The sequence below is a fragment of the Mycolicibacter senuensis genome, from assembly GCF_002101885.1.
GTDB classification, from domain to species: Bacteria; Actinomycetota; Actinomycetes; order Mycobacteriales; family Mycobacteriaceae; genus Mycobacterium; species Mycobacterium senuense.
The window spans coordinates 1-45,582 of record NZ_LQPS01000019.1 but is presented as its reverse complement, the minus strand read 5'-3'; the positions used below and the strand labels follow the sequence as shown (position 1 = coordinate 45,582).

Genomic DNA, 45,582 nt, shown 5'->3' with positions numbered 1-45,582 from the left:
GCTGGCCTACCAGTGGGCGCACCCGGGCAAGCAGTTGCTGTTCATGGGCCAGGAATTCGGCCAACGCGGCGAGTGGTCCGAGGAGCGGGGACTGGACTGGTTTCAACTCGACCCGGAACGACAGGACAGCGGCTTCTCGGCCGGAATCCTCCGCCTGACAGGCGATCTCAACGCCGTCTACCGAAGCCGGCCCGCGTTGTGGAGTGCCGACATCAACCCGGCGGGCTATTCCTGGATCGACGCCAACGACTCCACCAGCAACGTGCTGAGCTTCCTTCGCTACGCAAGGGACGGATCGGTGCTGGCATGCGTGTTCAACTTCTCCGGCGTCGAACACACCGACTATCACCTCGGCCTACCGCTCGCCGGCCGGTGGCGCGAGGTGCTCAACACCGATGCCGTCGAGTACCACGGCGGCGGCGCAGGCAACCTCGGCGGGGTGGAGGCCGTCGAGGAGGCCCGCCACGGCCGGCCGGCTTCCGCGGTGCTGGTGCTGCCCCCGCTGTCGGCACTATGGCTGGAACCCGCCGAGTGACACCGGGCTGATCACGGTTGGGTCAGGCGGGTCAGCGCCCGCAGCGGAATCGGCAGCCAACCGGGTCGGTGCCGGGCCTCATAGCCGGCCTCATAGACCGCCTTGTCCACCTCGTAGGCGGCGAGCAGCGCCGCTGAATCCCGAGGATCGGCACCCGATTCCGCTCCGTAGCCCTCGCAGAAGGCGCTGCGGCAGCGGTCCAGCCACTCGCGGGCACGGGTGGCCAATTGCCGGTCCTGCCCGTCGCGCGACAGGTCGGCCAGTTTCCCGTACGCGGCGTAGTCGTAGGACCGCAGCACACCCGCGACATCCCGCAGCGGCGAGTCCGGCCTCCGCCGTTCCGGCAACGGGGCGCCGGGTTCGCCTTCGAAATCGATCAGCAGCCAACCGTTGGGGGTGCGCAGCACCTGGCCCAGATGCAGGTCACCGTGGACTCGCTGCACCGTGATCGGCTGTCCGGCCAGTGCCTGGAAGCGCTGTTGGATGGCTGCAACGTGCGGGTGCACCTCTGGTACCAGCTCCGCCGTCTCCGACAACCGCGACAGCAAGGCCTCCGCCGGAAACTCCGCTTGCGATGTCCCCAAGCTGTCGGCGAGCGTTCGGTGCACCGAGGCGACGGCTTCACCGAGTCGGTAGGACTCGCCGGCGAAATCGCCGCCCACTTCGTGGGCGTACAGATCCGCTTCGGCGAAAAGGTCACGCACACTGGCGGTCGCCATCGCCCAACCCTCGGCCGAGTTCACCGCGTACTCGCTGACCATGCCCAACGCGTAGGGCACCGCGCCGGACTCGCCGGACGACTCGATCTGGTAGCAGCCCAGCAAGCGGGGCACGTGCGGATTGGCTGCCCGGCCCAGCGCCGCATTCAACTCGATGTCGGGATTGATGCCGCCCTTCAACCGCCGGAACACCTTGAGGACCGCTTCCTCCTGCACGATCACGCTGGTGTTGCTCTGCTCGGCCTCCGATACGCGAGAGTCCGCCCGGACGGGCAGCGACACCCCCTCCTGCGGGGTGAACGTGACCTCGCCCCGGGCGGCCGACGAATCGATCAGCGCCAATAGAAGTCTGACCGCCGCGGCGTCATACAACGCGTCGTAGGCGGTGTGCCCGCGATGGGTTCCGATCATCGCGATCTGGGCATACTCCGGCGGTAACTCGACGTCCCAGCTGACCATCACCTGGTAACGCTCGGCGGCGCCGTCGCGGTAGGCGACATCGAGCAACACCAGGTCCACTCCGTCGTCCAACCGCACCACCAGGGCGGGCTGCGCTGCGGTCAGCTCCCGGTTGCGCCCGGCGTACCAGCGCCGGGTCGGCAGCCATTCCGCCCACGGCAGGCCCGCCGGCTCGCCGGTGCCACCGGTCATGACAGGTCCTCCTTCGGCTCGCACAGCTGAAACCAGTAGAAGCCATGCCCGGGCAACGTGAGCAGATACGGAAGTCTTCCGATCGGCGGAAACTCCACGGACCCGGTCAGTTCTACCGGCGTGTGGCCATCCCAGTGCTGCAGATTCAGTTCGATCGGCTGGGGAAACCGCGACAGGTTGTTGACGCACAGGACGGTGTCGCCCTCGGACATCTCGCGCACATACGCCAGCACCGACGGGTTGGACCCGCCCAGTTCCCGGAACCCCCCGAGGGCGAACGCGTCGTAGCGGCGCCGGATGGCGAGCATGGTGCGGGTCCAGTTCAGCAATGATGTGGAGGTGTCGCGCTGCGCTTCGACGTTGACCGACTGGTGGCCGTAGACCGCGTCTTGAATCGGCGGCAGGTAGAGCCGGCCGGGGTTGGCGGTGGAGAAACCGGCATTACGGTCGGGGGTCCACTGCATCGGGGTTCGCACCGCGTCGCGGTCGCCGAGCCAGATGATGTCGCCCATCCCGATCTCGTCGCCGTAGTAGAGGATGGGTGAGCCCGGCAGTGACAGCAACAATGCGGTGAACAGCTCGATCTGGTTGCGGTCGTTGTCCAGCAGTGGTGCCAGCCGCCGCCGGATCCCCACATTCGCTTTCATCCTGGGGTCTTTCGCGTATTCGGCGTACATGTAATCGCGCTCGTCGTCGGTGACCATCTCCAAGGTCAGCTCATCGTGGTTGCGCAGGAAGATGCCCCACTGCGCCAGCTGCGGGATCGACGGTGTCTGCGCCAGGATCTCCGAGATCGGAAAGCGAGATTCACGGCGCACCGCCATGAAGATTCGTGGCATCAACGGGAAATGGAAGGCCATGTGGCACTCGTCGCCGCCGGTCTCGGGATCACCGAAATATTCGACGACGTCACTGGGCCACTGATTCGCCTCGGCCAGCAGCACCCTGCCGGGGAACTCCTCGTCGACCACCTGGCGGCAGCGTTTCAGGAACGCGTGTGTCTCGGGGAGGTTTTCGCAGTTGGTGCCCTCCCGTTCGAATAGGTAGGGCACCGCATCCAGCCGAAAACCGTCGATGCCGAGGTTCAGCCAGAACCGCAGCACGTCGATCATCGCTTCCTGCACGGCCGGGTTCTCGTAGTTCAGGTCGGGCTGGTGGGAGAAGAACCGGTGCCAGTAGAACTGCTTGCGCACCGCGTCGAACGTCCAGTTGGACTCCTCGGTGTCGACGAAGATGATTCGGGCGTCGGCGTAGCGTTCGCTGGTGTCACTCCACACGTAGAAGTCGCCGTGGGGGCCGTCCGGGTCATGCCGTGACTGCTGAAACCAGGGGTGGCTGTCGGAGGTGTGGTTCATCACCAGGTCGGTGATGACCCGGATGCCGCGCCGATGTGCCGCATCGAGCAGTTCGACGAAATCGTCGACGGTGCCGAACTCCGGCAACACCTTGTAGAAGTCGCGGATGTCATAACCACCGTCGCGCAACGGCGAATCGTAGAACGGTGGCAGCCACAAACAGTCGACGCCGAGCCACTGCAGGTAGTCCAGTCGCTCGGTCAGACCGCGCAGGTCGCCGATGCCGTCGCCGTTGGAGTCGTAGAACGCCCGGACCAGCACCTCGTAGAACACCGCGCGCTTGAACCAGACGGGATCGGCAGGCAGTGCCGCGGCATCACCGAAATCGTCGGCGGTCGGATGCTCCACGAGACCGTGTTCGACATGGCTGCCCGCTGCGGGGTCTGGCAGGTCCTGACCGAACTCGTCGTCAACGTCGGTGGCCATATTTCGACATGTACCCGATTCGCGCCGCGATTACCTGCCATCCGGGGGATCGTGAATTCCGCCGGCCCGGGGCACCCGGCCGTCGGAGAACAATGCCGCGGTCCGGGCGATTCTGGGGTCGGTGCGCAGCCGCTCGAGAGGCTCGCGCAGCGGGAGCCGCCAGTTCGGGTATTCGTCGACGGTGCCGGGCAGATTGGGTTGGCGGGGCTCGGCCAACACGTCGTAGGGGGAGATGAGTTTCAGCCGGCTCGGGGTGGCGGCCAGCAAGCGGTGCATGGCCTCGATGATCTCCGGCTCATCGGCATCGCTTCCGGGTGCCAGTAGCCCTTCGGAACGCAGCAGCGCCAGCCATTCGGCTCGTTCCCGCTCGGCTGCGGCTTGCGCGGCCGCCGCGTCGTCGAGCAGGCCCCGCTCGGCGCGGGCCCGGACGTGCTCGGCACGCAGGAACCCCGCCGCGGTGGGCAGATCGTGGGTGGAGATGCTGGCGGCCACCCGCTCCGGCCACTGCGCCGGCGGCAGCAACGGCCGGCCGGGTGCCGACTCGTCGCGGGTGAACCAGGAGACCGCGCAGCCCAGCATGCCGTTGCCGGCCAGCGCCCGGGTGACCTCCGGTTCGACAGTGCCCAGATCTTCGCCGATGACGACGGCATCGGCGCGGTGGGCCTCCAGCGCCAGCACCGCCAGCATGACGTCGGCGTCGTAGTGGACGTAGGTGCCGCGATCCGGGCTTTCCCCGGGCGGGATCCACCACAGCCGCCACAACCCGGCGACGTGATCGATCCGGACCCCGTCGGCGTGGGCGAGCACGGCACGCAGCATGTCGCGCATCGCGGTGTAGCCGGTGGCGGCCAACCGGTCCGGTCGCCACGGCGGTAGCCGCCAGTCCTGACCGTGCGGGCTGAACGTGTCCGGGGGCGCCCCGACGCTGGCGGCACCGGCCAGCACGTCGGCCAGCGCCCAGGCATCGGCGCCGTCGGCGTCGACGCCGACCGCCAGGTCGTGCAGCACCCCCAGCGCCATGCCCGAGTCCGCGGCGGCGCGCTGAACCGTCCCCAGTTGTTCGTCGCAGCACTGCTGCACCCAGGCGTGAAATGCGATCCGCGGTGCGAGCTCCCGGCGCGCCGCGGCCACCGCGGTACCGGCGGCGTCCTGCAGCGGCGCAGGCCACCTCGACCAGCTGCCGCCGTGGCGCTCGGCCAGCGCGCAGTAGGTCGCCCAGTCACGCAACGCCGTGTTCGCGGGGGACTCGTCCAGCGGGGAGGGGCGGCCGTCAGCGCGCCAGAGCGACTCCAGGGCGGCCCGTTTGGCCGCCCAGACCAGGTCGTAGTCGATCCGCGCCGGGTCGGCCGCGACCCGCAGCGCATCGACTTCGGCCCGGGTGTCCGGGTCGGCACGGTGATAGGCCGCGAGGTCGGAGACGCACAATGCCAGCGGGTTGGCGAACCGCCGGCTCGACGGCGTGTACGGCGAGGCCTGCACCGGATGGGTGGGCCCCGGGGCGTGCAGCGGGTTGAGCAACACCGCCCCGGCCGCGTGCTCACCGGCGGTCCAGCGCACCCAGTCCCGCAGGTCCGACAGGTCGCCGACACCCCACGACCGGGCAGATCGCAGCGCGTAGAGCTGCAGCATCCATCCCCAGGTGGCCGGTGCCGCCGGCGCCTGCGGGGGAGCCGCGACCAGTGTGACCTGCCGGCCGTCGCGCAGCGCAAGCTCATACCAGCCCGGCGACAGATCGGCGGGCAGTTCATCGCGCACCGTCCGGCGTTCGCCGTCCTCGCTCACCAGCTGGATGGCCCCGGGCATCGGCTGCGCACGACCGGCCGTCCGCACCGCCACCGTGGGGGGTGCGGCGCGGTCGTGTTCGTTCAGCCCGACCAACTCGCGGCGCCGGTCGGTCTCGTTGCCCGCCTCGACCTCCAGCAGGCGAAGTATCCGGATCACCACGTCGGCGTCGACCTGCACCAGCTCGCGCCGCTCATTGCGATAGCAGGTCGCCACGCCGTGTGCGGCCGCCAGCCGGCGCAGGTCTTCAGGCACCACGCCAACGGCTATACCCGCGGCGGGATCCTTTCAACAAGGTGAGCGACGACCGCGCGGTGACCGTAGTGTCGTAGCCGGCGAGAGTTTGGCCACCGGGCAGGCGGGTAGCCACGACCGAGGTGTCGCGGAAGCGAACGGCCTGACGAGATTGGGTGAATATGGGCATTACCCGAGATCCGGAGAGGAAGGTCACCGCCGTCACGGATTCAGCTGAGAAACCGTCGGTGTCACCGACCGTCTGGCCCGGCAGCAGCGCCCCGCTCGGAGCCGGCTACGACGGCGGCGGAACCAACTTCGCGCTGTTCTCCGAGATCGCCGAGGGGGTGGAGTTGTGCCTGATCGACGAGAACGGCGAGCAGGCCTGCATCCCGCTCGAGGAGGTGGACGGCTACGTCTGGCACGCCTACCTGCCGACGGTGTCGCCGGGGCAGCATTACGGCTTCCGGGTGCACGGCCCGTTCCGTCCGGCGGACGGCCACCGTTGTGATTCCAGCAAGCTGTTGCTGGATCCGTATGGACGGGCGTTCGCCGGGGACTTCGACTTCGGACAGCCGCTGTTCTCCTACGACATGACCGCCGGCGGCGACGCGGCGCGCGCCGAAACCCTGCCGAGGGTCGATTCACTCGGCCACACCATGACCAGTGTGGTGATCAACCCGTACTTCGACTGGGCGTCCGACCGGCCACCGAAGACGCCCTACCACGAAACGATCATCTACGAGACCCATGTGAAAGGCATGACACAGACCCACCCGGACATCCCGGAGGAATTGCGCGGCACCTATGCGGGGCTGGCCCACCCGGTCGTGATCGACCACCTCAAGGCACTCAACGTCACGGCCGTCGAGCTGATGCCGGTGCACCAGTTCATGCACGATGACCGGCTGCTGCAGCTGGGCCTGCGGAACTACTGGGGCTACAACACTTTCGGGTTCTTCGCCCCGCACAGCCGGTACGCGGCGAACCGGACGCCGGGCGCAGCGGTCGCGGAGTTCAAGACCATGGTGCGCACCTTCCACGAGGCCGGTATCGAGGTAATCCTCGACGTGGTCTACAACCACACGGCCGAGGGCAACCATCTCGGCCCGACCATCAACTTCCGGGGAATCGACAACGCCGCCTACTACCGGCTCGTCGATGAGGACCGCAGTCTCTACATGGATTACACCGGTACCGGCAACAGCCTCAACGCGCGCAATCCGCATGCGCTGCAGCTGATCATGGACTCGCTGCGCTACTGGGTGACCGAGATGCACGTCGACGGGTTCCGGTTCGACCTGGCATCGACGCTGGCCCGCGAATTTTATGACGTCGACCGCCTCTCGGCCTTCTTCGACCTGATCCAGCAGGATCCGGTGGTCAGCCAGGTCAAGCTGATCGCCGAACCGTGGGATGTCGGCGAAGGCGGCTACCAGGTCGGGAACTTTCCCGGCCTGTGGACCGAATGGAACGGGAAGTACCGGGACACCGTGCGTGACTTCTGGCGCGGTGAGCCGGAGACGCTGGGCGAGTTCGCCTCCCGGCTCACCGGGTCGTCGGACCTCTACGAGGCCACCGGGCGCCGGCCCGGCGCCAGCATCAACTTCGTCGTCGCCCACGACGGCTTCACCCTGCACGACCTGGTCTCCTACAACGAGAAACACAACGAGGCCAACGGCGACGACAACACCGACGGCGAGAGCCACAACCGGTCGTGGAACTGCGGTGTCGAAGGCCCCACCGACGACCCGGACATCCTGGCGCTGCGGGCCCGCCAGATGCGCAACATCATGGCGACCCTGTTGCTGTCGCAAGGCACACCGATGATCGCGCACGGGGACGAGATGGGCCGCACCCAGCACGGCAACAACAACGCCTACTGTCAGGACTCCGAACTCGCCTGGATGGATTGGTCACTGGCCCAGACCAATGCCGACCTGCTGGACTTCACCCGCCGGGTGACACAGCTTCGCAAGGACCATCCGGTGTTTCGCCGGCGCCGCTTCTTCGAGGGCCTTCCGGTGCGCCACGGCGACGAGGTCGGCGACATCGCGTGGTTCACCCCCGCTGGGCAGGAGATGAACCAAGACGACTGGGACAGCGGATTCGACAAATGCATCATGGTGTTTCTCAACGGCGAGGCGATCCGCGAGCCCGACGTGCGCGGTCAGCGGATCGTGGACGATTCGTTCCTGCTGTGCTTCAACGCCCACCAGGAAGAGGTCGAGTTCGCGGTTCCCGGCGGGGACTACGCCCAGGAGTGGAGCGTCGAACTGGACACCGCCGAGACGGCGGCAACCGAGGAGCGGGTGGTTCCGGCAACAACTGCGCTGCCCGTTGCGGGGCGTTCACTGCTCGTCCTGCGGAAGGTGCGCTGAGGCGATGACGCGGCCGGTGCTGTCCACCTACCGGTTGCAGCTGCGCGGCCCGGAAAGCGGATTCGCGTTCACCTTCGCCGACGCCGAACGGCTGCTCGACTACTTCGACGACCTGGGCGTCTCGCACCTTTACCTGTCACCGGTCATGACCGCGGTAGGCGGCTCGGCGCACGGCTACGACGTCGTCGATCCGACCACGGTGTCTGCCGAACTCGGCGGTGCGCAGGGGTTGGCGCGGCTGTCGGCGGCCGCGCGTGCCCGCGGAATCGGTCTGGTCGTCGACATCGTGCCCAATCACGTCGGGGTGGCGAAGCCGGAGCAGAACCGGTGGTGGTGGGACGTGCTCAAGCACGGCCGGTCCTCGCCGTACTCGGTGTTCTTCGACATCGATTGGGAGCTGGGTGACGGCCGGATCATCCTGCCGGTGCTGGGATCTGACGGCGACGTCGCCGACCTGGCGGTCGATGATGAGCTGCTGCGGCTGGGCGATCTGGTGTTTCCGATCGCGCCCGGCACCGGTACCGGCAGCGGCGCGCAGGTTCACGAGCGCCAGCACTACCGGCTGGTCGGGTGGCGTAACGGCGCCTGCGGATACCGTCGCTTCTTCTCGATCACCTCGCTGGCGGGGCTGCGGCAAGAGGATCGGACGGTGTTCGACGCCTGGCATGCCGAGCTGTCCCGCTGGTTCCGCGAGGGGCTCGTCGACGGCGTGCGAGTCGATCACCCGGACGGGCTGTCGGATCCGTCCGGGTATCTGGAACGGTTGCGTGCCCTGGTGGGGCCCGATGCCTGGATCGTCGTCGAGAAGATTCTGGCCGTCGACGAGTCGCTCGAGCCGACCCTGCCGGTAGCCGGCTCCACCGGCTACGACGCCCTGCGGGAGATCGGCGGATTGTTCATCGACCCGCATGGCGAGCCGGCGTTGACCGAGTTGGTGGAGACCGCCGGCGTCGATTATCGGGCGATGCCGACGCTGCTGGCCGAACAGAAGGAGATCACGGCCGCCGAGACGCTGGGCAGCGAACTGGGGCGGCTGCGCCGATGCGTGGTGAGCACCACCGGAGTGGACCATCCGCTGCTGCCGGAGGCCATCGTGGCACTGCTGGGCCGGGTGGGCGTCTACCGCAGCGACTATCCCGGCCTGGTGGCGACGCTGTCGGTGGCGTTGGCCGAAACGCAGGCAGCGAAGCCGGAACTCGGCGAACCGCTGGCACTGCTGGCGGGTGCGATCGCCGGCGGCGGGCAGTGCTCGACCCGGTTGCAGCAGCTGTGCGGGGCGGTGACCGCCAAGGCAGCCGAGGACTGCCTGTTCTACCGCGACGCGCGGCTGGTGTCGCTCAACGAAGTCGGCGGAGACCCGCAACGTTTCGGCGTGGGGGCGGCGGAGTTTCATCACCGGGCCGCCACCAGGGCTCGTTGTTGGCCGCACACCATGACCACGCTGTCCACCCACGACACCAAACGCGGCGAGGACGTGCGGGCCCGCATCGGCGTGCTGTCGCAGGTGCCGTCGCTGTGGGCCGAATTCGTCGCCCGCTGGGAGGCGGTCCTCCCATCGCCCGACCTGGCGACCGGGCTCTTCTTGTGGCAGAACATCTTCGGTGTCTGGCCGCTGGATGGCCAGACGACCCCCGCGTTGCGCGAGCGACTGCACGCCTACGCTGAGAAAGCGGTACGAGAAGCAGGCCGGCGCACATCCTGGCACGACCCGGACAGCGAGTTCGAGAACGCGGTGCATCGTTGGCTCGACGACGTACTCGACGGGCCGATCGCCCAGCAACTGACCGAGTTCCTGACCGAACTGGGTCCGCACGTCGACAGCGACATGCTGGGTCAGAAGCTGTTGGCGCTGACCGTTCCCGGCGTCCCGGACGTCTATCAGGGCACCGAACTGCCGGAGGACAGCCTGGTCGATCCGGACAACCGGCGAGCGGTCGACTATCACGCGCGCCGCGCGGCGCTCGCGTCGTTGCGGCACCCGAAGATGCGGGTGGTCGCCGCGGCACTGCGGATGCGGCGAGCCCGTCCCGACACCTTCCTGCACGGCCGCTACCAGCCGGTCCCGGCGTCGGGTTCGGCGGCAGAACATCTGGTCGCGTTCGCCAGGGGCGACGACGTGGTGGTGGCGGTGAGCCGCTGGACCGTGCGGCTGCGCGACACCGGATGGCGCGATACCGTCGTGGCGATCCCGCCGGGCAGGTGGGCCGACGCACTGTCCGGCCTCCAGCACAGCGGACCCACGCCGGCCGCGGAATTGTTCGCCACGCTGCCGGTCGCCCTACTGGAGCGTGTCGATGACTGACTTCGCCGTCTGGGCGCCGACCCCGGCCCGCGTCGCCCTCGATGTCGACGGGGTGCCCCACCCGATGAGCCGCGCCGAGCGCGGGTGGTGGCGGACGACGGTCGAGGTGGCCGCCGATGCCCGCTACGGCTATCTGCTCGACGACGACCCTGTGGTGTTGCCGGATCCGCGGTCGGCCCGCCAGCCCGACGGCGTGCACGCGCGCTCGGCGTTGTGGGACGAGACCAGCCCGACTTGGACCGACGACGACTGGGCCGGGAAACCGGTCGAAGGGGCGGTGATCTACGAACTGCACGTCGGCGCCTTCACCCCGGCCGGCACCTTCGATTCGGCCATCGCGAAGCTGGATCACCTGGTCGACCTGGGCGTCGACTTCGTCGAACTGATGCCGGTCAACGCCTTCTCCGGTACGCACGGCTGGGGATACGACGGGGTGCTGTGGTACGCGGTGCACGAACCCTACGGCGGCCCGGACGGGCTGGCACGCTTCGTCGACGCCTGCCACGCCCGCGGCCTGGGCGTGCTGGTCGACGCCGTCTTCAACCACCTCGGCCCCTCCGGGAACTACCTGCCCCGCTTCGGGCCGTACCTGTCGGAGGCACGCAACCCCTGGGGCAATGCCATCAACATCGACGGCGCCGACTCCGACGAAGTGCGCCGCTACATCATCGACTGCGCGCTGCGATGGATGCGGGTCTTCCACGCCGACGGGCTGCGACTCGATGCCGTGCACGCACTGACGGACACCACCGCGATCCACCTTCTCGAGGAACTGGCCACCGAAACCGACGCGCTCGCAGTGCAGTTGGGTCGTCCGCTGTCACTCATCGCCGAAAGTGACCGCAACGATCCGCGGACCATCACCCGCCGTGAAGACGGTGGTTACGGGATCACCGCGCAATGGGACGACGACATCCACCACGCCATCCACACCGCGGTATCCGGAGAGCGACAGGGTTATTACGCCGACTTCGGCAGTATCGCCACGCTGGCGACCACGCTGCGCAACGGTTTCTTCCACGCGGCAACCTACTCGTCGTTCCGGCGCCGGCGGCACGGTCGGCCGCTGCCCATCTCGCAGCTTCCGGCCACCCGGCTGCTGGCATACACCTGCACCCATGACCAGGTCGGCAACCGGGCACTCGGTGACCGCCCCTCGCAGCGCCTGACCGCCGGCCAGCTCGCGATCAAGGCGGCGCTGGTGCTGCTGTCGCCATACACCGCAATGCTTTTCATGGGCGAGGAATGGGGTGCCTTGACCCCGTTTCAGTTCTTCACCTCGCATGAGGACCCACAGGTGGCGCGCGCCACCGCCGAGGGCCGCAAAGCCGAGTTCGCCGAGCACGGCTGGGATGCCGACGAGATCCCGGACCCCCAGGACCCCGATACCTTCCGGCGATCCAAGCTGGACTGGGACGAGACCCACCGGCACAGCCATCGGCAGCTGCTCGGGGTCTACCGGGAGCTGATCGGGCTGCGCGCCGAAGCCGATCTGGCCGACCCCTGGCTGCCCCATCTCACGGTCGACTACGACGAGGACGACCGCTGGATCGCCATGCGCCGCGGCCGGTTGGTGCTCGCCTGCAACCTGGGTGAGGCCACGGTGGGCGTGCCGGTATCCGGCGAGCCGGTACTGGCATGGGGATCACCCGGCTACGACGAGGCGACGACACAGTTGCCGGGGCACACGTTCGCGGTGCTGCGGACTTAGAACGGGGTGCGGACTCAGAACACCGTCTGGGCGCAGGTGGACGGCGTGGTCAGGTTGACTCCGCTGTAGGTCACCTGCACGTGGGTGCACACGATCACGTTGGCGTCGGTTTTGGGCCGGCCGGTGGAGTACTCCAGGACGTCGATGCTGCCGTTGGTCTGGTACTTCTCCGGCGGTCCCTCGCCGTAGTACATCGACTGGATCACCGCGCCGGTGCCGTCCTTGAACACCTTGGTTCCCGGCCCGCCGCGATCCTTGAACCAGCCCTCGCCGCCGTCGGTGTGCACATCGAGGTATGCGGTCCGCTTCGAGGAGCGGATCTCGGTGCTCTGCCGGGCCCACAGGTCGGGCGGGAAGCCGGCCAGCCCCTCCGGGGTCTGCAGCCGCACCCCGACGGTGAAACGACACAGGGGCGGGGCTGCGCAGTCGACCCAACTGTGGGTCTGCAGTTGGTCGAACTCGTTGACCGGCATCAGACTGGTCTTGGTGTCACTTGCCGCCGAGGAGATCGAGGGCGGGACCAGCGTGGCCAGCAGCGTCAACGCCGCCGGTATCATCAGCAACCGCTTCATGTCGCACCAACCTAGACCCGAGATCACTCGTCGTAGGTCACTTCCACCGAATCCGTCTCCGGATGGGCTTGGCAGGCCAGGATCAGCCCCTCGTCGAGGTCCTGCGGTTCCAGCACATCGTTGACCTCCATGGCGACCTCGCCTTTCTTCAATACGCAAGCGCACGCGCCGCAGTGGCCCTCCCGGCAGGAGAACGGTGCGTCGAGTCCCTTGTCGAGCAGCAGGTCCAGCAGCTTGACGTGGCGCGGCCACTCCAGGGTCTGGGTCTCGCCGTCCAATTCGACGGTGACGGTGGCCGGTGCGGTGGCCGCTGAACCCTCGGGCGCCTCGGTGATCTTGACCGTGGCGAACGGGTCGCTTTCCAGCGACTTGAACACCTCGAGATGCACCTGGGCGGCCGGGACCTTCAACGTGTCCAGCGCGTCCCGCGAGGCCTGCATGAACGGGCCCGGTCCACAGATGAAGGCCTGGCGGTCGGTATAGGGGGCGATCAGCTGGGCCAGGGCCGCAGAGCTCGGCAGGCCCTGCACCGACTCCAACCAGTGCACGACCGTGAGCCGGTCGGGGTACTTGGCGGCCAGCTCGCGCAGCGCGGCGCCGAAGATCACCGACCGTTCGTCGCGGTTGGCGTACACCAGCACGACCTTGCCGCTGCCCTCCGACAGCGCCGACTTGCAGATCGCCATCATCGGCGTGATCCCGCTGCCGGCCGCCAGCAGCAGGAAATCGGTGTCCAGGGACTTGGGCACGAAGGTGCCCGACGGCGCCAGCACATGGACCCGCATCCCGGGACGGGCGTGATCGCACAACCAGTTGGACCCGTAGCCGTCCGCCGTCCGCTTCACGGTGACGGTCAGGGCGTCGTCGGTGAACGGCGAACTGCACAGCGAGTAGCAACGCGCCACCGAGCCGGTGCGCTCACTGGGGATTCGCAGCGTCAAAAACTGGCCCGGCGAGTACTTGAGCCGCTCCGCGGGGATCTCCGGATCGTCGGGGCCGTCCGGCACGCCGAATACCAGCGAACGCGCGTCCTCGGTCTCGGCGACGACCTCGGTGATCTGCAATTCCAGGACGTGACTGCCGAGTGGTTCATCCGGAATGGTCTCCGTCACAGTCCGCCCCTCACCTTCCGTCATAACTAGAACAGGTTACAGAAAACTGGTCCGGTATCGCTACCAGCCGCAGGAACACCCCACTCGACACAAATCGGAACGTGTTCTAATCTCACTCTAGGCTGGTTGAGAAAACGGGCCGCTATACCTGCTCACTCCATGGGAGGCAATCTAGTGACGTCCATTCAGCAGCGTGACGCGCAGTCGGTGCTTGCGGCCATCGACGACCTTCTTCCGCAGTTGCGCGAGCGCGCCCAGGAGACCGAGGATCTGCGCAAGCTTCCCGACGCCAACATCAAGGCGCTCGAGGAGATCGGATTCTTCACGCTGTTGCAGCCCTCCCAGTGGGGCGGCCTGGAGTGTGACCCGGCGGTGTTCTACGAGGCGGTCCGCCGCATCGCCAGTGCCTGCGGTTCCACCGGATGGGTGGCGTCGATCATCGGCGTGCACAACTGGCACCTGGCGCTGTTCGACCAGCGAGCCCAGGAAGAGGTGTGGGGCGAGGACACCAACGTGCGGGTGTCGTCCTCCTACGCCCCGATGGGCGCCGGTGTGGTCACCGAGAACGCCGACGGCTACATCGTCAACGGCTCCTGGAACTGGTCGTCGGGCTGTGACCACGCCACCTGGGCGTTCCTGGGCGGCCCGGTCATCAAGGACGGCAAGCCGGTGGACTTCGGCAGCTTCTTGATCCCGCGCACCGAATACACCATCGACGACGTCTGGCACGTGGTCGGGCTGCGCGGCACCGGCAGCAACACCGTCGTGGTCAAGGACGTCTTCGTGCCGCGGCACCGCTTCCTGTCCTACAAGGCGATGAACGACCAGACCGCCGGCGGTTATGCGACCAACACCGCGCCGGTCTACAAGATGCCCTGGGGCACCATGCACCCCACCACCATCTCGGCCCCCATCATGGGCATGGCCTACGGCGCCTACCACGCGCACGTCGAGCACCAGGGCAAGCGGGTGCGGGCGGCGTTCGCCGGCGAGAAGGCCAAGGACGACCCGTTCGCCAAGGTCCGGATCGCCGAGGCGGCCAGTGACATCGACGCCGGTTGGCGGCAACTGATCGGCAACGTCGCCGACGAGTACGCCCTGCTGGCGGCCGGCGAGGAGATCCCGTTCGACCTGCGTGCCCGCGCGCGCCGCGACCAGGTCCGCGCCACCGGCCGGGCCATCGCCTCCATCGACCGGCTGTTCGAGGCGGCCGGCGCCACCGCACTGTCCAACGACGCTCCGGTGCAGCGGTTCTGGCGGGACGCGCATGCCGGCCGGGTGCACGCGGCCAACGACCCGGAGCGGGCATACATGATCTTCGGCAACCACGAGTTCGGGTTGCCGCCCGGCGACACCATGGTCTGATAGAGACGAGTTCTGGCCGGGGCATAGACGAGCTTGCTGGAGGTATCGCGATGAGTATCCGTTCACTGGGTTATCTGCGAATCCAGGCCACCGACATGGCGGCCTGGCGGGAGTTCGGACTGAAGGTTCTCGGCATGGTCGAGGGCGAAGGCACGGTCGACGGTGCGCTGTATCTCCGGATGGACGACTTCCCGGCCCGGCTGGTGATCGTGCCCGGCGACACCGACCGGCTGCTGTCCTCGGGCTGGGAATGCGCCAACGCCGAAGGCCTGCAGGAGATCCGGCAGCGCCTGGAGGTCGAGGGCACCCCGTACAAGGAGGCCACCGCCGCCGAACTCGCCGAGCGCCGTGTCGTCGAGATGATCACCTTCGCCGACCCGTCCGGCAACACCCTCGAGGTGTTCCACGGGGTGGCACTGCAGCACCGCCGGGTGGTCAGCCCCTACGGGCACCGGTTCGTCACCGGGGAACAGGGGCTGGGGCACGTCGTGCTGTCCACCAAGGACGACGACGAGGCCCTGCACTTCTACCGCGACGTGCTCGGCTTCCGGTTGCGTGACTCGATGCGGCTGCCTCCGCAGATGGTGGGCCGCCCGGCCGACGGCGACCCGGCGTGGCTGCGGTTCTTCGGCTGCAACCCGCGCCACCACAGCCTGGCGTTCCTGCCGATGCCCACCCCGACCGGCATCGTGCACCTGATGATCGAGGTGGGCGAGGCCGACGACGTGGGTCTGTGCCTGGACCGGGTCTACCGTCGCAAGGTACCGATGGCCGCCACCCTGGGCCGACACGTCAACGACAAGATGCTGTCGTTCTACATGAAGGCGCCCAGCGGTTTCCAGGTCGAATTCGGTTGCGAAGGACTGGAAGTCGACGACGAAGACTGGGTGGCCCGGGAGAGCACCGCGGTCAGCCTGTGGGGGCACGACTTCACGGTCGGCATAGAGAAGCAGTGAGGCAGTGAGCTCCGAACAGCCGGCGGACCTCCCGATCGACCCGCGCGCGTTCCGCAACGTGCTCGGCCAGTTCTGCACGGGGATCACCATCATCACCACCGTCCACGACGGTGCGCCGATCGGGTTCGCCTGCCAGTCGTTCGCCGCGTTGTCGCTGGATCCGCCGCTGGTGCTGTTCTGCCCGACCAAGATGTCGCGGTCCTGGCAGGCCATCGAGGCCAGCGGCAAGTTCTGCGTCAACATCCTGGCCGAGGAGCAGAAGGACGTCTGTGCCCGGTTCGGTTCCCGCGAGCCGGACAAGTTCGCCGGGGTGGAGTGGGAACCCTCGCCGTTGGGATCGCCGATCCTGGCCCGCTCCCTGGCCCACATCGACTGCACGGTCGCCTCGGTGCACGACGGCGGCGACCACTTCGTGGTGTTCGGCGCGGTGCAGTCGCTGTCGGACTTGCCGGAGGTCAAGCCGCGGCCGCTGTTGTTCTATCGCGGCGACTACACCGGCATCGAACCGGAGAAGACCACGCCCGCCCAATGGCGCGACGACCTGGAGGCGTTCCTCACCGCCACCACCGACGACACCTGGCTGTAGGTTCTTTCCGCACCGACCGGGAACCTGCCGAGGTCCCCACCGGCTCACGATGCGGCCGGATTCGTCCCGGCATAGCTGGTTTCCGGCGGTCCCGCGAGCACACCCCGGTTGAAGTTCGCATCGGCGAACAGCCCCCTGAGGTGGTCGACGATCTCACCGCGGCCGCGTTTGGCGGTGCCGAACGCATTGACCCAGTCGGCATCGTCGGAGTACACGGCTTGCAACGCATCGGCATTGCGGTCCTGAAATCCCCGCAGCAGCGTAAGCAGTGTCCTGGCGATCGCCTCCCGGTCGGCCGCCGGCAGCTCTGATAACTCGGGCATACCAAAAATCGTACGGCGACTACGTGCCGTGCCAGCGCTGCTGGTGTTCGGCGTGGGTCCGCAGATATGCCCCCGGCCCGTAGAACTCGTCGTAGAAGTCGGTGTCCAGATGCTGGGCCTGCAGGTACATCAGCACGTGCACGGTCGGCACGGTGCCGGGCAGCTTGCCGAAGGTGTCGTAGATGTAGGACGCCTCGGCGGTGACCAGTTCGGCGATGCCGTCCGGCGGCAGCGCCGACCCGCGCACGCCTGGACTGTCCGTCCACGGACCCGCCGTATCGGGATGCGACGGCCCGCCGGGGCCGAACTTTCGGGCCACCAGCTTGGCCACGCCATCGGGCACCGACGCGACATGCGGCGGGCTGAGCGTCTCGAAGTGGCCGGGCAGCCCGGTGACATTCGGGAACGGCCAGCGCGGGTCGGTGTCGGCGACGAAACCCAGGCCGGGCGCCCGCGGATCCCCCGAGCCGCCCAGCACGGACAGCCGGTCCAGGCCGTCGAAGATCCAGCCGCCCAGCCCCATCGCCTGCAGGCCCAGCGCACCGTTGTGGGCGGCGATGGACAGCTCGGCGCTGGCCTCGGTCAGGGTGTACTGCTCGACGAACGACAACGGTATCGGGTCGTCGGCGTGCGCCAGCCCGGAAAACGGTTGGGCACCCGGGATTTGGCGGCCGTTGATGTCATCGCGGATCGGGTACCCGTTGGCCGCGAAGAACCACAGGTTCTCCAGCAGGTGCTCGGCCAGATCCGCCACGGCGAACGCCAGCAGGCTGCCCGGATGGTTGCCGATCCAGGTGTTGTGGCCCTCCATGTAGGGCTCTTCGCGAGGTAGCTGCAACCGGGAATCCGAGAGCCGCACATAGGAATCGGCGGTATGGCTGATCCGGTCCTCGAGGGTGTCGAATTCCCGGGGCGGCTGATCGCGGGTGGGCAGCAGATAGCAGCCGGTGTCGTCGGTGAAGAACACCTGACTGGTGTGAAAGCCCGCCGCCGACGGCACCGCCCGGCCGGTGGCGCTGCCGGGGTAGTTCGGCAGCGCGGGGGCATAACCGGGGTGGTGCGCGATGCCGTCGTGCCAGCCGGTGACACCGGCCATCAGCGACAGCAGCAGCGCCCGTTCGACCTCGGAGAGCGGCTGTACGGGCCGACGGCTGGTGAAGGCCAGGTCGCCGGCCGGAATGACACCGCCGACCGGGAACCGCCGCGACCGGCGCCCGGAGACGGCGGCGAACAGGCCGAACCCGGCCGCCTCGGCCAGCGCGGCGCGTTCGCGGTCGCTGATCGTCAGGCCCACGGCGGACCTATTTGCTGACGGTCTCCAGCAGCATGGCCAGCTGGGTCGGCGAGACCGCGATTCCGCACTGATTCTTCAGGTCGGTGAGCGGCTGGGCGATACCCTGCAGGGTCGTCAACTGGTCGAGGTGCCCGACGAAGTAGCCCTGCACCGAGGACTTGGCCTGGTCCGCGGGCATGGTGGCCGCGGAGGTCAGCACGTTGTTGGCCTCCGGGTGCTCACCGAGGAATCCACCGGCCTGGCTCAGCACACCGCTGGCCGTGGTGGCCAGCCCGGCAGCCGTGCACGGGTCGGGTGCAGCTTCGGCTGCCGGCGAGCTGGCCGTCACCGTCGATGCGGCCACCGCACCAAGGATGCCGACGGCCGCCGCGCCGATCGCCAGACGAGAAGTCGTGGGTGTGCGCATTGCTGTGATCCCTTCGATCGAGTCGAGCCTGCCGATAAACCTACCGGAGCGGCAGCCACCCGCCGATGCGATGCAGAGCGTCGGAGATATCGGCGCTCGGACCGGCGAACGACAGCCGCACGAACGTGTTGCCCCGTTCGGTGTCGAAGTCGATACCCGGCGCCAGCGCGACACCGGTGTCGGCCAGCAGTCGCGCGCAGAACGCCAGCGAGTCGTCGGTGTGCCCGGCGACGTCGGCGTAGACGTAGAACGCCCCGTCGGTGGGCGCCAGCCGGTCGATGCCCATGCCCCGCAGCCCGTCGAGCAGCAGCGCCCGGTTGGCCGCGTAATGCCGCAGATGGCCTTGCGCTTCGGCGATCGATTCGGGGGTGAAGGCGGCGACCGCGGCGTACTGGGCCAGCACCGGCGGGCAGATGGTGAAGTTGCCGGTGAGGCGGTCCACCGCACGGCGCAGCGCCGGCGGCACCAGCAGCCAGCCCAGCCGCCAGCCGGTCATCGCGAAGTACTTCGAAAAGCTGTTGGCCACCACCGCGTTCCGCGAGGTCTGCCAGGCACAGCTGGTCTGCGGGGCGCCGTCGTAGATCAGGCCGTGGTAGACCTCGTCGCTAATCAGTCGCACCCCGGTCTGGTCGCACCAGGTGGCGATCGCGGCCAGCTCCGCGGGTTCCAGGACGGTGCCGGTCGGGTTGGCCGGGCTGGCGACGATCACCCCGGCCAACGGTCCGGTTTCGGCGAGCGCGGCGAGCATGGCCGCGGTGGGCTGGAAGCGGGTCTCGGGCCCGCACGGGATCTCGACCACCTCGCAGCCCAGCGCGGTCAGGATGTTGCGGTAGCACGGATACCCGGGGCTGGCGATCGCCACTCGGTCACCGGCGTCGAAGCAGGCCAGAAACGCCAGCAGGAAACCGCCCGACGAGCCGGTCGTCACCACCACATCGTCGGGGTCGACGGCCAGGCCGTAGCGGTTCGCGTAGGAGCCGGCGATGGCCGAGCGCAGCTCCGGGATCCCCAACGCGACGGTGTAGCCGAGCTGGTCGGCCCGCAGCGCCGCGGCGGCGGCCTCACGCACCGGTCCGGGCGCGCCGACACTGGGCTGCCCGGCCGACAGGTTGACCAGGTCGCCGTGGCTGCGCTGTCGTTCGGAGGCGGCCAGCCACACATCCATCACATGGAACGGTGGGATACCCGCGCGCAGCGCGACGCCGCCGGACCCGGGAGCCGAATCGGTCATGGCATCAACCTGCCATGACCCGCTGCAGGAAACGGGTGGAGTCGGGCATCGAGGCGATCACCGTGCCGGAATGGTCCTGGTCGGGGTAGATGTGCAGCTCCACATCCTGGTGATTGTCGACCAGCTGCTGATACAGCGTCTGGGTGGACAGCGGCGGGACATCGCTGTCGAGCAGCCCCTGGCCCAGAAAGATCGGCCGGCTGTAACCCTCGGTGGGTGTGCCCATGAAGCTCTCCAGCGCCGCGTCGATGCCGGGCAGCGAGCCGACCGGGGCGCTGAACAACTCGTTGAGCGTGGTGGTGCCGACCCGTTGGTCCAGGGTCGGCTTGCACAGCGACTGCGCGGCGTCGGTCAGCTCCCGGCCGCGCGGGGTCAGCACACCGTCGATCCCGAGTTCGGGGTGTGCCTCGCGCAGTGCGGCGAGGATGTAGGAGGTGTAGCTGATCGCCGCCGGCGGCGCCGGACGCCGGGCCAGGTCCGGCCCGGCCTGGGTGAACACCCGCTCGATGTTGGCCGGCGTTCCGGTGGCCACCACGCCGCGGTAGTCGAGTCCGGCGCCTGCGGTCAGCCGGTCGGCCCACCAGGCGCTGTTCACCGCCGCGCCGCCGCCCTGCGATTGGCCGACGATCGCCCATTTCGGCGACAGCGGCAGGTCCAGGTGATGGACCGCGCGGACGGAGTCCACCACCGAATGCGCTTCGGCGGTGCTGTTGAGGTAGCTCATCAGTCCCGGGGTGCCCAGGCCGGCGTAGTCGGTGCCGACGACGACGTAGCCCTGGTCGAGCCAGTGCGACAGGTACTCGTCGTCCCGGGCGCTGCGGGGCAGTGCCGAGGGCGTGCAGTCGTCGCCGAGGCCCACGGTGCCGTGCGCCCAGGCGATCACCGGCCATCCCCCGGGTGGCGGCGCGGCGCGCGGGGTGAAGACGGCTGCCGTGCTGACCGCCGGTTCGGCATGCTGGTCGACGGTGGCGTACAGGATGCGAAACGCCTCGCCGGCCCCGCGCACCGACAATGCCGGGTTCAGCGGCACCGCGGTGATCAGCTCGCCGGCCGACGGGATCGGCCCGGGGTAGGCACGGGCATCCAGGCCGGACCAGTCCGGTGCGGTGGTCGCCGCGACCGGACCGGCGGTTGCCAAGGCGCACACCAGCATTGCCAACAGGACCGCGGCCAGGCAACGGTGCGCGGTCACGTGGTGATCCCCAGAAACGTGAACGGTTCGGCGACGGCGAATTCCGCTGAGCTCTCGCCGGCGAACGTGTTGGATTCGTCGCGACCCAGATCCAGCTTGCGCGCCGGTGCCCCCTCGGTGAGGTCGAGCTTGTTCAGGTCCACCCAGAAGACGTTGGGCGTCAACGCCGACTCGAAGCAGTACAGCTTGCGGGTGTGGTGGGCGACGGTGCGCCAGCGGGTGGACGATATGTTCGGCTCGTCCGGTGTGGAGATGCCGAACGGCACCGAGACGTTGCGCACCACGCTGAACACCGATGCGAGCGCGATCTTGGGGTCCTCGACCTTGGGTATCGCGTTGACGTAGAACGAGGCCCGCGCGAACCGGTCGGCGGCCCGGTTGGTGCCCGGCAGCATGACGGTGCCGCCGAGCTGTTCCCAGTAGGCGTTGACGGCGAGCTGCTGTTCGAAGATCGGCGAGTTGGTCATCACCTGGTAGTCGCGACTGTGGTGGATGACCTGTTTACCGCCAACGTATTCCACGATCGCACTGTCACCGCTGCCGTCCGACATCGACAGATGCAGGGTGGCCAGCCGCTCCTCGCCGGGTACGCCCTCGGTGAGCACGTCGAACGGTTCGGTCTGCAGTGCCGCGACCGCACCGGCCACCGTGGCGAAGTTGTCGAGCATGTACTGGGCCCATATTGCGACCGACATCCCGGGGCGGGAACCGCCGTGGGCCGGAAACTCCGACTCGGCCAGCCACAGCAGGTTGGCCGACAGTCCGGCCTCGTTCAATCCGTCGGTGGTGCAGATGTCGTAGCCGGTGGCCACCACGCTGCCGTACTTCGCGGTCCATTCGATGGAGTTCGCCCCGGCCCGCCCGTCACGCGTCACCCCGCGCGGCAACGACCACAGGTCGGTAGCCAGATCCAGCTTCCAGTCCATCGACCGTCCGGTGATGATGTTGCCATTGGGGCCTAGGTAAACCAGTCGGGTGCACATGTGTCTACCGTACGGGCTGTCAGAACACCTCGGTCTGTAACCTGCGCAGGTGTTCGGCCGGCTGGCCGAGCAGCTGCGAACTGCCGTGCGCGCGTTTGAAGTAGAGCTGGATGTCGCTCTCCCAGGTGATCGCGATGCCGCCGTGCAGTTGGACCGCTTCACCCGCGACCTTGGAGAATGCCTCGCTGGCAACGACTCTGGCCAGTGCGGCGGCGGTGGCAGAAGGTTCCGCGAGGGCGTCGTCGACGACGGCTCGGGCGGCCGAGACGTCCACGTACAGGTCGGCCATCCGGTGCTTGAGGGCCTGGAAGCTGCCGATCGGCCGGCCGAACTGCACCCGGTCCTTGGTGTACTGCACCGTCAGGTCCAGACAGCGGCTGGCCGCGCCGATCTGTTCGGCGGCCAGCAGGATCGCCGCATAGTCGGCGATACCGGGGTCGGCGCCGATGGCCGCGGTCTGCTCGGCGGTGACCCGGCCCAACCGGCGGGTGGGGTCCATGGTGGCCACCGGCTCGGCGGTGAAGGCGGTCCAGCGCTGCAATTGGCCGTCCTGGGCGCCGATGACGACCCCGTGGACATCGGCGGCGCCCACCAGGTCCCCGTTGGCCGCATAGCCGTCGCCGAAGACCACCGCTCCGATCGCACTGCCTTCGGCGAGCTGCTCCAGCGTTTCGGCATCGGGCTCGGGGGCGGCCAACAGTGCCAGCTCGGCCAGCACGGTGCCCAACAGCGGGGTGGGCACCAGTGCCTTGCCCAATTCCTCGAGAACGACGGCGGCATCACCCAGTTGGCCTCCGGCGCCGCCGAGCTCCTCGGGCACCACCAGCGCGGCGGCACCGACCTGCTCGCACAACAGCTGCCACAGCGACTCGTCGTAGCCGCGGTCGGACTCCATCGCCGTCCGGACCGCTTCGGGGGTGGCGTGCTTGTCGACCAGCGCCGCCACCGTTTGGCGTAGCAGGTCGCGTTCTTCGTTGCGGGCCACTTAGATCGCCTCCAACACTCGCCGCCGGTGGGCGGTGGGATCCCCCCAGGCCGGGCGCAGGGCTTGCACCCGCAGCAGCCACAGCGACAGGTCGCATTCACTGGTGAAACCGATGGCACCGTGCGTCTGCAGCGCCGAGTGCGCGGCCAGCAGGGCGGCGTCGGACGCCGCCACCTTGGCGGCGCTGACGTCGCGGGCGGCATCGGGGGAGTTGTCGGCGAACGACAGCGCCGCCCCGTACACCAGCGGGCGGGCCAACTCCAGGGCGATGTGCACGTCGGCGAGCTTGTGCTTGATCGCCTGGTAGCCGCCGATCACCCGGCCGAACTGGGTGCGCTGCTTCGCGTAGTCGACGGCCGTGTTCAGCATGGCCTGTCCGGCCCCGATCAACTGTGCCGCGGTGGCCAGGGCCCCCACCTCGTAGCCGCGGCCGGTGTCGGCGTCCCAGGAGTCGCCGGTAGCGGTGACATCGCAGACGCCCCGGCTCGGGTCCACCGAGGCGTGCCGGGTGCCGGGCTGCGCGACGCCGGCCTTGCCGTTCTCGGCAAGCAGGACCAGGTCGACGGTCTCGGCATCCACGGCGCGAGGGGCGTGCGGCGGCAGTGCCACGGTGGCGATCAGCTCACCGGCGGCGAGGGCGGCCAGCCGCATTGCGGCGTCGGGTGCGCCGGCAAGCAACACCGGTGCCACCGCGATCGATTCCACCACCGGCCCCGGCACACACCAGCGGCCCAACGCCTCCATGGTCAGCATCAGGTCGACGGGGTGCGCACCGATGCCGTCGTACTGCTCGGGTACCGCCAGCGCGGTGACACCGAGTTCGGCGAGTTGGTTCCACACCCGACGTCCCGCTTCGGGTTCGCCCTGCGCCCAGGTGCGCACCGCACCCGGCACGTCGGCGGCGGCCAGCGCGGCGTCGATGCTGGCCGCGAAGTCGCGCTGTTCTTGGTCTAGATCGAATTTCACTTCTTCTCCCGGGGCAGGCCCAGCAGCCGCTCGGCGATGATATTGCGCTGAATCTCGTTGGTGCCGGCGTAGATCGGGCCACCGAGCGCGAACAGGTAGCCGTGGGTCCAGGCGTCGGCGAGCTCGCCGTCGACGCCGCGGATGTCCAGGCCGGTCTGGTGCAGCGCGACGTCGAGATCGGACCAGAACACCTTGGTCACCGAGGATTCCGCCCCCAGCTCGCCGCCGGCCGCCAGCCGGGTCACGGTCCCGAAGGTCTGCAGCCGGTAGGCCTGCGCGGAGATCCAGGCGTCGGCGACCCGATCGGTGAACACCGGGTCGCTGCCGTGCTCGCGCCACAGCGCGACCAGCTTCTCCGCGCCCACCAGGAACCGGGCCGGGCTGCGCAGACTCATGCCGCGCTCGTTGCTCGACGTGCTCATCGCGGCGCGCCAACCCTCGTTCGGCTCACCGATCACGTCGTTGTCTCCCACGAACACGTCGTCGAGGAAGATCTCGCCGAAACCGGTCTCGCCGCCGAGTTGCTCGATGGCGCGCACGGTGATCCCGGGCGCTTTGAGGTCGAACATGAAGTAGGTCAAGCCGTGGTGGCGCTGGGCGTCGGGGTCCGAGCGGAACAAGCCGAAGCCGCGCTCGCCGAACGGAGCGCGTGAGCTCCAGATCTTCTGCCCGTTGAGTTTCCAGCCGCCCTCTACCTTGGTGGCCGTCGAGCGCAGCGACGCCAGGTCGCTGCCCGACTCCGGCTCCGACCAGGCCTGCGCCCAGATCTCCTCGCCGCTGGCCATCTTCGGCAGCACCCGGTCCAGCTGCTCGGAGGTGCCGTGTGCGAACAGCGTCGGCGCCAGCATCGAGGTGCCGTTGGCGCTGGCCCGGCCCGGCGCGCCCGCGCGGAAGTACTCCTCCTCGAACACCACCCACTGCAGCAGGGTGGCGTCGCGCCCGCCGTATTTCTCCGGCCAGGCGATCACCGACAGGCCGGCGTCGTAAAGCACCTTGTCCCACCGGCGGTGCTGTTCGAAACCCTCGGCGGTGTCGTAGGACGCGACCGGGAACTTGTCTTTGTTCGCCGCCAGAAACTCGCGGACCTCCGCGCGGAAGGCCTCGGTCTCTGCATCAATATTCAAGTCCATCTAAGCCCACTCTCTCAACTCATGCTTGACCACCTTGCCGCCGGGATTGCGCGGCAGGGAGTCGGCGAAGGTCACCGATCGCGGTGCCTTGAAGTTCGCCAGATGCTCACGGGCGTAAGCGATCACCGTTGCTTCATCGAGGGCCGCACCCGGTCCGGGCCGGCGCACGATGAATGCCCGCCCGACCTCGCCGAGCCGTTCGTCGGGCACGCCGACCACCGCCACGTCGGCCACCCCGTCGAGGCGGGCCAGCACCTGCTCGATCTCGGCGGGATAGACGTTGAAGCCACCGCAGATGTACATGTCCTTGAGCCGGTCGGTGATCCGCAGATTCCCGGCCCCGTCGAGGGTGCCGACGTCGCCGGTGTGCAGCCAGCCGTCGGCGTCGACGGCGGCTGCGGTGGCGTCGGCGTCATCGAGGTAACCCAGCATGATGTTGGCGCTGCGCAGCAACACCTCGCCGGCCTCGGAGTCGGCACCGCGATCGATCCGCAACTCGAAGTCGGCGATCGGCCGCCCGCAGGTGGTGGCGACGGTGACGGCATCATCGTCGGCGCGGCACATGGTGGCGAACCCGCCCGACTCGGTCAGCCCGTAGGCGGTGAGCACAATGTCGATGTCGAGCTCGTTCTGCATCCGCTCGATCAACACCACCGGCACGGTGGCCGCACCGGTGACCGCGAACCGCAGCGAGCTCAGGTCATGCCGATCGCGGTCGGGGTGGTCCAGCAGCGTCTGGTAGATGGTCGGCGGCCCGGGCAGCACGGTGATCCGGTGTTCGGCGATCGCGCGCAGCGCTGCGGCCGGGTCGAAGGTCAGTTGCGGGATCAAGGTGGCCCCGGTCTGTAGGCAGGCCAGGATGCCGGCCTTGTAGCCGAAGTTGTGGAAGAACGGATTGATGCACAGGTAGCGGTCGTCGGCGGTCATCCGCCCGCACTCGGCCCAGGCCGCCGGGCCGGCCAGCGACTGCCGGTGGGCGCAGAGCACGCCCTTGCTCCGGCCGGTTGTTCCCGAGGTGAACAGGATGTCCGACAGGTCGTCGGGCCCGACCGCGGCGGCGCGGGCGTCGATCTGGTCGTCGGTTGTCGAGGCGCCCGCGGCGATGAACTCAGCCCAGGATGCCGCCGCCGCCGCGTCGCCGTGTTCCACGGGGATCCGGACGGTGTGCTCGAGTGCGGGCAGCTCGTCCCGCTCGAGTTCGGCGAGTCGGTCGGCTTTGAGGAACCGGCCCATCCCGACCAGCACCCTGGCTTTGCTGCGAGCCAGGATGTCGGTGGCCTCCGACGCGGTGTAGCGGGTGTTCAGCGGCACCAGTACGCCGCCGGCGTAGTGGGTGCCCAGGCAGGTCACCACCCAGTGCCAGGTGTTGGGCGACCACAGCGCGACCCGGTCGCCGGGCGCCACGCCGAGGGCGATCAGGGCAGCCGCGACCCGGCGCACCTCGTCGCGCAGCCGGGCGTAGCTGAAGCTGCCGTCCTCGGTGACCAGGGCGGCGTGATCGGGAAGCGTCCGCGCGATGTGGTCCAGCGCCGCAGGAGTGGTCTGCGGTTCGGGGCTCATGTGCGCCGCTCCTCTGTGACGCGCATCTGCGCCGGGGCTAACAAGCAAGTGCTTGGTAGGTTAGCCTACAAGGGTGCAAGCAGTCGAGGAGTTCCGGGCCGAGGTCCGCGCATGGCTGGACGACAACCTGGTTGGGGAGTTCGCCAAGCTCAAGGGCTTGGGCGGTCCCGGGCGCGAACACGAGGCCTTCGAGGAGCGGATGGCGTGGAACCGTCATCTCGCCGACGCCGGGCTGACCTGCCTGGGCTGGCCGGTGGAGCACGGCGGGCGCGGCCTGTCGGTGGCGCACCGGGTGGCCTTCTACGAGGAGTACGCGCGCGCCGATGCGCCCGACAAGGTCAACCACCTCGGCGAGGAGCTGCTCGGGCCGACGCTGATCGCCTTCGGCACCCCCGAACAGCAGCAGCGTTTCCTGCCCGGCATCCGCAACGTCACCGAGCTGTGGTGTCAGGGCTACTCCGAGCCCGGTGCCGGCAGTGACCTGGCCAATGTCGCCACCACCGCCGTGCTGGAGGGCGACCACTGGGTGATTAACGGCCAGAAGGTCTGGACGTCACTGGCGCACCTGTCGCAGTGGTGCTTCGTAGTGGCCCGCACCGAGAAGGGCTCCAAGCGGCACAACGGACTGTCCTACCTGTTGGTGCCGTTGGACCAGCCCGGCGTCGAGATCCGGCCGATCGTGCAGCTGACCGGCACCTCGGAGTTCAACGAGGTGTTCTTCGACGACGCGCGCACCGACGCCGACCTGGTGGTCGGCGAGCCCGGTGACGGGTGGAAGGTCGCGATGGGCACGCTCACCTTCGAGCGTGGCGTGTCGACACTGGGTCAGCAGATCCGTTACGCGCGTGAGCTTTCCGCGCTCGCCGAGCTCGCCCAGCGCAACGGCGTCGCCGAAGATCCGCTGATCCGCGAGCGGCTGACCCGATCCTGGGTCGGCTTGCGTGCCATGCGGTCCTACGCGCTGGCCACCATGGACGTCGAGCAGCCCGGTCAAGATAACGTCTCGAAACTGTTGTGGGCCAACTGGCATCGCGACCTGGGCGAGCTCGCCATGGATGTGATCGGTCGCGACTCGATGGTGCTCGCCGACGGCGAGTTCGACGAGTGGCAGCGGCTCTATCTGTTCACCCGCTCAGACACCATCTACGGCGGATCGAACGAGATTCAGCGCAACATCATCGCCGAGCGGGTTCTCGGCCTACCCCGGGAGGCAAAGGGATGAGCTCGGTTTCGGATCTGTCCACCGCGCCGGAAGAGATCGCCGGACACGGCCTGCTGAAGGGCAAGACGGTGCTGGTGACCGCGGCCGCCGGCACCGGAATCGGCTCCACCACCGCCCGTCGTGCGCTGCTCGAAGGTGCCGACGTCGTCGTCTCCGACTATCACGAGCGCCGGCTTTCCGAGACCCGTGACGAACTGGCCGCCCTCGGGCTGGGCCGGGTGGAGGCGGTGGTCTGCGACGTCACCTCGACGGCCGCGGTCGACGAACTGTTCGAGACCGCCGTGGCCAAGATGGGCCGGCTCGACGTGCTGGTCAACAACGCCGGCCTGGGCGGCCAGACGCCGGTGATCGACATGACCGACGAGGAGTGGGACCGCGTCCTGAATGTCACGCTCAACTCGGTGATGCGGTCGACCCGAGCCGCATTGCGCTATTTCCGCGGTGTCGAGCACGGTGGGGTGATCGTCAACAACGCCAGCGTGCTGGGCTGGCGTGCGCAGCATTCCCAGTCGCACTACGCCGCCGCCAAGGCCGGTGTCATGGCGCTGACCCGGTGCAGTGCCATCGAGGCGGTCGAGTACGGGGTTCGGATCAACGCCGTGTCGCCGTCGATCGCCCGACACAAGTTCCTGGAGAAGACCAGCTCCGCGGAGCTGCTCGACCGGCTCGCCGAGGGCGAGGCGTTCGGCCGGGCCGCCGAGCCGTGGGAGATCGCCACCACCATCGCGTTCTTGGCCAGCGACTATTCCAGTTACCTGACCGGCGAAGTCATCTCGGTTTCCAGTCAGCACCCGTGATGCCATGACGCGCCGTGACGAACTCCTGAGCCTGGCTGCGGCGATGATCGCCGAGCGTGGGCTGCGCGCGACCACGGTGCGCGACATCGCCGACGCTGCCGGGATCCTGTCGGGGAGTCTGTATCACCACTTCTCCTCCAAGGAGGAGATGGTCGACGAGGTGCTGCGCGACTTCCTCGATTGGCTGTTCGAGCGCTACCAGCAGATCATCGACACCGAATCCGATCCGATGGAATGCTTCAAGGGGTTGTTCCTGGCGTCGTTCGATGCGATCGAGCACCGGCACGCCCAGGTCGTCATCTACCAGGACGAGGCCAAGCGGCTGTCTTCGCAGGAGCGCTTCGGCTACGTCGATGAGCGCAATCGCCAGCAGCGCAAGATGTGGATCGACGTGCTGCAGCAGGGCGCCGAAGCGGGATGTTTCCGGCCCGACCTCGATGTCGACCTGGTCTACCGTTTCATCCGAGACACCACCTGGGTGTCGGTGCGCTGGTATCAGCCCGGCGGACCGCTCACCGCCGAACAAGTGGGCAGACAGTACCTCGCCATCGTGCTGGGTGGAATCAGTGAAGGAGTCTGAAATGACCGCACAAATCTCACAGGCCTACGTGATCGACGCAGCCCGCACCGCGGTCGGCAAGCGCAACGGGTCGCTGGCCGGCGTGCACCCGGTCGACCTGGGCGCGTTGGCGTTTCGCGGGCTGCTGGACCGGGTCGGCGTCGACCCGGCGGCCGTCGACGACGTGATCGCCGGATGTGTGGACGCGATCGGCGGCCAGGCCGGCAATATCGGCCGGCTGGCCTGGCTGGCCGCGGGCTACCCCGACGGCGTACCCGGTGTCACCGTCGACCGGCAGTGCGGGTCCAGCCAGCAGGCGATCTCGTTCGGCGCCCAGGCCATCATGAGCCGCACCGCGGACCTGATCCTGGCCGGCGGCGTGCAGAACATGAGCTGGGTGCCGATCTCGTCGGCGATGATCGTCGGCGAGCAGTTCGGCTTCACCTCGCCCACCAACGAGTCCAAGAAGTGGCTGGAACGCTATGGCGACCAGGAGATCTCGCAGTTCCGCGGCGCCGAGATGATCGCCGAGAAGTGGGACCTGTCCCGCGAGGAGATGGAACGCTTCGCACTGCAGAGCCACCAGCGGGCGTTCACCGCCATCGCCGAGGGCCGCTTCGACAAGGAGATCATCCCGGTCGACGTCGACGGTGTCGCGTTCCGGGTCGACGAGGGGCCGCGGGAATCGACGCTGGAGAAGATGGCCGGGCTGAAGCCCCTGGTCGAGGGCGGCCGGCTCACCGCCGCATTGGCCAGCCAGATCTCCGACGGCGCGTCCGCGGTGCTGCTCGCGTCAGAAAGCGCAGTGCAGACGCACGGACTGACGCCGCGCGCCCGTATCCACCACATCAGCGCCCGGGGCGACGACCCGGTGTTCATGCTGACCGGCCCGATCCCGGCCACCCGCTACGCGCTGGAGAAGACCGGCCTCGATATCGAAGACATCGGCGTGGTGGAGATCAACGAGGCGTTCGCCCCGGTGGTGCAGGCGTGGATGAAAGAGTTCCCGATCGACCCGGCCAAGGTGAACCCCAACGGCGGGGCGATCGCGCTGGGCCACCCGCTGGGCGCCACCGGAGCCAAATTGTTCACCACGATGCTGCACGAGTTGGAGCGCACCGGCGGCCGTTACGGCCTCCAGACCATGTGTGAGGGCGGCGGTACGGCAAACGTCACCATCATCGAGCGGCTTGACAGCTAAACTTCTGCGACATGGAAGCGACATGGAAGCAATGACGACCTCGGTGCCCGGCGGGCGGCGGATTCGCGGGCTGGACGCCGAGCAACGTCGTGCACAGCGTCGCGACCAACTCCTGACCGCGGCTTTCGACCTGTTCGCGCAGGACGGATACGTCAACACGTCGATCGAACAGATCTGTCAGACGGCCTACGTCGGCAACAAGGCCTTCTATGAACTGTTCGACAGCAAAGAAGACTGCTTCCTGGCGCTGCTGAACCAGATCGGCGATCGGCTCAAGGCGGAAACCCAGCAGGAGTTGGGGCGCAGCGCCCCCGACGAGGCGGAAGAGTTGACCGTGCGCCGGGTTGCCACCACGTTTGCGCACGTGCTGGTGGACGATCCCCGGGTGGCGGTGGTGGCGTTCCGGGAGTGCACCGGTATCTCGCCGCGGGTTGAGGCCCGGCGACAGGAGAACCGCAGGTGGGCCGCGGCCTTCCTCGAGGCGTTCTGGCGCAGCAAGGCGCCGCCGGACGACGTCGCCGATTACCGGGCGATGGCGGTCGCCACCGTCGGCGGGCTGTTCGAGTTGGTCGCTGACTTCCTGCATGACACCGAGCCGCCGCGGTCGATAGACGACCTCGCGAACGATCTGACCTCTTTTGTGCTCGCGGTCGGAAACGGAATCCACCTTGCCGCTCCGGCCCGGGAGAACCGGGCCGGGTGAGGTAGCGGGTCAACGCACCAGCCCGGCGACGATGTCGTCGACCGTTCGCCGTGCCAGCGAATCGAGTTCGTCGCGGCTGGTGTCGCGCAGCGGCCCGTGCAGCGCCAGTTCGGCGAAGCCGTGTACGGCCGACCAGCACGGCCACTCCGCTCCCCGGCGCCGGTCCGGTTGCAGCACACCGGCTTCGGTCATCGCGTCGAGGGCGTCCACCAGTGCACGAAACGGCGGCGGGGCCCAGTCATCGCCGACCGCGCTGAAGTCGGAACCGCCGTGCTCATGCGGCGGTCCCAGTTTCGCCTCTCCTGCGTCGAGGCTCGCTGAACCGCCGAAGAAAGCCACCGCGAACCACCCCGGTTCGTTCAAGGCGAACTCGACGTAGCCGAGACCGACTGCGCGCAGCTGATCACGGGCCCGGGTCTGCGCTGAACCCCGCCGGTGCACCGGTTTGAGCATGCGCGCGGCCACCTTGTCGTGGATGGCCATCGCCACCGCGGTCAACAGTGCCTCACGGTCGGCGAAGTGACGGTAAGCGGCGTTCGGTGAGACCCCGGCGCGCCGGGTCGCCGCCCGGATGGTCAGGGCATCCGGGCCGCCGGTCCGGGTGAGCTGCAGGCCGGCGTCGATCAGCGCGGCGCACAGATCGCCGTGGTGATAACCGGACTTCGTGACAGGCAACCCTTGACAACCCCCTCGAATGGAAGTGTACGGTGTCAACATAACTGATGTGGACGCCGTACACATAGCAGCGGGAGGTGGTTGTGACGACGACTCCGGGACTGCCGCCGGTCGTGGATCGGCCGACCTGGCAGCGCGAGCTGGACGCCCTACGGCGCCGGGAGAAGGCAGCCACGCGAGAACTCGACGTGATCGCCGCGCAGCGCCGGCGGCTGCCGATGGTGGCGATGGCCGACTATGTGCTGCAAGGGGAGAACGGACCGGTCCGTCTCGCAGACGTGTTCGACGGCAGGCGACAGCTGATCGTCTACCACCACATGTGGTCTCCGGGCCAGCAGTGGCAATGCCCGGGGTGCACCGGGTTCGCCGCGCAGTTCACCCGGCTGGAGTTCCTGTCGGATTACGAAGCGCGCTTCGTCGTCGTCACCCAGGGTCCGATCGACGAAGCGCTGGACTATAAGCGCCGGGTGGGCAACCAGATGGCCTGGTACAGCACCGCCGACAGCACGTTCGGGGCTGATGTGGATGCCCCGCCGGGCGGCGGTTTCGCCGTGAATGTCTTTCTGCGCCAGGGCGACAAGGTATTCCGGACTTGGCATACGACCGGGCGGGGAGTCGAGCAACTCAGCCACGCGTTCGCGTTGATCGACGTGCTGCCCTACGGGCGCCAGGAAGGGTGGCAGGACTCGCCCGACGGCTGGCCGCAATATCCCACCTACAGCCGCTGGGCGAGCTCGCAGCAGATTGCCAGGGCATACGGCCCTGGCAGGGCTTCCAACCGAGAAGGAGCAAGATGAGCACCATCACGACCGGTCTGAAGACGATCAACCTGGTGTGCGTGGCGACGCCCGATCAGGACAAGGCGGTTGCGTTCTACGAGTCGCTGGGCTTCGAGAAGCGCACCGACATCGAGATGGGTGACGGCTACCGGTGGATCGAGGTCTACCCGCCCACCGGGATAGCCGGCATCGCGCTGGCTCCGCCGCCGCCGGAGAGCGGCCCGGTCGAGCCGACCGATACCGGCATCACACTGACCACTGACGACATCGACGCCACGCTCGCCGCGATGCGTGAGCTCGGAGTCGACGTCGACGCGCAGGTGGCGAGAATGGGAGACCCGGTCCCGCCGATGTTCTGGTTCCGCGACCCGACCGGACACACCCTGATGGTGGTGGAGGCCTAGGTCCGGCCGCTAGCTCGCGTCGTGAGATTCCGTCTCGGCGTCAGGTGATGAGGGAAGAAGCTGCGCGTAGGTGCGCTACGGCGTCGGCCACGATGCCCTCGATCAGCTCCGCGCACGACGGCAGGTCCGCGAGGGCGCCGGCCACCTGGCCCGAGGCCAGCACGCCGGCCTCGGTGTTGCCTTCCACCAGACCGGCTTTGAGCAGCATCGGTGTGTTGGCGGCCATCAGCACCTGTGACCAGGTGAGTTCCTTGCCGTGGCGCATGGCCAGGCCATCCTGAATCATGGTGGGCCAGCTCATGCCCGACATCTTCTTGAACTTCGCCGCGTTGCGGATGGCGGCGCTGAAACCGCGTGCCCGCGAGCCGCTTTCCAGCTTCTCCACCAATTCGGTGCGCAGCACCCGGTGCGGCATGCCGTCGACCCGGGTGGAGACCACGGTGCCGCCCAGGTCGGCGGCCAGGTAGCGCTGCTTGACCGCATCGGGCACCGTCGAATCCGAGGTCAACAGGAAACGGGTGCCCATCGCGACGCCGGTGGCCCCATAGGACAGGGCGGCGGCCAGGCCGCGACCGTCGAAGAAACCGCCGGCGGCGATCACCTGCACACCGGTGCCGGCAACGGCGTCCAGCACCGACGGCAGCAGCAGCGTGGTGGCCACCGGTCCGGTGTGCCCGCCGCCCTCGCCGCCCTGCACGATCACCGCGTCGGCGCCCCAGGATGCCACCTTCTTGGCGTGCTTGGCCGCACCGACGGACGGGATCACCACCGAGCCCGCCTCTTTGAGTTTCGCGATCAGTTCCTGTTTGGGCGCCAGCGCGAAGGACGCCACCTTGACGCCCTCGCGGATCATCAGGTCCACCCGGTCGCCGGCGTCGGCGCCGTCGGCGCGGATGTTGACCCCGAACGGCTTGTCGGTCGCCGACTTCACCTTCGCTATCGCGGCGGCCAGCTCGTCGATGGTCATGGTCGCCGAGGCCAGGATGCCCAGCCCGCCGGCATTGGCGGTTGCCGACACCAGTCGGGCGCCGGCCACCCAGCCCATCCCGGTCTGCACCACCGGGTGTTCGATGCCGACCAGTTCGGTCAGCGGGGTGCGGAGCTTGGTCATGACCGTACTTCTTTGTCGCGCAGCGACTTCGGGTCGATGACTTCACGGATCAACCGCAGTTCCTCGATCTCGGGCAGCCGGGTGGTGGCGGCATCGGCCAGCCCGTGCACCTCGAACGAGGTGTTCTCGGCGACCTCCTCGGCGGTGACGCCCGGGTGCAGCGAGACCGCGCGCATCTGGTGGTCCGGACCGCCGAAGTCGAACACGCCCAGGTTGGACACCACCCCGCCGAGGTTGAAGAACCGGAAGGCCGGGTTGTCCGGGTCCACCTTGTCGTAGCCGATCCCGGACACGACGTCGACGGTCTCGCAGAACACCCGCGGCGAGTGTGCGCCCACCCAGTAGCTGGTGGTGTGGTTGATGGTGTTGCCGGGCGCACCGCGCACCCCGAACATCTGCCGGGTCGGATGCTGCAGCGGACCGAACGCCGACAGGTTCTGGTTGCCGTACCGGTCGATTTGGTTGGCGCCCATGATCACATGCCGTCGGCCCCACGACAGGGTTTCGAAGACCCGGTTGAACGGCATCCACCCCTCCAGGGGGCCGACCCTCCCGATCGCCGGGGTGTCGGCCAGGATGCGGGCCTCCCCGTCGGTGAGCACCAGGTCGGGGGAGAAGGTCAGCCGGGCGAGCCGGGCGCCCACCGAGGGCACCGTGGCCATCGGGCTGGCCATGATCTCGCCGGCGTCGCGGAACAGCTCGGCGCAGGCGATGGCGCAGATCTCGGCGCGGGTGGGTGAGTCGGTCATGCTTGTGCCTCCGCTCCGAATGCCTTGACCGCCGCCTGGTAGTCGTCTTCGCTACCGGACAGGTAGGTGGCCTTGAACTCCGCCCAGGTCTCGTCGGACCTGGCGGCCTCGGCATAGTGACGCTGGAACTTCTCGTCGCGCCCGTAATCGGCTGCCCCGATGGTGAAGTGGGCGCCACCGGGTGCTTCCACGACCTTGTCCACCATCATCCGGTTGATCACCTGGGTCTGCGGTGAGGTGGCCGCGATCAGCTCGTCGGTGGACACGATCTTCTCCACCGACAAGAAGCGGCGCTGCGCCGACATCAAGAACAGGTCATCGAAGTATGGATCGATACCGGTGTAGGCGGCGTTGCCGCGTTCGTCGCCGAGGTTCATGTGCACGAACGCGGCGTCGAGGTTCAGTGCCGGCATCGCGATGAGCGTCTCGTGCCCACCCTCGACGGGGTAGGGGGAGGTGACCGTCTTGAGCTCGCCCTCCCAGAAGTCGACCACCGAGCTGCCCAGGCCGGCCCGGATCGGCAGGAACGGTAACCGCTGGGCGGCGGCCTGCAGCCCGCAGCGCAGCATGCCCTCGTCCATCTCGCGGGCCTCAATCGCGCCGGTGGTGCGGGCCTTGGCGAACCAGGGATCGTAGAACGGCGGCGAGTCCAGGGAGACGAACCCGTAATAGGCCCGTCGCACCTTGCCCGCCGAGCACAGCAGTCCCAGGTCCGGCCCGCCGTAGGTCACCACGGTCAGGTTCTTCACGTCGGTGCGCAGGATGGCGCGGACGAAAGCCATCGGCTTGCGGCGCGAGCCCCAGCCGCCGATGCCGATAGTCATGCCGTCGCGCAACTCGGCGACGGCGTCGTCCAGAGTGGTCAGCTTGGTCGTCACTTCTTCCCCTTCTCGGTGCCGGCGAAGGCGTCGCGGTGCTCGTCGGCCACCCCGGCGAGGTTCAGTTCGAAGGTGAAGCCCTGCTCCATCCGGTAGCTGCTGTTGACCTTCTGCACATCGATGAGGTTCAGCGCCTCCTTGGCCGCGCGGATCACCCGGGTGTCCTTGGCGGCGATGTCGCGGGCCACCCGCAGCGCGGCCTCATCGAGCTCGGCGCGGGGCACCACCTCGTGCACCGAACCGTACTGGTGCAAGGTGGCGGCATCCACGGTGGCCGCGGTGTAGAACAACCGGCGCATCATGTGCTGCGGGACCAGCCGGGATAGGTGGGTGGCCGCGCCCAGTGCGCCGCGCTCCACCTCCGGCAGGCCGAACTTGGCGTCATCGGAAGCCACGATCACGTCGGCGTTGCCGACCAGCCCGATGCCGCCGCCGACGCAGAAGCCGTTGACCGCGGCGATCACCGGTACCGCGCACTCGTAGACGGCCTTGAAGGCGGCGAAGCAGCCCCGGTTGGCGTCGATCAGCGCGGTAAAGCCCTCGGTGTTCTGCATCTCTTTGATGTCCACGCCGGCGTTGAAGCCGCGGCCTTCGGCGCGCAGGATCACCGCATGGGTGGACATGTCGTTGCCGGCGGCGGTGATGACGTCGCCGAGCTCGAACCAGGCCCGGGAGGGCAGAGCGTTGACCGGCGGATAGTCGACGGTGACCGTGACGATCCCGGGTTCGACGGTCGTGGATGTGATCGGCATCTGCTGTTCCTGGCTTTCCCTGTCGATTCGGGGGTCGTGAACCACCTGAGCTACCTAAGCAAGCACTTGCTTGGTACGCTAGCACAGTGTCTGATCTCAAGTCCGGTTCCCTCTATTTCGGATTGACCGGCAAAGTGGTGCTCGTGACCGGTGGTGTCCGCGGTGTCGGCGCGGGTATCAGCGCCGTCTTCGCCGATCAGGGCGCCACGGTGGTGACCTGTGCGCGCCGGCCCGGAGACGGCCTGCCGTATGAGTTCCACGCCTGCGACGTCCGCGACGACGACGCGGTCAAGGGCCTGATCGAGACGGTGGTCGCCAAGCATGGCCGGCTTGACGTGGTGGTCAACAACGCCGGCGGTTCACCGCATGCCTTGGCCGCCGAGGCATCGGCCAACTTCAGCCGCAAGATCATCGAGCTCAATCTGCTGGCGCCGCTGCAGGTCGCCCAGCACGCCAACGCCGTCATGCAGACCCAGGACAGTGGCGGGTCGATCGTCAACATCACCAGCGTGAGTGGTCACCGGCCGTCGCCGGGCTCCGCGGCCTACAGCGCGGCCAAGGCCGGCGTGGACAATCTGACCGCCACCCTGGCCGTGGAGTGGGCGCCCAAGGTGCGGGTCAACTCGGTGGTGGTCGGCATGGTCGAGACCGAGCAGTCCGAACTGTTCTACGGCGACGCCGAGTCGGTGGCTGCCGTCGGCGCCACCGTGCCGCTGGGCCGGCTCGCCAAGCCGGCCGACGTCGGCTGGGCGGCAGCCTTCCTGTCTTCCGAGGCCGCGTGCTACATCAGCGGCGCCACCCTGGAAGCCCACGGCGGCGGCGAGGCGCCCGCCTACCTCGACGCTTCGAGCGCAAATAAGTAAAAGTCGGCCCAAAACAAAGGAGACAGCACACATGGGACTTCTCGACGGCCGGGTGGTCATCGTTACCGGAGCAGGCGGCGGAATCGGGCGGGCGCACGCGCTGGCCTTCGCCGCCGAGGGCGCCCGGGTGGTGGTCAACGACATCGGTGTGGGCCTGGACGGCTCACCGGCCGGTGGCGGTAGCGCCGCCCAGGGCGTGGTCGACGAGATCGTCGCCGCCGGTGGGGAAGCCGTCGCCAACGGCTCCAATGTGGCCGACTGGGAGCAGTCCGCGGCGCTGATCCAGACCGCCGTCGACCACTTCGGCAGACTCGACGTGCTGGTCAACAATGCCGGCATCGTGCGGGACCGGATGTTCGCCAACGCCACCGAAGAGGAATTCGACGCCGTTACGGCGGTGCACCTCAAGGGTCACTTCGCCACCATGAAGCACGCCGCCGCCTACTGGCGGGCGCAGTCCAAGGCCGGCGAAACCGTGGACGCCCGCATCATCAACACCAGTTCGGGCGCCGGTCTGCAGGGCAGTGTCGGGCAGGCTACCTACAGCGCCTCCAAGGCCGGTATTGCCGCGCTGACTCTGGTCGCTTCGGCCGAGATGGGCCGCTACGGCGTCACCGCGAACGCGATCGCCCCGTCAGCGCGCACCCGGATGACCGAGACGGTGTTCGCCGACATGATGGCGACACAGGACCAGGCCTTCGACGCGATGGCTCCGGAGAACGTCAGCCCGCTGGTGGTGTGGCTGGGCAGCGTGGAATCCAAGGATGTCACCGGCAAGGTCTTTGAGGTCGAGGGCGGCAAGATCCGCGTCGCCGAGGGCTGGGCGCACGGCCCGGAGGCCGACAAGGGCGCCCGCTGGGATCCCGCCGAGCTGGGCCCGGTCGTCACCGATCTGCTGGCCCAGGCGCGCCCGCCGGTGCCGGTGTACGGGGCCTGAGCCGCCGGGGCAACGTCGCCGGGTCAGATATGCCTCGCCGCTTCCTGGACGAGTTGGACGCGGGAAGAGATATCGAGCTTGGTATAGATGTGGTTCAGGTGGGAGTGCACGGTTCGCGGCGAGACGTTCAGTTTCGAGGCGATGTCTTTGTCGCGGAGTCCAGCACTGACGAGCCGGATGACGTTGTGTTCGGCCGGAGTCAGCGAAGCCCAACCACTCGACGGGCGTTTACGGCTGCCTTCGGTGCCGGATGCGTAGGCGATGGCCTCAGCGATCGACAATGCGGTTCCTCGGGCCCAATGACGCTCAAAGTCGTCCTGCGGCATTGCTTCTCGTAGGGTATTGACTGCGTCGGTGTATCCAGCGTCGTACGCCTTGGAGCGGACCGTGCCGGTGATATCTCGGGCGCTGGCCGCCAGGCCGAACAGCCGTGCTGCGCGATCATGCTGACCTGCAGCGCAGTTCACTGCTGCCAGCGACTCGATTAAATCGGGGACGGCCAGGTATCCCCCGGTTTCCGCGGCGATCGCCAACGCGTGACGCGCGTCTTGCCCGGCCTGCTTGAGTTTCCCCTCGGCCATCGACACCCGGACACGTAACTCCAGCAGCAGTATCCGCTGGAATCCAGACCCCACGGCAAGCGCCTCGTCGACCAGGTGGCGCGCCGTGACCAGGTCGCCGGACGCCAACGCGGCCCTGGCGACCGGATTGCCGGTTATTGCCAGCAGTTGCGGCAGTGCGCACGCGTCAAACGCCGCAGCACCGGCGCCGACCGCACCGGACACATCACCGGCGGCCAGTGACACGTCCGCCACCGTCCCGAAACTGACGGCACGGTGGAAGTCGATGAGGTCCGCGGCAGCCTCGACGCACGCGTCCGCTGCGGCCCGGGCACCTCGGGTGTCCCCTTGGCACGCCAGGGCTTCGGCCAGGACGGTCAGACTCTGGGTGCTGAACAGCGGATCGCCTGCTGCCTCGGCCTCGATAGCCACGCTCCGGGCCTCGGCGGCGGCCATGGCGAGCTCGCCCCGATGAAGGTGCGTCAATCCCAAGCAGAGCCGGCACAGCCGCGAAACCGACCAGTCGCCGACCGCGTCGGCGAGGCGCTGCCCTTTCTCCGCGGCCACGCGCGTCGTGGCCAGGTCCCCGGCCACAAAGGCGGAATAGGCCTGTACGCCATATATCTGGGCCAACCGCCAATCGTCGTCCAGGGCGGGGGACAGTGCGATGGCCTGCTCGAAGTAGGGCAGGGCCAGTTCAGGGCTGTAGCTACAGGTGAAACCGCAGGCTGCCAGCGACCAGGCGAGCAGGGCCGGGTCATCGAGACGCCGCGCGATGGCGACTGCCTCTTCAGCTTGATCGGCATGGCCGTAGTTTCCGGTCAACGCCTCGAAGATGGCCTTGTCGGCGAGAGCGCTGGCCCGCGCGGCAGGCGCCATGGCGGCGGGGGCGGTGAGAACGGCATCGAACCACGCCAGGCCCTCCATGGTCCGGCTATGGATCCACAGCGGGAACAACGACGAGGCGAGATGTGCGGCGACCTCGATGTCACCATGCTCACGACTCCAGGTGAAGGCGATCCTGAGGTTGTCGATCTCGAGTTCCGCCTGCGCAATGTGCCAGCCGTACCCGGCGGTCACCCCGGCGTCGAACAGTGCTGTGTAGTGGTCACGGTGGCGCGCCCGTATAGCCTCGGATTCCCCGGACTGCTCCAGCTTCTCCAGGGCGTACTGCTGCACCGTCTGCAGCAGCCGGAAGCGCGTCGATTCTCCGGTGCTGTCGGCTATCACCAGCGATTTATCTACCAGCTGCGTGAGTTTGTCGACGAGCTGTCCACGCGGCACATCAGTGCCGCCGGCGACGGCGTGGGCGGCGTCAAGGTCGAACCCGCCCCGAAACGGCGCCAATCGACGAAACACTACGCGCTCGGATTCGCTCAACAAATCGTGCGACCAGTCCTCTGAAGCCCGCAGTGTCTGTTGGCGCGCCACCGCAGTGCGCGCACCACCGGTCAACAGTTGGAAGCGCTCGCCCAGCCCGTCGGCGATCTCGGCCAGCGACAACGCCCGAACACGTGTCGCGGCAAGCTCGATGGCCAACGGCACCCCGTCCAGCCGCCGGCAGATCTCGGCTACCAAGGCGGCATCGTCAGTGGTCTCGCTGAAACCCGGCCGGACCAGCCGAGCGCGCTGACGGAACAACTCGACAGCCTCGTCGGCCGGCGAGAGCGAGGGGGTCGTCCAGGTCACCTCGCCGGCTACTCCGATGGGTTCCCGGCTTGTCGCCACGATTGTCAGCTCGGCGTTGGCGGCCAACAGCGTGGCGGTCAGCCGTGCGCACGCGTCCAGCAGGTGCTCACAATTGTCGAGCACCATCAGCAATTGCCGGCCTGCGATCGAGCACGCCAGAGTGTCGAGTGGGGAGCGGTCCGATCGATCGGGCAGGCCCAGCGTTTTCGTTACTCGCTCGGGAATCAGTTCTGGATCGGTGATCGGCGACAGATCTACGCACCATGCCCCGTCGCGGAACCTGCCGGCCAACTCATCGGCCAGTTGCAGCGCCAGCCGTGTCTTGCCGACTCCGCCGGGGCCGGTCAACGTCACCAGACGGTTGCCGTCAACCAGCCGCCGGAGCTCGGTCAGTTCAGCATCGCGTCCGACGAAACTCGTCAGCGGCGTCGGAAAATGTGGCTCGGCCACCGATTTTCCCGTTCGAAGGGGCGGAAAATCGCTGACAAGGTCGCGATGGCAGAGTTGCGTCACGCGCTCCGGATACGGTCTGCCGCGAAGCCGGTGAACACCCAGATCAACCAGCCAAGCCTCCAAGGGAAGCTGATCACCCGTCAACTCCTGGGCTGTCTCGGACAAGACCGTCTGACCGGCATGGGCCAGGTCGCATAACCGCGCGGCGCGGTTCACCAGGGATCTCGGGTACGGGTCCGGTTCGACCGGCGGCCCCTCGTCGGCGTGCACTGCGATTCGCGGCTGGATGGGTGCCGAAGGCGTGCGCTGCAACGCCAGGGCGCACGCCACCGCGTCACTGGTGTCCACGAATTCGGCGGCGAACCTGTCGCGGCGGTCCTGCTCCGTCAGGCGGATACCGCCGTGGTCGGCAACCAACTCGGAAAGGGTGCGCTCCAGCCAGGAGAGGGCAGCGGTGGACAACGACTCCGTACCGGGCTGCCACGGTGGCCGGGGATCCCCGGCATCGACCACCAAAACCGTCCGCGCCATGGCAGGCGGAAAACCCGCCTCGCGTGTGTTCGACAAGATGTACCGTCCCTACAGGCCGCAATGGTCGCGCAAGCGGCTGGCCCTCCTGTCCAGGATGGGTGGTCTGCGCGGCGATACGTCTTGCTTCCCGACCATAGTAGGTATTTGTACCGGCACTTCCCGGAGTGCGCAATTGGCCACTTTCGAGCACTTTTGCCGATGTTGTCGGAGATGCGCCGGCGGACACTGGCAGAGACGGGCGGCGTTTGTCTGCTCAGCGGCCGGATAGTTGATCTCTCCGCACTGATGTCCATCTGATCACGATCTTCGGATCGAGGCACCGATCCGCGGCGTTGCGCACTATGGCCATCGTCATCGGGCGCGGACGAGTCGCGTTCCGTTGGCGTGTCGTTGGCTGCGGCATCACATTCGGCAGTGCCCCGTGGGGTGGTGGACTTCGGATCGGCGTGAGTCATGCGTGGTGATCAACGAGTCGTGGTGGATGCTAGGCGATTTGGCGTTGCTCGGCTAGCGGTTCGGTGATGGCGGCGTGTTTGGCGGCGATGACCTTGCGTAGCTCGGCCATGGAGATGTCGGACAGGTAGCGGCGGGTGACCTGCCATTCGTCGTGGGCTTCGATGACCACGGCGGTGGCCAGCCGCAGGAACGCCGCGGGATTCGGGAAGATCTCCACGACATCAGCGCGGCGCTTGATCTCCTTGTTGAGCCGCTCGATCGGATTGTTCGACCAGATCTTTTGCCAGTGCGCCCGCGGGAATGCGGTGAACGCCAGGACATCGGTCTTGGCCTCGGCCATCATCGCCGCCACCTTGGGAAATGTGGGCTCCAAGGTGTCGGCGACCTGGTCCCACTGAGCGGCGACCTCGGCCGGCTCGGTATGGGCGAAGACCGTCTTGATCGCCGCAGTGACCGCCGGCGCGTGCTTGGCGGCCACCACGCCGTGCAGGTTGCGCATGAAATGCACCCGGCAGACTCCCACTGTCAACCCCCGCTTTGAAGTGGTGGGATTTGTCGGGCATGCTGAACGGCCGCCCGACTGCGTGGTCGGCGGCTGCGGGTGGGCTCTTGGTCAGGCCGTGGCGGGTACGGCGGTGGTGTGTTTGGCTGGGTCGTAGGGGGTTCCGTCGGTCCAGCAACGCCACAGCACACGCATCCAGCGGGCAGATAGCCCACGCAGAGCGCGGTGATAGCGCTGACCGCGCTGGGTGCGGGCTTCTCGGAAGGCCGCTGCAGCCCAAGGTGATTCCTTCATGGAGTTGAAGGCCCACCACATGGCTGATTCGCGCAGCCGAGTATTGGCAGCGTAGCGGAACCGGACACTGCGGGAGCGCCCAGATGCGCGGGTGACCGGGGCCAGACCGGCTTCGGCCAGCAACGCTTGAGCATGGGGGTAGCGATCGCGGTCTTCGCCGATTTCGCTGAGGAGTACCCCGGTTGTCACTGGCCCCACGCCGGGAAAGCTGGCGAAGATCGGTGCATCTGGGTGCTCGGCTACCGCTGCCGCGATGGCGTCGTCGTAGTCGGCGAGCTGGCTGTTGAGCAGTTGCAGCAGCCTGGTGTAACTCTGCGCGGAGAAGCTCTTGCCCGCTACGGTGCCAGCGGAGGCGGTAAGCAGGTTGGCTCGCATGCGGTCAGCCAGCACCTGGGCGGAGACGCGGCCGGTGTAGTGATGCCGCGCCAGGAAGCCGGCCATGCGGGTGGTTTTGACCCGCGATGCTATTGCTGGCGTCGGGTAGTCGAGGATGAATGACAAGGTGATCTGCCGATCGACCGACGAAAACAACCGGACCGGTGCTGGATGGTAGGCCTCGAGGATCATCCGCAGCTGATGTTCGACAGCCTGCTGGGTTTCCAGGAGTCGGTCTCGGTCCCGGGTCAGTGCCTTTATCTCGGCCAGCAACGGCGAGGGCGTCGTCATGCTGCGCCAGTGGGTGTGCTCATGGCGCAGCGAGTCGGCCAGGACGAATGCGTCGAAGCGGTCATCTTTGACGGCAGCGACTTTGTAACGTTCGCGAGCCCGGGCGGCGATGCGCGGCGAAACCGCGAATACGACATGGCCGTTGGCCTGTAGCTGCTCGACGAGCAACCCCTCTGAACGTTCCACCGCTATCGGCATCCGGGTCGCGAACCGCTGCAGCAACGTCTCGAGCTCGACCAGCCCCGCGACGTCGTGAGTTACCCGCCGTTCCACCAGGCGATTGCCGGCGCCGTCGACCACACACAGCTGATGATGCTCGCCGCCCCAATCGATTCCGGCGAAGGCTGACCATTGTGATTTCTCGACCACTTCGTTCTCCCTTCGGATCTCTCGGGCCACCTCACGGCCGATCCCTCTGGGCGCTCATCCAGGTGCTCTGGGCACGACTCCCACTGGCCAGTTGAGATCCGCCACCACCGGGAGGGACGGGTCTGCCGCTGGACCTCGAAGGTCACGCTGCCAAGGTCCTCTCCCGGTGGTGGAGGCGACCCGGCGGGACTGCCCCGCCAACTTCGATGTTGACGGATGAGCGTTGCCACGATGATCCGGTGAACTGCTGAGCCACCGCAGCCTTGAGGCCGGCGTGGGCATCAGAGATCACCAGATGCACCCCGGAGAGCCCGCGAGCCTTCAGTGAGGCCAAGAATTCGCGCCAGAACTCAAACGATTCGCTGTCGCCGACGGCGGTGCCCAGCACTTCGCGGGTGCCGTCGATGGAAACTCCGGTGGCCACCACCAGGGCGTGAGATACCACGTGTGCACCGACACGGACCTTGCAGAAGGTGGCGTCGCAGAACACGTACGGGAACTGGGTATGGGTCAGGCTGCGGGAGCGGAAGGCCTCGATCTCGCGATCCAGGCCCGCGCAGATGCGCGAGACCTCCGACTTGGAGACCCCCGAGCCCACTCCCATCGCGGCGACCAGGTCATCGACGCTGCGGGTCGAGACCCCGTGCACGTAGGCCTCCATGATCACCGCGTGCAGCGCCTTGTCGATGCGGCGCCGCCGCTCCAGCAACGACGGGAAGAACGACCCGGCCCGCAGCTTGGGGATCTGCACCTCGACATCGCCGGAGGTGGTGGCCACCGTTTTGGGACGGTGCCCGTTGCGCTGCGCGGTCCGCCCCTGGGCTCGCTCGTAGCGGCCGGCGCCGATCGCCTCGGTGGCTTCGGCCTCGATCAGAGCCTGCAGCCCGGCCCGGATCAACTCGGCGAACACCGCCCCGGCGTCAGCGGACTTGAGCGCATCAAGTTGAGCGAGCAGGGCAGAATGGTCGTGGGTCATCGCGTTGTGTGTCCTTTGCTTGAGTCACTTTGGTCGGTAACTCATTGACCACTACGCGATGGCCCACCCCAAAGCCCTCAACGACACACCAGGGCCCATCAGCCCCGGTCAGTCGCAAGCCCGAAACCCCACCACCCCAGGGGACTTAGCCTCACATTCCAGCAAACCATTAGTAAAGAGCCGCGCGCTGCGTGAGATGTCTTCTAATGCGCACTCAGATCTCGGTATATAAGCCGCCTCAGTAAAAATACCTATATGCCAGCCAGTTTGCTGTGGTTGACGCCGAAATAGTGAATGTGACTAGCGCCGCAAGGGGGTGACCGATATCTCAAATGCCATCGTTACCAGCAGGTTTTGCGTTACGGAACCGATCACAACAGGCTACTGCTATGAAATTCATCACTGTTTACCATTCCTGAGTTGTCGGTTAGTGGACTCAAGACCCATACTACGGACCTTCAGGGATTCTTAGTAGAAACTGTTGAGAGGTTCTTTCATGGGTCGGCGAGTGTCTAGCAAATTGTTCCGTTCGTCGGCTCGGGGTTTGGTGCGGCGTCGCGTGGTGGGGGCGTCGAGTTCAGTGGCGGCGTTTCTGGCGTTCGGGGTGGCGCCGGTGGTGGCTGCGCCGGCTGCGCACGCCGATGATTTCGGCCTGGACGCGTTCTGGGACTTCTTCGGTGTCGATGACAGCGGTTCTGA

Annotated in this window: 38 protein-coding genes and 2 pseudogenes; 16 read left to right on the top strand and 24 right to left on the bottom strand. The window is 67.8% G+C overall.

Features of this window, described 5'->3' with window-relative positions:
* The coding region (locus AWC24_RS03745) for an alpha amylase C-terminal domain-containing protein (protein WP_207568300.1) at positions 1-535 on the top strand (535 nt) is incomplete at its 5' end.
* A gap of 11 nt (positions 536-546) precedes the next feature.
* Here the strand turns inward: AWC24_RS03745 and AWC24_RS03740 are convergent.
* The 3 genes from AWC24_RS03740 to malQ are packed head-to-tail and all read right to left on the bottom strand — an operon-like array spanning position 547 to position 5,726.
* Positions 547-1,905, bottom strand: a complete 1,359-nt coding sequence (locus AWC24_RS03740; protein WP_085082201.1) for a maltokinase N-terminal cap-like domain-containing protein — start codon at positions 1,903-1,905, stop codon at positions 547-549.
* A complete protein-coding gene (gene treS, locus AWC24_RS03735; RefSeq protein ID WP_085082199.1) occupies positions 1,902-3,686 on the bottom strand; it encodes a maltose alpha-D-glucosyltransferase in 1,785 nt (594 codons plus the stop codon). The genes AWC24_RS03740 and treS overlap by 4 nt, the downstream gene beginning before the upstream one ends.
* Before the next feature lie 30 nt (positions 3,687-3,716).
* Positions 3,717-5,726 (bottom strand): 4-alpha-glucanotransferase, encoded by a 2,010-nt coding sequence (malQ, locus tag AWC24_RS03730; RefSeq protein WP_085082198.1) that lies wholly within the window; start codon positions 5,724-5,726, stop codon positions 3,717-3,719.
* 158 nt (positions 5,727-5,884) lie between these two features.
* Here malQ and glgX point away from each other — a divergent pair, with 158 nt between their 5' ends.
* Genes glgX through treZ form a run of 3 tightly spaced genes read left to right on the top strand, consistent with a single transcriptional unit; the run spans position 5,885 to position 12,096 of the window.
* Entirely contained in the window at positions 5,885-8,083 is a 2,199-nt protein-coding gene (gene glgX / locus AWC24_RS03725; protein WP_085082196.1) for a glycogen debranching protein GlgX, read from the top strand.
* Between the two features lie 4 nt (positions 8,084-8,087).
* Positions 8,088-10,385, top strand: a complete 2,298-nt coding sequence (gene treY, locus AWC24_RS03720) for a malto-oligosyltrehalose synthase (RefSeq protein ID WP_085082194.1) — start codon at positions 8,088-8,090, stop codon at positions 10,383-10,385.
* Complete coding sequence (gene treZ, locus AWC24_RS03715) at positions 10,378-12,096, top strand: malto-oligosyltrehalose trehalohydrolase (RefSeq protein WP_085082217.1); 1,719 nt, start codon at positions 10,378-10,380, stop codon at positions 12,094-12,096. The genes treY and treZ overlap by 8 nt, the downstream gene beginning before the upstream one ends.
* 14 nt (positions 12,097-12,110) lie before the next feature.
* Here the strand turns inward: treZ and AWC24_RS03710 are convergent, their stop codons facing one another.
* Both AWC24_RS03710 and AWC24_RS03705 read right to left on the bottom strand, forming a co-directional pair.
* The gene (locus AWC24_RS03710; protein WP_085082192.1) at positions 12,111-12,668 is read right to left on the bottom strand and encodes a hypothetical protein; all 558 of its coding nucleotides are present in this window, start codon (positions 12,666-12,668) and stop codon (positions 12,111-12,113) included.
* A gap of 23 nt (positions 12,669-12,691) precedes the next feature.
* Positions 12,692-13,780, bottom strand: coding sequence for a ferredoxin--NADP reductase (locus tag AWC24_RS03705; protein WP_109560315.1), 1,089 nt, complete (start codon positions 13,778-13,780; stop codon positions 12,692-12,694).
* A gap of 174 nt (positions 13,781-13,954) precedes the next feature.
* Here AWC24_RS03705 and hsaA point away from each other — a divergent pair, with 174 nt between their 5' ends.
* Genes hsaA through hsaB form a run of 3 tightly spaced genes read left to right on the top strand, consistent with a single transcriptional unit; the run spans position 13,955 to position 16,687 of the window.
* The gene (hsaA, locus tag AWC24_RS03700) at positions 13,955-15,145 is read left to right on the top strand and encodes a 3-hydroxy-9,10-secoandrosta-1,3,5(10)-triene-9,17-dione monooxygenase oxygenase subunit (protein ID WP_085082188.1); all 1,191 of its coding nucleotides are present in this window, start codon (positions 13,955-13,957) and stop codon (positions 15,143-15,145) included.
* Between the two features lie 50 nt (positions 15,146-15,195).
* The gene (gene hsaC, locus AWC24_RS03695; protein WP_085082186.1) at positions 15,196-16,101 is read left to right on the top strand and encodes an iron-dependent extradiol dioxygenase HsaC; all 906 of its coding nucleotides are present in this window, start codon (positions 15,196-15,198) and stop codon (positions 16,099-16,101) included.
* A gap of 34 nt (positions 16,102-16,135) precedes the next feature.
* Positions 16,136-16,687: a 3-hydroxy-9,10-secoandrosta-1,3,5(10)-triene-9,17-dione monooxygenase reductase subunit gene (gene hsaB, locus AWC24_RS03690; RefSeq protein ID WP_174813682.1), complete on the top strand. Its 552-nt coding sequence runs from the start codon at positions 16,136-16,138 to the stop codon at positions 16,685-16,687.
* 44 nt (positions 16,688-16,731) lie between these two features.
* Here hsaB and AWC24_RS03685 read toward each other — a convergent pair whose 3' ends face one another.
* Genes AWC24_RS03685 through fadD3 form a run of 10 tightly spaced genes read right to left on the bottom strand, consistent with a single transcriptional unit; the run spans position 16,732 to position 26,757 of the window.
* Positions 16,732-17,010 carry a YybH family protein gene (locus AWC24_RS03685; RefSeq protein WP_085082182.1) on the bottom strand — a complete coding sequence of 93 codons (279 nt, stop codon included), beginning with the start codon at positions 17,008-17,010 and terminating at the stop codon, positions 16,732-16,734.
* Between the two features lie 19 nt (positions 17,011-17,029).
* Positions 17,030-18,304: a hypothetical protein gene (locus AWC24_RS03680; RefSeq protein WP_085082180.1), complete on the bottom strand. Its 1,275-nt coding sequence runs from the start codon at positions 18,302-18,304 to the stop codon at positions 17,030-17,032.
* A 7-nt stretch (positions 18,305-18,311) separates the two neighbouring features.
* Positions 18,312-18,710, bottom strand: a complete 399-nt coding sequence (locus tag AWC24_RS03675) for a heme-binding protein (protein ID WP_085082178.1) — start codon at positions 18,708-18,710, stop codon at positions 18,312-18,314.
* Positions 18,711-18,750: 40 nt separating this feature from the next.
* On the bottom strand, positions 18,751-19,941 hold the full coding sequence (locus tag AWC24_RS03670) for a pyridoxal phosphate-dependent aminotransferase (RefSeq protein ID WP_085082176.1): 1,191 nt from the start codon (positions 19,939-19,941) through the stop codon (positions 18,751-18,753).
* A 4-nt stretch (positions 19,942-19,945) separates the two neighbouring features.
* Positions 19,946-21,094, bottom strand: coding sequence for an alpha/beta hydrolase family protein (locus tag AWC24_RS03665; protein WP_085082215.1), 1,149 nt, complete (start codon positions 21,092-21,094; stop codon positions 19,946-19,948).
* A 35-nt stretch (positions 21,095-21,129) separates the two neighbouring features.
* Positions 21,130-22,116: a bile salt hydrolase gene (gene bsh / locus AWC24_RS03660; RefSeq protein ID WP_085082174.1), complete on the bottom strand. Its 987-nt coding sequence runs from the start codon at positions 22,114-22,116 to the stop codon at positions 21,130-21,132.
* Between the two features lie 19 nt (positions 22,117-22,135).
* The gene (gene ipdE2, locus AWC24_RS03655; RefSeq protein ID WP_085082172.1) at positions 22,136-23,101 is read right to left on the bottom strand and encodes an acyl-CoA dehydrogenase IpdE2; all 966 of its coding nucleotides are present in this window, start codon (positions 23,099-23,101) and stop codon (positions 22,136-22,138) included.
* Positions 23,102-24,067 (bottom strand): acyl-CoA dehydrogenase family protein, encoded by a 966-nt coding sequence (locus AWC24_RS03650; RefSeq protein WP_085082170.1) that lies wholly within the window; start codon positions 24,065-24,067, stop codon positions 23,102-23,104. It lies immediately after the preceding gene.
* Positions 24,064-25,197 (bottom strand): acyl-CoA dehydrogenase family protein, encoded by a 1,134-nt coding sequence (locus AWC24_RS03645; protein WP_085082168.1) that lies wholly within the window; start codon positions 25,195-25,197, stop codon positions 24,064-24,066. The genes AWC24_RS03650 and AWC24_RS03645 overlap by 4 nt, the downstream gene beginning before the upstream one ends.
* Entirely contained in the window at positions 25,198-26,757 is a 1,560-nt protein-coding gene (gene fadD3 / locus AWC24_RS03640) for a 3-((3aS,4S,7aS)-7a-methyl-1,5-dioxo-octahydro-1H-inden-4-yl)propanoate--CoA ligase FadD3 (protein ID WP_085082166.1), read from the bottom strand.
* Between the two features lie 73 nt (positions 26,758-26,830).
* Between fadD3 and ipdE1 the strand changes: the two genes are divergently transcribed.
* From ipdE1 to AWC24_RS03615, 5 genes are read left to right on the top strand one after another with little or no spacing between them, the layout of a single operon-like run.
* On the top strand, positions 26,831-27,979 hold the full coding sequence (gene ipdE1, locus AWC24_RS03635) for an acyl-CoA dehydrogenase IpdE1 (protein WP_085082164.1): 1,149 nt from the start codon (positions 26,831-26,833) through the stop codon (positions 27,977-27,979).
* Positions 27,976-28,776, top strand: a complete 801-nt coding sequence (gene ipdF, locus AWC24_RS03630) for a (5R,7aS)-5-hydroxy-7a-methyl-1-oxo-2,3,5,6,7,7a-hexahydro-1H-indene-carboxyl-CoA reductase (RefSeq protein WP_013830640.1) — start codon at positions 27,976-27,978, stop codon at positions 28,774-28,776. The genes ipdE1 and ipdF overlap by 4 nt, the downstream gene beginning before the upstream one ends.
* Before the next feature lie 4 nt (positions 28,777-28,780).
* The gene (gene kstR2, locus AWC24_RS03625) at positions 28,781-29,356 is read left to right on the top strand and encodes a TetR family transcriptional regulator KstR2 (RefSeq protein WP_085082162.1); all 576 of its coding nucleotides are present in this window, start codon (positions 28,781-28,783) and stop codon (positions 29,354-29,356) included.
* A 13-nt stretch (positions 29,357-29,369) separates the two neighbouring features.
* Complete coding sequence (gene fadA6 / locus AWC24_RS03620) at positions 29,370-30,536, top strand: steroid 3-ketoacyl-CoA thiolase FadA6 (RefSeq protein WP_085082213.1); 1,167 nt, start codon at positions 29,370-29,372, stop codon at positions 30,534-30,536.
* A gap of 22 nt (positions 30,537-30,558) precedes the next feature.
* On the top strand, positions 30,559-31,239 hold the full coding sequence (locus AWC24_RS03615) for a TetR/AcrR family transcriptional regulator (RefSeq protein WP_165757700.1): 681 nt from the start codon (positions 30,559-30,561) through the stop codon (positions 31,237-31,239).
* Positions 31,240-31,248: 9 nt separating this feature from the next.
* Here the strand turns inward: AWC24_RS03615 and AWC24_RS03610 are convergent, their stop codons facing one another.
* Positions 31,249-31,914: a TetR/AcrR family transcriptional regulator gene (locus AWC24_RS03610; RefSeq protein ID WP_109560313.1), complete on the bottom strand. Its 666-nt coding sequence runs from the start codon at positions 31,912-31,914 to the stop codon at positions 31,249-31,251.
* An 83-nt stretch (positions 31,915-31,997) separates the two neighbouring features.
* Between AWC24_RS03610 and AWC24_RS03605 the strand changes: the two genes are divergently transcribed.
* Both AWC24_RS03605 and AWC24_RS03600 read left to right on the top strand, forming a co-directional pair.
* Positions 31,998-32,711: a DUF899 domain-containing protein gene (locus AWC24_RS03605; protein WP_234807247.1), complete on the top strand. Its 714-nt coding sequence runs from the start codon at positions 31,998-32,000 to the stop codon at positions 32,709-32,711.
* A complete protein-coding gene (locus AWC24_RS03600) occupies positions 32,708-33,097 on the top strand; it encodes a VOC family protein (protein ID WP_085082158.1) in 390 nt (129 codons plus the stop codon). Before AWC24_RS03605 ends, AWC24_RS03600 begins: the two co-directional genes overlap by 4 nt.
* A 40-nt stretch (positions 33,098-33,137) precedes the next feature.
* On the opposite strand, the gene ipdC is transcribed toward AWC24_RS03600, so the two are convergent.
* Genes ipdC through echA20 form a run of 4 tightly spaced genes read right to left on the bottom strand, consistent with a single transcriptional unit; the run spans position 33,138 to position 36,587 of the window.
* Positions 33,138-34,208, bottom strand: a complete 1,071-nt coding sequence (ipdC, locus tag AWC24_RS03595) for a (3aS,4S,5R,7aS)-5-hydroxy-7a-methyl-1-oxo-octahydro-1H-indene-4-carboxyl-CoA dehydrogenase (RefSeq protein ID WP_085082156.1) — start codon at positions 34,206-34,208, stop codon at positions 33,138-33,140.
* Positions 34,205-34,957 (bottom strand): cholesterol ring-cleaving hydrolase subunit IpdB, encoded by a 753-nt coding sequence (gene ipdB / locus AWC24_RS03590; RefSeq protein ID WP_085082154.1) that lies wholly within the window; start codon positions 34,955-34,957, stop codon positions 34,205-34,207. Before ipdB ends, ipdC begins: the two co-directional genes overlap by 4 nt.
* Positions 34,954-35,835, bottom strand: a complete 882-nt coding sequence (gene ipdA, locus AWC24_RS03585) for a cholesterol ring-cleaving hydrolase subunit IpdA (RefSeq protein WP_085082152.1) — start codon at positions 35,833-35,835, stop codon at positions 34,954-34,956. Before ipdA ends, ipdB begins: the two co-directional genes overlap by 4 nt.
* A complete protein-coding gene (gene echA20 / locus AWC24_RS03580; protein ID WP_085082151.1) occupies positions 35,832-36,587 on the bottom strand; it encodes a (7aS)-7a-methyl-1,5-dioxo-2,3,5,6,7,7a-hexahydro-1H-indene-carboxyl-CoA hydrolase in 756 nt (251 codons plus the stop codon). The genes ipdA and echA20 overlap by 4 nt, the downstream gene beginning before the upstream one ends.
* 86 nt (positions 36,588-36,673) lie before the next feature.
* Here echA20 and AWC24_RS03575 point away from each other — a divergent pair, with 86 nt between their 5' ends.
* The gene (locus tag AWC24_RS03575; RefSeq protein ID WP_085082150.1) at positions 36,674-37,450 is read left to right on the top strand and encodes an SDR family oxidoreductase; all 777 of its coding nucleotides are present in this window, start codon (positions 36,674-36,676) and stop codon (positions 37,448-37,450) included.
* 31 nt (positions 37,451-37,481) lie between these two features.
* Positions 37,482-38,387, top strand: a complete 906-nt coding sequence (locus AWC24_RS03570) for an SDR family oxidoreductase (RefSeq protein WP_085082149.1) — start codon at positions 37,482-37,484, stop codon at positions 38,385-38,387.
* 23 nt (positions 38,388-38,410) lie between these two features.
* Here AWC24_RS03570 and AWC24_RS03565 read toward each other — a convergent pair whose 3' ends face one another.
* The 4 genes and pseudogenes from AWC24_RS03565 to AWC24_RS03550 all read right to left on the bottom strand — a co-directional run.
* Complete coding sequence (locus tag AWC24_RS03565; protein WP_085082148.1) at positions 38,411-41,620, bottom strand: helix-turn-helix transcriptional regulator; 3,210 nt, start codon at positions 41,618-41,620, stop codon at positions 38,411-38,413.
* Between the two features lie 484 nt (positions 41,621-42,104).
* Positions 42,105-42,590: pseudogene (locus AWC24_RS03560) on the bottom strand (transposase); the annotation flags it as partial.
* 99 nt (positions 42,591-42,689) lie between these two features.
* Entirely contained in the window at positions 42,690-43,907 is a 1,218-nt protein-coding gene (locus AWC24_RS03555) for an IS110 family RNA-guided transposase (RefSeq protein WP_085082207.1), read from the bottom strand.
* A gap of 208 nt (positions 43,908-44,115) precedes the next feature.
* Positions 44,116-44,883, bottom strand: a pseudogene (locus AWC24_RS03550) (IS256 family transposase); the annotation flags it as partial.
* Positions 44,884-45,582 lie beyond the last annotated feature (699 nt).

Bases quoted from the DNA above. Each gene is read 5' to 3' on its own strand.
- AWC24_RS03740 (WP_085082201.1), bottom strand. From the start codon at position 1,905: ATGACCGGTGGCACCGGCGAGCCGGCGGGCCTGCCGTGGGCGGAATGG.
- treS (WP_085082199.1), bottom strand. From the start codon at position 3,686: ATGGCCACCGACGTTGACGACGAGTTCGGTCAGGACCTGCCAGACCCC.
- glgX (WP_085082196.1), top strand. From the start codon at position 5,885: ATGGGCATTACCCGAGATCCGGAGAGGAAGGTCACCGCCGTCACGGAT.
- treY (WP_085082194.1), top strand. From the start codon at position 8,088: ATGACGCGGCCGGTGCTGTCCACCTACCGGTTGCAGCTGCGCGGCCCG.
- treZ (WP_085082217.1), top strand. From the start codon at position 10,378: ATGACTGACTTCGCCGTCTGGGCGCCGACCCCGGCCCGCGTCGCCCTC.
- AWC24_RS03710 (WP_085082192.1), bottom strand. From the start codon at position 12,668: ATGAAGCGGTTGCTGATGATACCGGCGGCGTTGACGCTGCTGGCCACG.
- hsaC (WP_085082186.1), top strand. From the start codon at position 15,196: ATGAGTATCCGTTCACTGGGTTATCTGCGAATCCAGGCCACCGACATG.
- AWC24_RS03685 (WP_085082182.1), bottom strand. From the start codon at position 17,010: ATGCCCGAGTTATCAGAGCTGCCGGCGGCCGACCGGGAGGCGATCGCC.
- AWC24_RS03675 (WP_085082178.1), bottom strand. From the start codon at position 18,710: ATGCGCACACCCACGACTTCTCGTCTGGCGATCGGCGCGGCGGCCGTC.
- AWC24_RS03670 (WP_085082176.1), bottom strand. From the start codon at position 19,941: ATGACCGATTCGGCTCCCGGGTCCGGCGGCGTCGCGCTGCGCGCGGGT.
- AWC24_RS03665 (WP_085082215.1), bottom strand. From the start codon at position 21,094: ATGCTGGTGTGCGCCTTGGCAACCGCCGGTCCGGTCGCGGCGACCACC.
- bsh (WP_085082174.1), bottom strand. From the start codon at position 22,116: ATGTGCACCCGACTGGTTTACCTAGGCCCCAATGGCAACATCATCACC.
- AWC24_RS03645 (WP_085082168.1), bottom strand. From the start codon at position 25,197: ATGGACTTGAATATTGATGCAGAGACCGAGGCCTTCCGCGCGGAGGTC.
- fadD3 (WP_085082166.1), bottom strand. From the start codon at position 26,757: ATGAGCCCCGAACCGCAGACCACTCCTGCGGCGCTGGACCACATCGCG.
- ipdF (WP_013830640.1), top strand. From the start codon at position 27,976: ATGAGCTCGGTTTCGGATCTGTCCACCGCGCCGGAAGAGATCGCCGGA.
- kstR2 (WP_085082162.1), top strand. From the start codon at position 28,781: ATGACGCGCCGTGACGAACTCCTGAGCCTGGCTGCGGCGATGATCGCC.
- AWC24_RS03615 (WP_165757700.1), top strand. From the start codon at position 30,559: ATGGAAGCAATGACGACCTCGGTGCCCGGCGGGCGGCGGATTCGCGGG.
- AWC24_RS03600 (WP_085082158.1), top strand. From the start codon at position 32,708: ATGAGCACCATCACGACCGGTCTGAAGACGATCAACCTGGTGTGCGTG.
- ipdC (WP_085082156.1), bottom strand. From the start codon at position 34,208: ATGACCAAGCTCCGCACCCCGCTGACCGAACTGGTCGGCATCGAACAC.
- ipdB (WP_085082154.1), bottom strand. From the start codon at position 34,957: ATGACCGACTCACCCACCCGCGCCGAGATCTGCGCCATCGCCTGCGCC.
- echA20 (WP_085082151.1), bottom strand. From the start codon at position 36,587: ATGCCGATCACATCCACGACCGTCGAACCCGGGATCGTCACGGTCACC.
- AWC24_RS03570 (WP_085082149.1), top strand. From the start codon at position 37,482: ATGGGACTTCTCGACGGCCGGGTGGTCATCGTTACCGGAGCAGGCGGC.
- AWC24_RS03565 (WP_085082148.1), bottom strand. From the start codon at position 41,620: ATGGCGCGGACGGTTTTGGTGGTCGATGCCGGGGATCCCCGGCCACCG.